The 57671-nt window shown below is 46.3% G+C and carries 53 protein-coding genes and 1 pseudogene (1 of these 54 running past the window's edge); 14 read left to right on the plus strand and 40 right to left on the minus strand.

Annotation, left to right across the window (positions count from 1 at the left end; genetic code table 11):
- The 6 genes from AB447_RS11705 to AB447_RS11730 form a co-directional block, all read right to left on the minus strand.
- The coding region (locus tag AB447_RS11705; protein WP_156415984.1) for an NTTRR-F1 domain at positions 1-599 on the minus strand (599 nt) is incomplete at its 3' end.
- Between the two features lie 723 nt (positions 600-1322).
- Positions 1323-2015, minus strand: a complete 693-nt coding sequence (locus AB447_RS11710) for an N-acetyltransferase (RefSeq protein WP_048353024.1) — start codon at positions 2013-2015, stop codon at positions 1323-1325.
- A 108-nt stretch (positions 2016-2123) separates the two neighbouring features.
- Complete coding sequence (gene treR, locus AB447_RS11715) at positions 2124-2840, minus strand: trehalose operon repressor (protein WP_048353017.1); 717 nt, start codon at positions 2838-2840, stop codon at positions 2124-2126.
- A gap of 20 nt (positions 2841-2860) precedes the next feature.
- The gene (gene treC, locus AB447_RS11720; RefSeq protein WP_048353018.1) at positions 2861-4549 is read right to left on the minus strand and encodes an alpha,alpha-phosphotrehalase; all 1689 of its coding nucleotides are present in this window, start codon (positions 4547-4549) and stop codon (positions 2861-2863) included.
- A gap of 69 nt (positions 4550-4618) precedes the next feature.
- On the minus strand, positions 4619-6034 hold the full coding sequence (gene treP, locus AB447_RS11725; RefSeq protein WP_048353019.1) for a PTS system trehalose-specific EIIBC component: 1416 nt from the start codon (positions 6032-6034) through the stop codon (positions 4619-4621).
- A gap of 136 nt (positions 6035-6170) precedes the next feature.
- Complete coding sequence (locus tag AB447_RS11730; RefSeq protein WP_048353020.1) at positions 6171-6545, minus strand: DnaJ family domain-containing protein; 375 nt, start codon at positions 6543-6545, stop codon at positions 6171-6173.
- Between the two features lie 256 nt (positions 6546-6801).
- Between AB447_RS11730 and ltaS the strand changes: the two genes are divergently transcribed.
- The 4 genes from ltaS (at position 6802) to AB447_RS25230 (ending at position 10148) form a co-directional block, all read left to right on the plus strand.
- A complete protein-coding gene (gene ltaS, locus AB447_RS11740) occupies positions 6802-8763 on the plus strand; it encodes a lipoteichoic acid synthase (RefSeq protein WP_048406774.1) in 1962 nt (653 codons plus the stop codon).
- Positions 8764-8891: 128 nt separating this feature from the next.
- Positions 8892-9644 (plus strand): type I methionyl aminopeptidase, encoded by a 753-nt coding sequence (gene map / locus AB447_RS11745; RefSeq protein ID WP_048406775.1) that lies wholly within the window; start codon positions 8892-8894, stop codon positions 9642-9644.
- Positions 9645-9731: 87 nt separating this feature from the next.
- The gene (locus AB447_RS26270) at positions 9732-9887 is read left to right on the plus strand and encodes a hypothetical protein (RefSeq protein WP_096892055.1); all 156 of its coding nucleotides are present in this window, start codon (positions 9732-9734) and stop codon (positions 9885-9887) included.
- 129 nt (positions 9888-10016) lie between these two features.
- The gene (locus AB447_RS25230) at positions 10017-10148 is read left to right on the plus strand and encodes a YflJ family protein (protein WP_065894194.1); all 132 of its coding nucleotides are present in this window, start codon (positions 10017-10019) and stop codon (positions 10146-10148) included.
- A 36-nt stretch (positions 10149-10184) separates the two neighbouring features.
- Here the strand turns inward: AB447_RS25230 and AB447_RS11750 are convergent, their stop codons facing one another.
- Positions 10185-10835: an MOSC domain-containing protein gene (locus AB447_RS11750; RefSeq protein WP_048353995.1), complete on the minus strand. Its 651-nt coding sequence runs from the start codon at positions 10833-10835 to the stop codon at positions 10185-10187.
- 112 nt (positions 10836-10947) lie between these two features.
- On the opposite strand from AB447_RS11750, the gene AB447_RS11755 reads away from it, so the two are divergent.
- From AB447_RS11755 to AB447_RS11765, 3 genes are all read left to right on the plus strand, one after another.
- Positions 10948-11220 (plus strand): acylphosphatase, encoded by a 273-nt coding sequence (locus tag AB447_RS11755; protein WP_048353994.1) that lies wholly within the window; start codon positions 10948-10950, stop codon positions 11218-11220.
- A 104-nt stretch (positions 11221-11324) separates the two neighbouring features.
- Positions 11325-11609, plus strand: coding sequence for an autorepressor SdpR family transcription factor (locus AB447_RS11760; RefSeq protein WP_046130372.1), 285 nt, complete (start codon positions 11325-11327; stop codon positions 11607-11609).
- Entirely contained in the window at positions 11606-12244 is a 639-nt protein-coding gene (locus AB447_RS11765; RefSeq protein ID WP_048353993.1) for an SdpI family protein, read from the plus strand. Before AB447_RS11760 ends, AB447_RS11765 begins: the two co-directional genes overlap by 4 nt.
- Positions 12245-12266: 22 nt before the next feature.
- On the opposite strand, the pseudogene AB447_RS27510 reads toward AB447_RS11765, so the two are convergent.
- The 5 genes and pseudogenes from AB447_RS27510 to AB447_RS11795 form a co-directional block, all read right to left on the minus strand.
- A pseudogene (locus AB447_RS27510) lies at positions 12267-12860 on the minus strand (DUF3885 domain-containing protein).
- Between the two features lie 42 nt (positions 12861-12902).
- Positions 12903-13937 (minus strand): glycosyl hydrolase family 18 protein, encoded by a 1035-nt coding sequence (locus AB447_RS11780; RefSeq protein WP_048406776.1) that lies wholly within the window; start codon positions 13935-13937, stop codon positions 12903-12905.
- Positions 13938-13951: 14 nt separating this feature from the next.
- Positions 13952-15049 (minus strand): nitric oxide synthase oxygenase, encoded by a 1098-nt coding sequence (locus AB447_RS11785; RefSeq protein WP_048353991.1) that lies wholly within the window; start codon positions 15047-15049, stop codon positions 13952-13954.
- Positions 15050-15171: 122 nt separating this feature from the next.
- A complete protein-coding gene (locus AB447_RS11790) occupies positions 15172-16815 on the minus strand; it encodes a M14 family metallopeptidase (RefSeq protein WP_048353990.1) in 1644 nt (547 codons plus the stop codon).
- A 123-nt stretch (positions 16816-16938) separates the two neighbouring features.
- Positions 16939-17736 carry an MBL fold metallo-hydrolase gene (locus AB447_RS11795; protein ID WP_057957581.1) on the minus strand — a complete coding sequence of 266 codons (798 nt, stop codon included), beginning with the start codon at positions 17734-17736 and terminating at the stop codon, positions 16939-16941.
- A 108-nt stretch (positions 17737-17844) separates the two neighbouring features.
- Between AB447_RS11795 and AB447_RS11800 the strand changes: the two genes are divergently transcribed.
- Positions 17845-18666: an MBL fold metallo-hydrolase gene (locus tag AB447_RS11800; protein WP_048354001.1), complete on the plus strand. Its 822-nt coding sequence runs from the start codon at positions 17845-17847 to the stop codon at positions 18664-18666.
- Between the two features lie 44 nt (positions 18667-18710).
- Here AB447_RS11800 and AB447_RS11805 read toward each other — a convergent pair whose 3' ends face one another.
- The 6 genes from AB447_RS11805 to AB447_RS11830 all read right to left on the minus strand — a co-directional run bounded on the left by AB447_RS11805 (position 18711) and on the right by AB447_RS11830 (position 25233).
- Positions 18711-19289 (minus strand): VanZ family protein, encoded by a 579-nt coding sequence (locus AB447_RS11805; RefSeq protein WP_048353988.1) that lies wholly within the window; start codon positions 19287-19289, stop codon positions 18711-18713.
- A gap of 83 nt (positions 19290-19372) precedes the next feature.
- Positions 19373-21934 carry an FtsX-like permease family protein gene (locus tag AB447_RS11810; protein WP_048353987.1) on the minus strand — a complete coding sequence of 854 codons (2562 nt, stop codon included), beginning with the start codon at positions 21932-21934 and terminating at the stop codon, positions 19373-19375.
- Between the two features lie 12 nt (positions 21935-21946).
- The gene (locus AB447_RS11815) at positions 21947-22660 is read right to left on the minus strand and encodes an ABC transporter ATP-binding protein (protein WP_231947425.1); all 714 of its coding nucleotides are present in this window, start codon (positions 22658-22660) and stop codon (positions 21947-21949) included.
- Entirely contained in the window at positions 22638-23057 is a 420-nt protein-coding gene (locus tag AB447_RS11820) for a hypothetical protein (RefSeq protein ID WP_046130381.1), read from the minus strand. The genes AB447_RS11815 and AB447_RS11820 overlap by 23 nt, the downstream gene beginning before the upstream one ends.
- A 291-nt stretch (positions 23058-23348) precedes the next feature.
- Positions 23349-24785: an anion permease gene (locus tag AB447_RS11825; protein ID WP_048353985.1), complete on the minus strand. Its 1437-nt coding sequence runs from the start codon at positions 24783-24785 to the stop codon at positions 23349-23351.
- A 100-nt stretch (positions 24786-24885) separates the two neighbouring features.
- Positions 24886-25233, minus strand: coding sequence for a YflT domain-containing protein (locus AB447_RS11830; RefSeq protein WP_048353984.1), 348 nt, complete (start codon positions 25231-25233; stop codon positions 24886-24888).
- A 191-nt stretch (positions 25234-25424) separates the two neighbouring features.
- On the opposite strand from AB447_RS11830, the gene AB447_RS11835 reads away from it, so the two are divergent.
- Positions 25425-25799, plus strand: coding sequence for a DUF3212 family protein (locus tag AB447_RS11835; RefSeq protein WP_048353983.1), 375 nt, complete (start codon positions 25425-25427; stop codon positions 25797-25799).
- A gap of 48 nt (positions 25800-25847) precedes the next feature.
- Here the strand turns inward: AB447_RS11835 and AB447_RS11840 are convergent, their stop codons facing one another.
- A complete protein-coding gene (locus tag AB447_RS11840) occupies positions 25848-26978 on the minus strand; it encodes a DEAD/DEAH box helicase (protein WP_048353982.1) in 1131 nt (376 codons plus the stop codon).
- A gap of 142 nt (positions 26979-27120) precedes the next feature.
- On the opposite strand from AB447_RS11840, the gene AB447_RS11845 reads away from it, so the two are divergent.
- The gene (locus AB447_RS11845; RefSeq protein WP_048353981.1) at positions 27121-28677 is read left to right on the plus strand and encodes an ABC-F family ATP-binding cassette domain-containing protein; all 1557 of its coding nucleotides are present in this window, start codon (positions 27121-27123) and stop codon (positions 28675-28677) included.
- 42 nt (positions 28678-28719) lie between these two features.
- Here the strand turns inward: AB447_RS11845 and AB447_RS11850 are convergent, their stop codons facing one another.
- The 11 genes from AB447_RS11850 to AB447_RS11900 all read right to left on the minus strand — a co-directional run bounded on the left by AB447_RS11850 (position 28720) and on the right by AB447_RS11900 (position 40846).
- Positions 28720-29898: an MFS transporter gene (locus AB447_RS11850; protein WP_048353980.1), complete on the minus strand. Its 1179-nt coding sequence runs from the start codon at positions 29896-29898 to the stop codon at positions 28720-28722.
- A 63-nt stretch (positions 29899-29961) separates the two neighbouring features.
- On the minus strand, positions 29962-30384 hold the full coding sequence (locus tag AB447_RS11855) for a MerR family transcriptional regulator (RefSeq protein WP_048406783.1): 423 nt from the start codon (positions 30382-30384) through the stop codon (positions 29962-29964).
- Positions 30385-30486: 102 nt separating this feature from the next.
- On the minus strand, positions 30487-31674 hold the full coding sequence (locus AB447_RS11860; protein ID WP_057957582.1) for a cytochrome P450: 1188 nt from the start codon (positions 31672-31674) through the stop codon (positions 30487-30489).
- Position 31675: 1 nt separating this feature from the next.
- Positions 31676-32695, minus strand: a complete 1020-nt coding sequence (bioB, locus tag AB447_RS11865; protein ID WP_048353978.1) for a biotin synthase BioB — start codon at positions 32693-32695, stop codon at positions 31676-31678.
- Positions 32692-33399, minus strand: coding sequence for a dethiobiotin synthase (bioD, locus tag AB447_RS11870; RefSeq protein WP_048353977.1), 708 nt, complete (start codon positions 33397-33399; stop codon positions 32692-32694). The genes bioB and bioD overlap by 4 nt, the downstream gene beginning before the upstream one ends.
- Positions 33396-34532 carry an 8-amino-7-oxononanoate synthase gene (gene bioF / locus AB447_RS11875; RefSeq protein ID WP_096892053.1) on the minus strand — a complete coding sequence of 379 codons (1137 nt, stop codon included), beginning with the start codon at positions 34530-34532 and terminating at the stop codon, positions 33396-33398. The genes bioD and bioF overlap by 4 nt, the downstream gene beginning before the upstream one ends.
- Positions 34522-35868 carry an adenosylmethionine--8-amino-7-oxononanoate transaminase gene (bioA, locus tag AB447_RS11880; RefSeq protein WP_048406785.1) on the minus strand — a complete coding sequence of 449 codons (1347 nt, stop codon included), beginning with the start codon at positions 35866-35868 and terminating at the stop codon, positions 34522-34524. Before bioA ends, bioF begins: the two co-directional genes overlap by 11 nt.
- Positions 35853-36635: a 6-carboxyhexanoate--CoA ligase gene (gene bioW / locus AB447_RS11885; RefSeq protein ID WP_048406786.1), complete on the minus strand. Its 783-nt coding sequence runs from the start codon at positions 36633-36635 to the stop codon at positions 35853-35855. Before bioW ends, bioA begins: the two co-directional genes overlap by 16 nt.
- A 151-nt stretch (positions 36636-36786) precedes the next feature.
- Entirely contained in the window at positions 36787-37986 is a 1200-nt protein-coding gene (locus AB447_RS11890; RefSeq protein ID WP_048353975.1) for a GTP-binding protein, read from the minus strand.
- A gap of 86 nt (positions 37987-38072) precedes the next feature.
- Positions 38073-39737 (minus strand): nucleoside recognition domain-containing protein, encoded by a 1665-nt coding sequence (locus AB447_RS11895; RefSeq protein WP_048353974.1) that lies wholly within the window; start codon positions 39735-39737, stop codon positions 38073-38075.
- On the minus strand, positions 39731-40846 hold the full coding sequence (locus AB447_RS11900) for an NAD(P)/FAD-dependent oxidoreductase (protein ID WP_048353973.1): 1116 nt from the start codon (positions 40844-40846) through the stop codon (positions 39731-39733). Before AB447_RS11900 ends, AB447_RS11895 begins: the two co-directional genes overlap by 7 nt.
- 121 nt (positions 40847-40967) lie before the next feature.
- On the opposite strand from AB447_RS11900, the gene folE2 reads away from it, so the two are divergent.
- A complete protein-coding gene (gene folE2 / locus AB447_RS11905; protein ID WP_057957583.1) occupies positions 40968-41870 on the plus strand; it encodes a GTP cyclohydrolase FolE2 in 903 nt (300 codons plus the stop codon).
- A 40-nt stretch (positions 41871-41910) separates the two neighbouring features.
- Here the strand turns inward: folE2 and AB447_RS11910 are convergent, their stop codons facing one another.
- Positions 41911-43068 (minus strand): MFS transporter, encoded by a 1158-nt coding sequence (locus AB447_RS11910; RefSeq protein WP_048353972.1) that lies wholly within the window; start codon positions 43066-43068, stop codon positions 41911-41913.
- 114 nt (positions 43069-43182) lie between these two features.
- On the opposite strand from AB447_RS11910, the gene AB447_RS11915 reads away from it, so the two are divergent.
- The gene (locus AB447_RS11915; protein ID WP_048406788.1) at positions 43183-43491 is read left to right on the plus strand and encodes an ArsR/SmtB family transcription factor; all 309 of its coding nucleotides are present in this window, start codon (positions 43183-43185) and stop codon (positions 43489-43491) included.
- 33 nt (positions 43492-43524) lie between these two features.
- Here AB447_RS11915 and AB447_RS11920 read toward each other — a convergent pair whose 3' ends face one another.
- The 3 genes from AB447_RS11920 to AB447_RS11930 all read right to left on the minus strand — a co-directional run bounded on the left by AB447_RS11920 (position 43525) and on the right by AB447_RS11930 (position 47732).
- Positions 43525-45414: an ABC-F family ATP-binding cassette domain-containing protein gene (locus AB447_RS11920; RefSeq protein ID WP_048353971.1), complete on the minus strand. Its 1890-nt coding sequence runs from the start codon at positions 45412-45414 to the stop codon at positions 43525-43527.
- 83 nt (positions 45415-45497) lie between these two features.
- A complete protein-coding gene (locus AB447_RS11925; protein ID WP_048353970.1) occupies positions 45498-46922 on the minus strand; it encodes an SLC13 family permease in 1425 nt (474 codons plus the stop codon).
- 171 nt (positions 46923-47093) lie between these two features.
- A complete protein-coding gene (locus AB447_RS11930; protein WP_048353969.1) occupies positions 47094-47732 on the minus strand; it encodes a TetR/AcrR family transcriptional regulator in 639 nt (212 codons plus the stop codon).
- 148 nt (positions 47733-47880) lie between these two features.
- On the opposite strand from AB447_RS11930, the gene cyoE reads away from it, so the two are divergent.
- Positions 47881-48798 carry a heme o synthase gene (gene cyoE / locus AB447_RS11935; protein ID WP_048353968.1) on the plus strand — a complete coding sequence of 306 codons (918 nt, stop codon included), beginning with the start codon at positions 47881-47883 and terminating at the stop codon, positions 48796-48798.
- A 201-nt stretch (positions 48799-48999) separates the two neighbouring features.
- Here the strand turns inward: cyoE and AB447_RS11940 are convergent, their stop codons facing one another.
- The 5 genes from AB447_RS11940 to AB447_RS11960 all read right to left on the minus strand — a co-directional run bounded on the left by AB447_RS11940 (position 49000) and on the right by AB447_RS11960 (position 55515).
- Positions 49000-49851, minus strand: coding sequence for a methyl-accepting chemotaxis protein (locus AB447_RS11940; RefSeq protein WP_048353967.1), 852 nt, complete (start codon positions 49849-49851; stop codon positions 49000-49002).
- 15 nt (positions 49852-49866) lie between these two features.
- Positions 49867-51324: a benzaldehyde dehydrogenase gene (yfmT, locus tag AB447_RS11945; RefSeq protein WP_048353966.1), complete on the minus strand. Its 1458-nt coding sequence runs from the start codon at positions 51322-51324 to the stop codon at positions 49867-49869.
- A gap of 112 nt (positions 51325-51436) precedes the next feature.
- Positions 51437-52345, minus strand: coding sequence for a LysR family transcriptional regulator (locus AB447_RS11950; RefSeq protein WP_048353965.1), 909 nt, complete (start codon positions 52343-52345; stop codon positions 51437-51439).
- An 82-nt stretch (positions 52346-52427) separates the two neighbouring features.
- On the minus strand, positions 52428-54047 hold the full coding sequence (gene maeA, locus AB447_RS11955) for an NAD-dependent malic enzyme (RefSeq protein WP_048354000.1): 1620 nt from the start codon (positions 54045-54047) through the stop codon (positions 52428-52430).
- Positions 54048-54072: 25 nt separating this feature from the next.
- On the minus strand, positions 54073-55515 hold the full coding sequence (locus tag AB447_RS11960) for a DASS family sodium-coupled anion symporter (RefSeq protein ID WP_048353964.1): 1443 nt from the start codon (positions 55513-55515) through the stop codon (positions 54073-54075).
- Between the two features lie 254 nt (positions 55516-55769).
- Here AB447_RS11960 and AB447_RS11965 point away from each other — a divergent pair, with 254 nt between their 5' ends.
- Complete coding sequence (locus tag AB447_RS11965; RefSeq protein WP_048353963.1) at positions 55770-56711, plus strand: AEC family transporter; 942 nt, start codon at positions 55770-55772, stop codon at positions 56709-56711.
- Between the two features lie 487 nt (positions 56712-57198).
- Here AB447_RS11965 and AB447_RS11970 read toward each other — a convergent pair whose 3' ends face one another.
- Positions 57199-57671, minus strand: the 3' portion of a protein-coding gene (locus AB447_RS11970) for a YebC/PmpR family DNA-binding transcriptional regulator (RefSeq protein WP_048353962.1). It continues 247 nt past the right edge of the window; the window shows 473 of its 720 coding nt (coding positions 248-720); the start codon falls outside the window, past its right edge — the gene reads right to left on this strand; it ends in the stop codon at positions 57199-57201.

The raw sequence follows: 57671 nt of genomic DNA on the forward strand, positions 1-57671 counted from the left end.
CCGGTTGCTCCTGTCGGGCCGGTTGGACCGGTTGGACCGGTTGCTCCGGTTGGACCTGTCGCTCCTGTTGGGCCTGTTGGACCTGTTGGGCCTGTCGGACCTGTTGGGCCTGTCGGACCTGCTGCTCCATCAGTCTGTAAAAGTGCTACATCGTCTACAATGACATTAGCAGTTCCAAATTGCGGAAGAGTATTAATCAAAATAAACGCCATAGTAGAACCCGCAGGAGCAGGATCTGTCGTTTGGTAGATTTCAATCCATGTGTTATTTTCTACAACCGGTAATCTATTAAATGGAATATTAACAAATAGCCCCTGTCCAAGGAAGTTAAATGAACTATCAAAAAACGAAACCTGTATCTGCACTTGAGGAGACGGTAAAAATCCCGATTTGGCCAAAGACACTAGAAATTCTAAACCCTCTCCAGGGTTAACTGGGGCAAATTGAGCTATAAATGATACTACATTTCCGCCCAGCAATGTTGTCGACCAAAAACCCGAATGAGAAAACTGAGTAGTGACCGTTGCATTTTGGCCAACCCAAGGCGGGAGTGTCCCTGTCTCGAAACCCCCATTAACAACTACATTTTGAATCGACATATAGGATTTTACCTCCTTTTCTTAAATTTGCTTCAATAGTTAATTTAAAGATTGAAGCTAGCATATACTATGAATTCATATATCACTCGGTCACGTTGTTTTCCATACGATTAAAACACATTTATAGCTAAAGTTTGAGCGTCTACTATATTGTTAAAAAATGAATTCTCTTAAAACTGATTTAAAAATAAAGAGAGATGCTCTAAAAGAACATCTCCCTCTTCTCTAAGGGAATCGAATTATATTTAAATCTCTATTGAAAGCTGCTGCAGAAGCTACGTTTGCAGCCGTTGTTACGGCTTTTCTAACTATATAGGTAACAGTTTGCAGCGTCAGGTACAGTATCAACAAAAGTGCTAGCTAGCGGGAATCTTTGTGTTCCAGCCGCAGCAAGACTTCTATTAAAAATTCTATTTTGAAGCAGAGTTCCGTTTCAGTAAAGCCTTGATTCAATAATAATTTTGCTGTATTTACAGCCTCTACTGCCAGAGTATAATCGAATTAAACATTTTAACCGCTGCATACAGTTACACCTGGTACTGTTACAACAGTTACTTCAGTATTTAACGGAACAGCCGGAGGATTATAGACTGAAATAGAACCTGAGATATTTGTAAAGAAAAGCGCTGTTTGAGGGCTGGCTGGTCCCGTTGGGCCTGTCGCTCCTTCGATATTTAACATTTATTCCTTCAAAACCAAAAACCGTCTTTCTATAGGAGACGGTTATTTCATCACCCGGCCCGGGTTGCCGTAAGCGGTTTTTCCGGCGGGGATATCTCTTGTGATGACGGCTCCGGCGCCGATTACGGCGTGTTCTCCGATAACGACTGATGGCAGCAATGTCGCATTGTTGCCGATTTTTGCTCCCCTTTTAATCGTTGGACCTTTATATTGGTAATTTCCCATTCCCATGTATTTATCATTTGATGTTGAACAGCACGGACCGATGAATACCTCATCTTCGATTTCCATATCGGCGGTGATATAGCATCCCGTTTGGACGGTCACCCTGCACCCGATCTTTGTATTGTTCTCAACCATGGCGCTTCGGCCGATGATGCTTTCTTCTCCGACCGTCACATTTTCGCGGATGCTTGCCATATCGCCCACAAACACGCCCTTTCCCAAACAGACATCCCTGTATATAACAACGTTTGAACCGATGACCGCTCCATCCTCAATCACCAAAGGTCCGCCTGCTTTTTTCGGCTGGCGCGCCATTTTTTTATTTGAAGAAGTCCCTTTGCCAAGTACGGTCAAGTCGCCGATCATCACTCCGCTTCCGATCTGTGTATCCTTCTTGATGATCGCATGGTGGCCGATCGTCACGTTATCCCCGATCGCCACGTTTTCTTCAATGACGGCACCTTCTCCCAATACTACGTTCTTTCCAACCTTAACGGTCTCATGAATCATTCGCATAGCCTCCATTTCGCATGCTTTGCCTTTGGCATCATATTCAAATTGGACGCGATGAGAAACGGCTCCACAAAAAAAAACACGGCCGCCGTCAGGCGGACCGTGCTACTTTTCCCGTCTTGCAAAATCGACAAACCGGAATTTATCAAGCCGGTGTCTGCTTTCCGTATATTGAAACAGTGTCGTGTCATCGAGGAACACATAGTTTTTCACGACGACGATGTGCTCATATCCGTTTAAATCCAAATATGTTTGATCCGTTTCCGTACACGGCTCAACGACGATTTCCTTGTGGGCATAGCTGATCGCGAGTCCGAGCTCATCCTCTATATATTGATAAATGGAATCCTCGCATATCTCTTTCGTTAAAAGCGGGACGTTTTTACGGATAAAATAATCCTTATCAAGGATAACACGCTCTCCGTTGATTGTCCGGGACCTGACGACTCGCCATACCTCCTCGTCTTCTTTAATCCGAAGCTGTTTTTGGATATATACACCCGGATGGATCAAGCCGAATTCATGTACGGTCGTGCTCGTCTGTCTTCCAAGCGTTTCGGAAAGCTCTTTAAAACTGACCAGTCCGGAAACCGGGAACTGCATTTTTTCCCTGTTGAGGACGACTGATCCTTTTCCCCTGATTTTTTGAATATAGCCATTTTGAGCAAGCATATTCAGCGCTTTTCGAACGGTCTCCCTCGACGTGTCGTGCCGGTCTGTCAGATCGTGTTCCGACGGCAGGATATCGCCGGCGTTCAGGATGCCCTGATCGATTTGTTCGGCGATTTCTTTATAAATCATGACGTATTTGTTGACTTTCATTTTTTACCACCCAGCTTAGTTTAGCATGGTTTGGCAAGATGATAAACTATCGATTGATAAGGCTTCACCATAAAACGGCCGAATTGTTCCGGAATCTCCAGATCGTTTGTGATCAAAACCTCGGCAGAATACCCTTCGCAATCGATATTTTCAGGCAGGCGGAACTCGGTTTCCTTGCCGTAAAAATTGTTGATGACGAGGAGCTTTTCGTTTTTTCCGTTTCTTACATATGCGAAAAGCTGCGGATCGTCTTCAAGAATGAGCTGAAAATCGCCTGTTGTGATAATCTCGCATTCTTTTCGCAGCTTATTCAGCTTTTTATAATGGTAAAAAACCGAATCGGGATCGTCCAGCGCTTCCTCGGCATTAATGTCCTTGTAGTTCGCGGGAATCGGAATCCAAGGCGTTCCGGTCGTAAACCCGGCGTTTTCCCCGCCGTTCCATTGCATCGGTGTCCGGGAATTATCGCGCGATTTCGCTTTTAAAATGTTGATGATCTCTTGTTCGGGCTTTCCTTCTTCTTTCATCAGGCGGTACATATTTATAGATTCCACATCCCGATACAGCGATATATCATCAAATTTCGGATTGGTCATTCCGAGTTCTTCACCTTGATAAATGTACGGGGTGCCTTGCAGCATATGGATCGCCGTCGCCAGCATTTTCGCCGATTTTTTGCGGTGCTTCCCGTCGTCTCCGTAGCGCGAGACGATCCGCGGCTGATCGTGGTTGCACCAGAACAGCGCATTCCAGCCGCCTCCTTTATTCATCTCCGTCTGCCATTCGGAAAGAATCTTCTTTAATTTTAAGAAATCAAACTCGCTTAAGCTCCACTTTTCCCCGTTTGGGTAGTCGACCTTTAAATGATGAAAATTAAACACCATATTCAGCTCTTGATTGTCGGGGTTCGTGTATTTGATGCAATCGGCAATTGATGTCGATGACATTTCTCCGACCGTCATGCTGTCATATTGTGAAAAAACTTCCCTGTTCATTTCATGCAAAAATTCGTGAACGCGCGGACCGTCCGTATAAAATCTTCGTCCGTCTCCTTCGCCGTCATCCGGAAAGCGCTGGTCTTTGGAAATGACATTGATAACGTCGAGCCTGAAGCCGTCAATCCCTTTTTCGAACCAGAAATGCATCATCTCATACACTTTTTTTCTGACGTCTTCATTTTCCCAATTCAAATCAGCCTGCGTCACATCGTAAAGATGGAGATAGTATTGACCCGTCTTTTCTTCAAACGCCCACGCGGAGCCGCCGAATTTCGACTCCCAGTTCGTCGGCTCTGATCCATCCGGCTTCCCATCCTTCCAAATATAAAAATTCCGGTAAGGATTGTCTTTCGCCGATGATGCTTCTTTAAACCATCTGTGCTCTGTCGACGTATGGTTGACGACAAGATCCATGATCACCTTTAAGCCGCGTTTGCGGGCTTCCTCCAACAACCGCTCAAAGTCCTCCATTGTTCCGTAATCTTCATGAATCCGGTAGTAGTCGCTGATGTCATAGCCGTTGTCATGTTGAGGAGATTCGTAGATCGGCGTCAGCCAAATGACATCACAGGCAAGCTCTTTTATATAATCGAGCTTTTCGATGATGCCCTGAATATCGCCGACACCGCTTCCTGTCGTATCGTTGAAGCTTTTCGGATAGATTTGATAGACCACGGCTGTTTTCCACCATGGCTGTTGTTTCGTTCCCATTATCAGCACCACCACTTTCTTTCTATTGATGAAAAGGGAAAAGAGACCGCAACATGCGTCTCTTCCCGTTTATGATTTTTGTTTCATTCTTGCATACACGTATGTTCCGGCAAACGGCGCCACCAGCACAATAGCCATCCCGATCGCAAACGCGCCCCAATACTGGCTCATGATTGAGAAAATGCCCGGGACGCCGCCGACTCCGACAGAGCTCGCCAAGACTCCTTGTGAGGAAATATACATTCCGGCAAGCCCCGAGCTGATCATCGCGATGATAAACGGAAACCTGTACCGCAGGTTCACCCCGAATATCGCCGGTTCGGTAATGCCGAGATAAGCGGAAATGCCTGATGTTAAGGAAAGCCCTTTTTGTTTTTCATCTTTAACAATGAACATCATCGCAAGCGCCGCCGACCCTTGAGCGATATTGGAGAGCGCGAGCATCGGCCATAAAAATGTCCCGCCGAGCTTGGAGCCGATAAGCTGGAGATCGACCGCAAGGAACGTATGATGCATTCCGGTTATGACGAGGGCCGAGTACAACCCGCCGTACAAGAGGCCCCCAAGAGCTGCGAATGTGCTGAATACCGCAATAAATCCGGAAGTTAAAGCGTTTCCAACCGCAAATGTAACCGGCCCGATGATGATAAACGACGCAAAGCCTGTCACAAGCAGCGTAATCGGAGCAACGACGAGCAGCTGAATGCTTTCGGGAGTCCGCTTCGTTAAAAACTGCTCAATTTTCGCAAGCAAATAGGAAGCGATCAATATCGGCAGCACCTGCCCCTGGTACCCGACTTTCTGGACCTCAAGGCCGAAAAGGTTCCAAACCGGGATTTTTCCGCTTTGCTCCGCAGCCCCGTATCCCCAGGCGTTTAAGAGATCCGGATGCACCAGCATGACGCCGAGCACGATCCCAAGAAGCGGATTGCCGCCGAAACGCTTCACGGCCGACCAGCCGATTAAGGCAGGCAGAAAAGCGAAGGCCGTTCCCGCGATCAAATTGATCATATTGGCCAGATCAGCCCACTGCGGATAGACTTGAACGATCGACTTTCCGCTGAAGAAAATATCCTGTGCCGTTAAAATATTGTTGATTCCCATCAGCAATCCAGCCGTAACGATTGCCGGCAAAATCGGAATAAAAATATCCGCAAGCGTTTTCACGGCACGCTGCAAAGGATTCATCTTTTTCTCAGTAGCCTTCTTCACATCATCCTTCGTGGCTTCGCCGATTCCTGTTTCCTTCACGAACTCGGCGTATACGCTGTTGACCGTCCCCTGGCCGATCACCACCTGAAACTGGCCGTTTGCCGAAAACGATCCCTTCACGACGTCAATTTGATCAAGCGCCTCTTGATCGACCTTGCTTTCATCTATTAACGCAAATCGCAAACGAGTCACACAGTGAGTGGCCGCTGCTATATTTTCCGCACCGCCGATAGCATCGGCAATTTGCCGTGCAGATCTGTTCAGTTCCCCCATGCCAACCCCTCCGTTCTATACTTGTATATACATGTTACGCTTTTATTGTATCCCTGTATATACAAGTAGTCAACAGATTTTTTACAGCGCTTTCAAAAAATTAAAAACAGACCTCTAAGGTCTGCCTCTATGTCTGCTAACGGCCGAGCCGGCGATACACCTTATCTTTATAAAAAGCGGATGCAGGTTTGTCGAACAGGCCTTTTTTGTCTGCAAGCCTGTCAAGCTTGAGCCTGTTTTCCGTTTTTCTTTCCATTAACCGCTCGCGTTCGCTTTCGTCCGTACATTTGGCGATCAAGTCTTCAATGGTCATCAGTTCTTTTTTCAAAGCCCCTTCATCACCGGCCATCCCGGCGTTTTTCAGCATCCTGTAAGCCATCCGGAGATCTTCGGGAACATGGGCTGCTTCATCTTTTTTTAGCGGCTTGCCCATTCCCGGCAGCCTGTCAAACTCCCCGTCCTTGATCGCCCGCTTAATTCTGTCCTCGGAGATTAGATATGAGAAATCCATGTTCTCACCAGCCTTTTTCATTCATATTATAAATCAGTCTGCCATAAAACAATAACAGAGCCAATACGCATTCCGCGCAAAATATTTCCAGATCGCTAAAAAGGCTCGAAAAACGCTTTTCCGCCGGGGGTTTTGCCGTTTTTTCGGCCGGCTCAGTTAACGCTTTTCTAAATCGGCATTTCATGGTATATTTTATACATTCGTTTTTTCTTTCGTTCCGATGGTTTTATGCTGATCCGGAAAAAGGAGTGTAACAATGAAAAGATTTATAAAGGAAAGAGGGCTTGCCTTTTTTCTGATAGCCGTTGTATTGCTATGGCTAAAAACGTATGCTGCTTATGTAATTGAATTTAATTTAGGAATAACCAACATAGTACAAAAGATTTTGCTTTTTGTGAATCCGATTAGCTCAAGCTTGTTCTTTCTTGGATTTGGACTTCTGTTCAAGAAAAAATTACAGCAGACAGCCATAATAGTGATTCATTTTTTAATGTCTTTTTTACTTTACGCAAACATCGTATACTACAGATTTTTCAGCGACTTTATCACGCTGCCTACGATCATGCAGGCAAGAACAAACGGCGGACAGCTCGGGGACAGTATTTTCTCATTAATGCATCCTCTCGATGTCTTTTATTTTATCGATACGATCATATTGATCGCATTGGCCGTTTTTTATAACAGACCGTCTGAAAAAACGACAAAGCGTCCGTTTAAAATCGTAATGGGTGCAAGCATCCTGGTCTTTCTCGCCAATCTTGCAGTTGCGGAGATGGACCGTCCGGAGCTTCTCACCCGCTCATTTGACCGGAACTACCTTGTGAAGTATTTGGGCACATACAACTTCACAATCTACGATGCAGTCCAAAACGTCAAGTCTAACAGCCAGCGCGCCTTTGCAAAATCAAGCGATGTCACAGACGTCGAAAACTATATCAAAGCCAATTATGATAAGCCGGATCCTAAGTATTTCGGAAAAGCGAAAGGCATGAACGTCGTCTATATTTCGATGGAATCGCTGCAGAATTTTATTATCGACTATAAGGTTGACGGCAAAGAAGTTACGCCGTTCTTAAACTCGCTGGCACACGATAATGAAACGTTTTATTTTGATAACTTTTTCCACCAAACTGGACAAGGTAAAACATCAGACGCCGAATTTATGATGGACAACTCGCTGTATCCTTTATCACAAGGTTCGGTATTCATCAATAAAGCGCAAAACACGCTTCAGTCGGCACCGGCGATTTTGAAATCCCAAGGCTATACATCCGCGGCTTTCCACGGCAACTACAAAACGTTCTGGAACCGCAATGAAATGTACAAAGCCATCGGATATGACAAATTTTTCGACGCGACGTATTACGATATGAGCGAAGAGAATACGAAAAACTACGGCATGAAGGATATACCGTTCTTCAAAGAATCCATGCCGCTGTTAAATAGCCTGAAACAGCCGTTCTATACGAAGTTCATCACGCTGTCAAACCATTTCCCGTTCGAAATGGATGAAGGCGATACAGACTTCCCGGCCGGAAGCACAGGCGACAACGTCGTTGACCAGTATTTTCAATCGGCTCATTACATGGATCAGGCGCTCGAACAGTTTTTCAACGATCTGAAAAAATCAGGACTGTATGACAATACGATTGTCGTCATGTACGGCGACCACTACGGCATTTCTGAAAACCACAATAAAGCAATGTCCAAAGTATTGGGCAAAGATATTACACCGTATGAGAATGCTCAATTACAGCGGGTTCCGCTGTTCATTCATGCTCCGGGTGTCAAAGGCGTAAAATCCCACAAATACGGCGGTGAAGTCGATGTGGAACCTACCCTGCTTCACTTGATGGGCGTGGATACGAAGGATTACCTGATGAGCGGTTCTGACCTTCTGTCTCCTGAACACCGCGAAGTGATTCCGTTCAGAAACGGTGACTTCATTTCACCGAAGTACACGAAAACGAACGGAAACTACTACGATACGAAAACAGGAGAGCCCCTCAGCGAAAAAGACGTCGATCCGAACATCGATGAATCGGTCAAAAAAGAGCTTGAAATGTCGGACAAAATCGTCGACGGAGATTTGCTGCGGTTCTATAAACCGAAAGGATTCAAGGCAATCGATCCGAACGACTACGACTACACCAACCATAATCCGAAAAGCTCCGAATCCGACGCATCTAAAGCAACAACATCGGAGTCCGGACAATAATCAAAAACGCCTGCTTCCTTAAGACGGAAGGCAGGTGTTTTTTCACCGTCAAGCCGCGCTGTTCCTTTTTCGGGAACAGATATGGTAAGCTTGATGTAGAATATAAAAAAAGAAAGCGGGAATGAACTGTGATTGTAACGAATGACCAAGAGCTTGAAGGGCTCAAAAAAATCGGCAGAATCGTCGCTTTGGCGAGGGAAGAAATGAAGGCAAAAGCCGAGCCCGGCATGAGTACAAAAGAGCTCGATCTGATCGGAAAACGGGTGCTTGAAGCCCACGGAGCCGCGTCAGCTCCGGAGAAAGAATACGATTTCCCGGGAACGACGTGCATCAGCGTCAATGATGAAGTGGCCCACGGCATTCCGAGCACTTCTACGATTTTAAAAGAAGGAGATTTGATCAATATCGACATTTCGGCTGAATTCGGCGGCTACTATTCAGACACCGGAATTTCATTCGTATTGGGCAATGGCGATGAAACGCTGCACAAGCTGTGCCAATGCGCGGAAAGCGCTTTTCAAAAAGGTCTTGAGCAGGCGCGGGCCGGAAAAAAACAAAACCAAATCGGCAGAGCCGTATACAATGAAGCGAAGGCACACGGATTTACCGTCATTAAAAACCTGACCGGCCACGGGATCGGAAAAAAGCTTCACGAAGCGCCGAATCACATTCTAAACTACTATGATCCGTTTGACAGCGCGCTCTTTAAAAACGGAACCGTCATCGCGCTGGAACCGTTTGTTTCGACAAAAGCAGAGCATACTGTAGAAGGAGGCGACGGCTGGACGTTCAAAACGCCTGACGGAAGCCTGGTGGCGCAGATCGAGCATACGATCGTGATTACGAAAGACTCACCCGTCATTTTAACAAAACTGGATTAATCGATAAGCTTACACCCGGACTTCCGTGAAAGTCCGGGTTTTATGTTACAATAAAAAGCAGCATGGCCGAAAGGAGCTCTTTTATTTATGTTGTTTGCCATCATCGGACTGATTTTTTTCATCGAAAGCGTAATATTAACCGTCTATGCCCATAAAAAAAAGAACGGTTTTTTGAAATACATCGGAATCGTTCTCAGCATTTTGATTCTTACGATGGTCATCACCAGTCTGATCCATCATTAACCTTTCGAATCAGTCCTTTAGACTAATTCGAAGGAATCAGTTTTTAAAAATTTCGTTATGCCCCTTTTCAAAGGTTTTGGATGGATGTTAGAATGCCAATTAACCCATGATGGAAAGGAGTTTTCTGACATGCATTACGGAAGCAAAGGCTGGTATGTTCAAGAATTGAAAAAGCTGGGGATGACGACGTATGAAGGAAGAAAGCTTCAAAGCTACAAAACGCACTTTTTAGCGAATCTGCTTGACACCGTTAAAAAATAATCATGATGCCGCACCGTTTTTCCGGTGCGGCTTTTTTTATGCACTCAGCTGCTTTATAAATGCCGCCCTCCAGCTTTCTGACAAAGCCTCGACCTCTAGGATCTTCCGAATGGCAGGCTGATTATTCCGGTCATGGTACATCAAACGGTTTGCATATGCGACAGTGATTTCGTGCGCGTCGCGGGAGACGAAGTGCAGCCGCGAATCGGGTGCAACGATCCCTTCCTCCAGCACCCTGAAATAAAAGCCGCTGTAGCCGGTGTCCCTTACTTTCAGCACCATATCTTTGACATTCAGCTTTTTGGCGAGCTTAAAACAAGGCTGCCGCGGCTGGCTCACCTGCACCAGCGCTTCACCGAGCTTGAAAATGTCACCGATGCATACGTCTTGTTCAATTAATCCTTTGACAGACAAATTTTCGCCGAATGCCGCCTGAGGAAGCTTTTTGTCAAGCGCGTTCTCCCAATACGGATAATGGTCCGCCGGATAGACGCACACCGCCTTATCCGCGCCGCCGTGATGGACGAGATCGGCCTGCTTGTCGCCGTCAAAATTCGTCCTGCTCAAATATACGGGAGAGCCGGCGGGACGTTTAAAAATCGCCGTCTCCACTTTCTTCCCTTCAAATTCGCATACTTCCGGTGATCCTACATAAATTGACGAAATCTCATACTCTTTTTGATCCAAATTCTCACGCCCTTCCTATATTTTCATATTGTAGCGGTTCGCATTCTTCATGTCCATCCCGTGATCGAAAAACGGGAAATATGGTAGCATAGAAGAAAAGGGGTGTTCTAAGGTGCTTCAATATCGGATCATTGTTGACGGACGCGTCCAAGGCGTCGGCTTCCGTTACTTCGTACAAATGGAGGCGGATAAACAGAAACTGACCGGTTGGGTCAAAAACCGCGATAACGGCACTGTGGAGATCCGTGCCGAAGGGCCTGAAGAAAGCCTGAAACAGTTTCTGAAAGCCGTCCAAAAAGGAAGTCCGTTTTCACGCGTCACAAACGTCACATTCGAGGAAACAAAACAGCTTGACGGATACCAAAAGTTTAACATCTCTTATTAAAAGCCGCCGTTTCGGCGGTTTTTTTCGTGTCTCTTGACTTCTTCGGGCAAATACTTTAGTATTTAGTTAAATAATTAAATATCTAAATACCAAGGGTGTCAAACATGAATCAAACCTTTAAAGCTTTGGCAGATCCGACCAGGAGAAAAATATTGAATCTGCTGAAAGAACGGGACATGACTGCCGGTGAAATCGCCGGCCATTTTCAAATGTCAAAGCCGAGTATCTCCCAGCATCTAAAAATCTTAAAACAGGCCGAATTAATTCAGGATGAAAAAAAAGGGCAATTCATCATTTACTCGCTGAATACGACGATGTTTCAAGATATTATCAGCTGGGCTTTCAGCTTTACTGAACAAAACGGAAAAGACGAAGGGGATGCAAAATGAAGAAGCACATATTTCCGCTATCTATAATAATCATCAATCTGTTGGTTTGGGTATTCGCGTACCCGCACATGTCCGATCAGGTCCCGATCCATTGGTCATCCTCAGGCGAAGTCGACCGCTATGCCTCAAAAATGGAAGCGATGCTGACTGCGATGGGACTGATTATCGTTGTGTACGCCTTGATGGCCGTCACGCCAAAAATCGACCCCCGCAAGAAAAACTACCGCCTGTTTTCAAAAACGTATGATATTCTCGTCAATGCGATGATGGTGATCTTTTCTTTGATCAATTTATTGATGGTGCTGTCCGGACTCGGATACGATCTGCCGACGCGGAGCATCGCCCCGGTCCTTGTAGGGGCTCTTCTGATCGTAATCGGCAATTACCTTCCTCGGGTCCGTCCCAATTTCTTTATGGGCATTAAAAACCCTTGGACATTGAGCAGTGATGAGATTTGGAAAAAAACCCACAGATTCGGGGCGAAAGTATTTACGGTCGCAGGAATCTTCATCATAGCGGACGGCTTGTTTGCCATCGGTCCAAGTGTGATTCTGCCGATTATTTTGATTACCGTTTTTGCGCCGTATGTCTACTCGTACATGTTATTCCGAAAAGAAAACGGCATGAACAGATAAGGCTGGTTTTAACCGGCCTTTTTTATTTATTTGCAAATAATCGATCGATCCGGCCCCTGTCATCGTCTAAAATCCATTCGTTCAACCGTCTGTACAGCGGCTCAAGGTCTTCTTTCTGAGCGGCGATCACGTCACATCCCCGGTCATCATACAAATGGAAAACCATCTTCCGCGAGGCATTCAAAAAATAGATGTCAAAATCGTATCCCGGATTCGAAAAGTCTTTGGCGCATATGACGGACCGCAGTTTGCCAAAGCGGATACCGCCCTTCGTGCAGCGAAGAAGATAAAAACGGCTGTCCCCCCGGTACTGCAGCCTCTTTAAAATCGCTTTTTGCTTCATGCATGTTCATCCGTTTTTTTGGCCAAAGGTAACATCCGCGGCAATCAGCATGTTATCGGCGGCTGAAAACACCCGGTCGAATATCGCAAGGCTTCTTTCTTTCATCTGCCGAAGGTTGTCCGTTTCTCCATGATCTGCCCAAGGCTTTGCGATTTCAAAACGAATCCCGTACGGCCATCTATAGAATAACGGCGGTTTTAAGTACATCCCCATAAAATGCCGTTCCATAAACAAGTCAATATCGTGTTTCATAAAACAGCTCCTTTCGGGCATAAATCAGGCTGCCCGTTTTTTTTCGGACAGCCGTTTCAACGTTTATTTCATTCCTTTTTGAACCGCCTTCCAGAACGACGCTGATTCGTGTCCTAAAGAATAAACAGATACACCTGCGATTTTATACTGCTTGGCCAGGCGGCTTTTCGCTGCAATCGTTTTTTCGTCTTCATACCAGACGACATGTTTATGTTTGCTTGCGTCCTTATAAGAAAACGTCATGGAACCCGATTTTTTGTTGTAAACAGGCTTTGCCTTCAGCTTTTTTTTGAGCGCCGCAAGCTCATTCCACTGTTTTAATTTGCTGTTCGATTGATCCTTCAGATCCCAGTCGTTTCCGTAAGACGGGATGCCCATGATCACTTTATTCGCTTTGATTGTCTTCACCGCATATTGTAACGTTCCCTTGATCCAGTTCGTTCCGGCGACTGATCCCGGGCTGCCCCAAACGCCGTGTTCGTCGTATGTCATAACTTGCACATAGTCGGCATATTTGCCGATTTTTGCGTAGTCGTACGGCCAGCTCCAGTCATCATTTCGATTATCGGCGCTTTTGGCAGGAACCGATACCATCGTTTTGATCTTGTTCTTTTTCAATACGCCTGCGACGTATTGAATGAGGCTCGAATACTTGGCCCTGTCGCCCGGTTTTACCGCTTCAAAGTCGATGTTGATTCCGGTAAACGATTCTTTTTTGGCAAGCTTGACGAGCCGATCGGCAAAATGTTTGCGCGCAGTTTTGTTTGTCATGACGCGCGACGCCAGGTTCCCATCAAAGTCTTGAATCGATTCATTATAATTGGAGATGACCGCCCACGTTTTTATTCTTTTCTTTTTTGCATACGACAGCTGGTTTTTCGGCGTCTCTCCGATGATGTTTCCTTTTTGGTCAAACGCATACGTATCAGGCGCTATCGCGTTAAGATAGCTGTGATAACCCGTCAGCGAACGGTATGATGCCGTCTCCCCCGTCGTATAACCGAGTACGATTTTTGACCCTTTTGCTTCCGCTCCCGTATAAGTCAAAACGGACAACATCATAGCCAGAGCGGCGCCAAGCCAAAGGTGTTTTTTCATTGCTGCAGTCTCCTTTACTTTTTGATATAAGGCTTATCCTGATAAAAATAATTCGGTTTGACGGTTTTATTCTCATAATGGCTGTGGAAAATATGGGTCGATGCCGGCGACATCGGCGGGATCAGCCACGTCCAGCTTGCCGTCAGCTCACGTCCCTCTTCTGCCTCCTGCTCCTCAAAGCGTTTAAACTGGCTCGCCGCCGTGTGGTGATCGACGATGCTGACGCCCGCCTGTTTGTACGAATGAAGCACGGCCGTGTTCAATTCAACGAGCGCCCTGTCTTTCCACAATGAAGCATTTCGCTCAGTATCAAGGCCCATGATGTTTGCCACTTTCCCGAGCATATTATAGCGGTCTTCATCGGCTAAATTGCGCGCGCCGATCTCCGTGCCCATGTACCAGCCGTTAAACGGAGCCGCGTTATAATGAATACCCCCGATTTCAAGCTTCATATCCGCAATGATCGGCACAGCATACCATTTCAGCCCCAGGTCTTTAAACGCTTCAATATCAGGGTGCGTAAGCGGCACCTCTTTGACGATCGACCGGGGCAGCTCATACCAGACGGGAGGCTTGCCATCGATTTGGAAAATAAGCGGAAGCACGTCAAAATGCGTTCTTTCGCCTCTCCAGCCAAGCTCCTCGCAACTCCTAGTCAAATCGATTGAAGCCGGATCCCCGATGATGCCGTTTTCCGTCTCATAACCCGCATACCTGATCAGCTGGTGATTCCAAATCGTCACCTTTTTTTTGCCGTTTTCCTCAGGCGGAAAAATCGTAATGAACGGTTTGATTTTCCCGTCGTTCGTCGCCGATTCGATATGATGATAAAGCGCGTCGCGAACCTCCTCTTCCGTCCCCGCATCGCGCCTGTCGATGACGGAAAGAGAGTTCCAAAACAGCCTTCCGATGCAGCGGCTGCTGTTTCTCCAGGCCATCCTTGCTCCGTGTTCCAGCTCTTCTGCCCGATGCGAATAGCTCCCCGTTCTGATGATGTCCTCCCGGATTGTATGTAAACGTTCCTTCATTTCTTCGGCTGATTTAGACAATTCTTTATAGCATTGTTCAATGAAGTTCTTTGCTTCCATCCAAAGCGCTTCGCGATTTTCCAAATGATTCCTCTCCTTCCTGCTCCCAATTGATTCTTATTGTATCGGTTTCCGTTGAGGTTTAAAACCTTTCTTTCTGAAATAAATGTTAAAAAGCATCCGCCTTCAAGACGGATGCTTACCCTTTATTTTTGTAAATGAAGCGCTTTTTGATCAAGCATAAAACGATAGACAGGCAGCTCTTTTCCTTTTTCAGAGGAGATGTAGCCTGTGCTTACAAAGCTGTCAACCGATTCAGGCTCAAGCGCGATCGACAGCAGATTCGTTTGCGGCTGTGCCGTAACATACACTTTTGTTCCTTTCGGAAATTCTTTTTTCACGCGTTTGAGCGCCGTTTCAACTTGAACCACAGGACGGCCTTCTGATTCTCCGGCCGTTTCTTTTGAGGTGACCTGATAGGCTTCTGCTGAAAGCTTTTGCTTAAACGGCAATGCCGCGCTTTTTAGGCCTTGGTCTTTCAGTTTCCTATCGATGTCCCCGTGCCCAGGGAGGACGAGGTAGGCGACCGGCCGCGTTCGCGAAAGGACGGGAACGGCTTGGCTGGAGCTGTAATATTGAACCGGAACGTCAATCGTCTGACCTGAGGCGATGTCAGCCATTTTCAGCGTGTCTTTAAATGGTCCGGCAAAACCGCTTTTGATGACCACCTGGTCCTTGTCATCCGCTTTCGCCCCTTTTTGGATCAGCTTCCATTTCTCTGAGGCGACAAGATGTTTGATTTCCGCCGCATGCTTGACTGTCGTATCAATGATCGTTTCATGCGTCGTCACTTGGGCGGCGACCCTTCGTTTAAAGTTTTCGCGGCCGATGTCGATTCCCCTGCTCTCGACCAGAAATGAAAGAGCCGGCTGAAGAGCAAAGGCGTTGCGCCCGATTCTCGCTTCCGGCCCTCCTTCATGGATCTCTATTTTTCCGTCTTTCGTTTTCCCTGTCGTATAATAGAAATCGTTTGAAAACCCTTTTTCACTGAGCTTTTCTCTGACGCCGGTTACAAAAAGGCTGTCAGATGCGCTTCTGATTCCTTCCGGTATATTTAAATTTTTTCCTGATAAAATTAAAAGATCGTGGTATTTTAAGGCACCTTTTTCTCCGATATTCTGAAATTCATTTTGGCCGACGCCGTATTCGTGTGCGTCGATGACGACCTCCGGAGAATATTTATTGAATTCTCTATGAAGCGCACGCAGCTCGGGTGACTCAAGCTTCACATGATCCCGGTTTGCGTCGATGCCGCTCGCAAGCCTTCTATTGAACTGATACGAACCGTCAGGATTGATTCTCGGAACGATGATCACATTGACTTTTTGAAGCACTTTGTCGCCGTAAGGTCCGGCCAACTTCTCGGCGATGGCCAAAGCCGATTCGCCTGAGGCCGGTTCATTGCCGTGAATCTGTGCCTCCAGCCATATCGTCGGTTTACTGGATACGGGGAGGATGCGGTCGTCTTTTGTAAAGTACAGAACCGGAATCGCTCTTTTCTCAATTGAAAAACCGATATTTTTCATTTTGACATTCGGACTCTTTTTTGTCAGTCTAGTGATAAACCTCATCATTTCTTCCTGTGTCGTGAATGCCTCATCATCCTTTACGAATGCCGGAGTTTGAAACGTTACATCAGGCTCCGGATATAATGAAGACAGTTGTTCTGGCTGAGTATAAAACTTTCCATAATAAGGGGTGTCAGCAGCATGGACCGCATCGGACAGCATCAGTCCGCCCAACAAAAGAGAAATTCCAAACAAAGCCTGTACCCTTTTTTGAACGCTCATCTTTCCTCAGCTCCTTTCACAGCATATCTGCATTATAAATGAAACACCCGCTCCTTTTGTCAAAAAAGTCGGAAAATGAATCATTTGGTGCATAAAAACACGTAAGGTTATGGTTATTTTTACTTACCACCCCTGTGAAGCGGGAAGGCTGTCCGCGAGGCTCGACAGCTCTTGCGAAAAGTCCGCTCCCTTCATCGGCACGCCGTGTCCGGTCAATAATGAGGCAGGCTTCAGCTCAGCCAACTGTCGAATCGACTCCCCCGCTTTTAACCAGTCCATCGTGAAATACGCCGGCGGCCCGTTCAACTCTTGTTTTTGAATCGCAACCTCAAAAAGGGATTCCTGCTCAACCGTCGTGACGGCGTCACCAGCAACCAACGTTTTATCCGATTCGCGAAAAAGCGAGATATGCCCCGGTGTATGGCCCGGGGTAGCAATCCACCTCCAGTCTTCTAAAAACGGAACTGAGCCATCTTCCTTAAGCGGCTTTGCCCTTGACGAAACATCGATCGAATGCCGCGGAAACAGCGGGGACAGCTTTGCGACCAGCCCGCTTTTCGCCTCAGGTTTTGCCGGCGGGTAATCGGCCTTTCCCGTTACATAAGGCATTTCTTCCGGATGGACATAGACGGGAACCTGCCACTTATCCAACAGCTCCTCCAGCGCCCCGACATGATCGAAATGCCCATGCGTCAAAATGATCGCTTTCAGCTGACGATCGTTTTCAAGCAGCTTCTCCGCCTCTTTGATAATGAAAGATGCCGATTTCGGCATTCCGCAGTCGATCAGCACCGCATCACCGGATGGCGCGAGGATAAAAAACACATTGACAATCTGAACCGTTAATCCGTAGACTCCTTTTGCATATTCCTTGCAGACCCCGCTATTCACAGAGGTCAGAGGCATATAAGAATCGCTCACTTGTATCACCGTCGCTTTACAAAATTTTTCAGCGTTAGTTTGTGCTTGCTCCAGTGTGTTTATGAGTATTTTTGCATCGAAGGGGCGGCTTGCCGGCCGGCGGACGGCATGGTACAGTTTTTTAAAAAGAGGTTGGGAGGCGGGAAAAGGGTGGAGGATCGCTGGTTTACCGTAACAAAGCTTGATGAGAAGACATTTGCGATCAGTGAATACGGACATTGGGAAAATGTTCACTCCTATTTGCTGCTCGGAACAAAACAAGCCGCTTTGATCGACACAGGACTCGGGATTGACAATATCAAAAGAATAACCGACAAGCTGACGAACTTGCCGGTTACCGTGATTACCACCCATGTGCATTGGGATCATATCGGGTGCCACGGGGAATATGAGCGGATTTATGTACACGAAGCTGAAAAAGATTGGCTCACCGACGGAATAAAAGGTCTTCCAATCGAACAAATAAGAAAAGACGTGTCACACGGTATTACGAAACCCGTCCCTGACACGTTCGATCCTGAAAGCTATACACCGTACACAGGTAAACCGACGGATGTTCTGGCAGACGGCGACATCATCGAGATCGGTTCAAGGCCGCTTGTCATTTACCATACACCAGGACACTCCCCGGGCCATATCTGCATCTTTGACGCCGCACACGGTTATCTGTTCACCGGAGACCTTCTGTATACCGGAGCTCCCATCTATGCTTTTTACCCGACGACAGATCCGGCCCGCTTGGTTGAGTCACTTGAAAAAATTTCGGCCATCAGGCATGTCAGGAAGGTTTTCGGCGGGCACCATCAGTTGGAGCTGAATCCCGTCATTTTACAGGAAGCCTGGTATGCTGCATTGCACTTAAAGAAACACGGGCTGATCAAGCATGATACTGGCATTCATCGATTTAAAAACCTGAGTTTTCAGTTTTAAGTAAAAAAGATGATCGCTTGCGGGAAAAATCTTCCGCGCTTTATTCAAAAATGCAGACCTTTCCTGCGGGAATCTGATCCTTTAGCTCCAAGCATTAAAGATGCCAGACAAAAACCTATTACGCCGCCGGCCGTATTTAGAATTAAATCGTCGACATTAAAAGTTCTCGCCATTATTAATCCAGTCACAGATAGCACAAGCTGGAGACTCTCAATCAAAAAGCTGGTCAAAAAAACAAACATTGCCGCTTTTTTAAGCGAAGTTTTTCTCCATAGAACGGAGAGATATACACCTAAAGGAATAAGCAATAAAATATTAAAAAATGTAAGCTTGACGGAATTCCAAAAAAACCAGTCAAATCCGCTCTGCTGATACATTTGCACCCATTCAGACACAAAATAAAACGGGATGAGCTGAATGTTCATTTGAGCGTATGCCGGCTGCGGCGGAATGTTGATCCCGCCTAACGTATAGTGATAAACGAAGCTCAAATAAACAATAAAACTGGCAAACACCATTTTTCTAAAAAAACTTGTCTTTTTTCGGTTTTTGACAATGTCATACAAAAAGTAGACAATTGCAAACATGAAACCGAGCAGCATTAAATCAACTGACCAGAACATTAAAATCCACACCCTTATTTTTTGTCACTATACTATCAAGTTTTGTTTATTTTCACCATAGCACATAAACACTACTTACCAAACTATTCTTCCTCAGTTTTTAAAGCATCAGAAATACTTATTTTTTTCAATACGAAAAATAAGATAGATAGTGAAATCAAGGATAAAGTGCCTGTAAAAGCAACTGAGCAAAAGTAATATTTGAGATAATTATAAATATTATGGTTTTCAGGCTTTGAAAATGTAAGAAAAACAATAATTGTTCCGCTTGAAAGAAACGCTAAAATTAAATAGGTAGTCATTTCAATTATTAGTTCTTTAAAAACTGCTGTGACACTTTTTCCAAAGGCTCGATTAATTGCAATTTCAGCTTGTCTTTGAATGATTCTAGAATAGATTGTTGCAGCTAATGTTAAAACAGAATAAAATGCAGTAACCGTAAATAATATAGTTCCTATTATTGAAAGATAATTTGAAATTGATTCAATCCTCTTATTATCTTCTGTTTCCGAATAATAAAGACTTCCAGGAATTGAGGCCACCATTTGTTTCGTTTTATTAATAATCCCCTTCTTTTTTTGATTAGAAATAGAATGATCAGTATATATTTTCAATTCTTTATAGCCATCAAAAACCCAAAATTTTTTAGCTACTTCTTCATAAATTAAAACTGTAATTCCTTCACGCTCTTGAGAAATTTGATTTTTTTGCATCATGTAAGGAGACAAGATGATTTGTTCTATCTTAAAATCCCAATTTTCAAAAGCTAGTTTTTTTTCATTAGAGGTAAAAGCAATCCTACCAATTTTCACTTCGTCTCCATTTATAATTTTATTATTCATTCCTTTTTGATTTATTTCAGGAAAGAAAATAAAGGCTGACCTGGATTTTTTTAATTTCCCAATGGAACTTTCTTCGAAATTATACATGTATTTAAGTTGTTTAAGTTCACTGTCATTCACTAATACAATCTCCACATTAGGAATTGGTATAAGATTATTTGGTATTAAATTATCAATTGTATCCTCAGATATCTCAACATTTATATTTTCCAGTTTATAGTTACTCAACCAAGATTTAATGTATGGTGAAAGCTGTTGTTTAGTTAAAAGTAAGGTACTTCCTAGTGAGTTTGGAACTTTATCAATATAAATAATTCCTGGCATGCGTTGAAGATCTTCCACACTTTTATAATCAAAAGAAACAGATTGATTGGTTTCTATTGCATAGCCATTTACATGTTCTTCAGCAGTCAATTGCTTAGATGAAAGTATAAAATCCGGTGTTGTTTCTTCGGGTTTATCAATTATTTCTTCGGAAATTAACTGGGTAAAGAAAAAAATCATGATCGAGAAAGACAGTATCACAATAAATAATATGGAAGATTTCCATCGAAACCCAAGTTGAATCACTAAAGACTTCAATTTAAAAGGAAATTTCTCGATAAATTGATAAACACGGTATCCCTTTACTATACGAGGATTCCCTTTTAAATTCGTTTGAATTGTTTCTTTGCTTATTTTTTCCGTTAAAATTAATGCTGTTATGCATAATGAAAAAAATAATACGATGAGCCAAATCGTGACGAACAGAGTAGATTCCAGCAGAGGTGAAGAACTATAGCTATCAGTAACATATGTTTGATGATTTAATATCTTTTTCAAGTATGTCCCAACTGGAAAAGATATTAAGAAACTCACTAAAACAATGATGGTAATCTGAAAAAAAACAAGAAGCCTTATATGATGTTTTTTTGCTCCATAAGATCTCAGTATCGCAATTTTTTTTCGGTAATTCTTATAGAAAACCTCAAATATTCGAAAACAGCAGCATAACGAACCGAATATTAGAATAATTGAAAAAAACAAACAGATGTGAAAAATGGTATTATAGTTTTTATATCCTTCATTAAAAAGATTCTCGTTTTCATATAATTGTTCAACACTTGACAAATGGTTTTCGAAATTTTCATTTATTTCTTGTTCGATCCTATCTACATCTTCATTTTGAAGAGAAAAAATAAGACTATTTTGTATATCAATATGCTTTTTTGCATTAAGTATTGTCGGACTTACAAAGATATTCGGATATGTATTCTTTCCTTTTTCTATATTTATTGGAGTAGACCAATTAGATGAATAGTTATTCACAACACCTACTACTTGGTAATCTTCCTCAATAGCACCTATTTTTAGTTTAACATTCTCTCCAATAACGTCATCTGTTTTAAAAGATTCAGTTAAAAATGATTCAATAGCAATCTCATTTTTGTGTACAGGCATCCTCCCATGTAAAATATGGATATGCCCTAATTCTAAAGCATTTTTGTCAAACCATCCAATAGATGCTCCGATTGCAGAATCATTAAAATCTTCCGTATAACCAACTAAAAAAATTCCTCCTCCTTTTTTTATACTATGTATTCCTTTTAATTCTTTGAACTCCTTTTCATTAAGATTGTTAATTATAGCATGATGTTCACCATATTTTTCATAGGCCTTTTCTTTTGTGTATTTCAGAATTTCTTCTGTCGCACTGTTCACCATAATAAGAAAGACCATAGATATAAAGATAACAAAAACCATTAAATAAGATATTTTTTTTCTATGGAACAATGACTTGAAAGCTAATTTAACCCAAAACATATTTCAACACCTTTATAAAGTTTTAACTCGTCCATCTTCAATAAAAAAAAGCTGATCTGGCCTTTCTATCAAGTTTTCTTCGTGTGTAACAATCACTAATGTTTTATCAAATTGTTCACATAGAGAAACTAAAAGTTCAATAACTTTTTTCGCATTTTTTCGATCTAAATTACCAGTAGGCTCGTCCGCAAAAATGATTTCTGGATCATTGGCCATTGCTCTTGCAATAGCGACTCTTTGTTGCTGACCACCTGATAGTTGGAAAGGAAAGGATTTTAACTTGTTTCCAATTCCCAAAATATTTGTCAGTTTTTTAATATCCGAAATGTCTTTTTTCTTTTTATTAATCATTAGAGGGAGAATAATATTATCAAACACTGAAATCTCAGGTATTAAATGATAATTTTGAAAAATGAAACCAAAATTATTGCCTCTAATATTAGCTTGTTCAGCATCATTTAATTTATAAAAATTTTGCTGTTTAAACCATACATGGCCGTTGGTAGGATCCTCCATGCCACCAAGGAGACTCAGCAAAGTTGTTTTCCCTGATCCGCTTTTTCCCAATATTACATTGATTGAACCCTTGCTTATAGAAAGAGTAGTAGGATGCAACGCATAAAATAATGAAGCACCCTCCCCATATGATTTTGTTACTTGATTTGTCGATATTATAATTCTATTATCTTGTCTCATAATCTTTCTATTGTTTAATCCTTCCTCCACCTTTTATATTAATTCCATAATCTGAATATGTATGCTTCGTAACATTAACTCTGTACGTTCCCGAAGCTACTTTCCCTACATTTTTGCTATAACTTTTTCCTGTGGTTAATCTGCCGGTATTGTAACTAGTAAATATCCCCTTGCTAATTGTTACAGTATATTTATGGGTTTGTGGTAGAGTTTCACCAGTCTCAGCCTTGATAGTTTTTGCATTAGCAGTTATGGTGGTAGATTTATTGCTTAGCTTATGCTTATAGGCTCCAGTTACTGCAGTTCGGATATTGAAAGAATACGGTTCATTATAAGCTAAACTCGCCGTACTAAAGCCGAAAATAAAGACCAAAGCAATAATAGAGAAAGTGACTAATATTTTCTTTCTCCTTAAAAATTTTTTCATAATAATCCCCTCTTCCCATTTTTTAATTTTCTTCTTTTATTGGCTAACTTAAAAAAACAGATCTGTCATATATTAGATTAATATGTAAATCAATATAAGTCAATACAAAAATTGGATTTTCATTATCCTTCATTTGTTTCAAAGAAAAACTCATAAAAAACGGGTTTTATGATAGAGGCCCTAATTCCAAAAGCTCTTAATTTAAATGCGTCTCTAGACCATAAATTGTGTATTTCAAATCAACTGTGTCAATATGAACATAAAAAGAAGGACAAGCTCCTGCCCTTCTTTTCACCACATCCCCAGCACCTTCCACCACAGACCGCCGACAACGAGCCATACCACAAGATGAACAATCGACAGGATGAAGCCGATGAACCACCATTTTCCTTCCGGGATATAGCCGGCGCCGAAAAAAACGGGTGCCGCTCCTGCGCCATAGTGCGTCGTACAGCCGAACAGGTTGCTGAAAAACGCGAGGGCGAAGGCTGATAAAAGCGGCGGCGCGCCTGCGGCTACGGTCACCGCGAAAAACGCCGAATACATCGCGCTGATATGGGCGGTTGCGCTGGCAAAGAAATAGTGCGAATAAAAGTAGACGAGAATTAACACGAGGAAGGCTGTCATCCATGGGAAACCTGAAACAAATGACTTCATCATATCGCTGAACCAGCCGACCATTCCGAGCGTATTCAAAAAGGACGCAAGCATGAGGAGAGTCGCAAACCATATAAGCGTATCCCATGCGCCCTGCTCCTTTTTAATATCGTCCCATGTCAGCACCTGTGTCAAAAATAAGACCGACAATCCGATCAAAGCCGTCGTCGTGGCGTCTATATTGGCGCGGCTTCCCAATATCCACAGAAAAAGGACGAGGAAGAAGACGATGACCATGAACAATTCTGCTCTTTTAAAAGGTCCCATTTCCTTCAGCTTGTTTGTCGCAATGCCTGCTGCGTCCGGCGTCTCTTTAATTTCAGGCGGGTACAATTTATAAATGACAAGCGGCGTAACGATCAGGCTTACGAGTCCCGGAACGATCGAAGCAAGCGCCCAGCTTGTCCAGGTCATATTTACTCCCGCCACATCATGTGCGAGTTTTGCGATTAATGGATTCGCCGCCATCGCCGTCAAGAACATCGCAGACGTAATCAGATTTCCTTGAAAGCCGACTTTCAGCAAAAAGGCCCCGATTTTCCGCTCAGTACCGTTGTCCGGGGTTGAACCGAACGTTTCCGACAAAGAATGGATAATCGGAAAAATGATGCCACCCGCTCTAGCTGTATTGCTGGGGATGGCGGGTGCCAGAATCAAGTCGCTGAAAAGCAGCGAATACGAGAGCCCGAGCGTTTTTTTGCCGAACACCCTGACAAACATATAGGCGATTCTCGCGCCAAGGCCTGTTTTAATAAAACCGCGGGAAATGAAAAACGCAATAACGATCAGCCAAATCGTTTTATTTCCAAATCCGCTCAGCGTCTCTTCAATTGACAGCGTTCCGGTGAGAGCCGTGACCGCCAGGGCGAATATGGCGATCGATCCCATCGGCAAAGGCTTGGATATGAAGCCGATAATCGTCGCCACAAATATCGCGAATAAATGCCACGCTTTCGGATGCAGTCCGGCGGGCACCGGTATGAACCAGATGATAATTCCGGCTGCAATCGTGATGATCAAAGGAATGAAGCGAACTTCCGGTTTCTTTTCCGGATCTTTTTCTTTTGTCACGACATATTTCCTCCTAAAGATCTGTAGTACTTTTTACTTTGCCCTTTTCTCACCGGTTCATGAAAAAAAATGAAGCTGCCGACACGGTCGGCAGCCTTTCTTATACCCAGGATTTCACTTTATCATAATCGGTTACAAACAGGAGCACTTTCCCTTCGTCAAGGTGCTTTTCGAACTGTTCCGCTTCCTGTTTTGAAAAGCCGATTTCGTGAATTTTGTTGCGAAGCTCATCTCCCTTTTTATTAAAGAAATTCCCCACCGCATTTTTGATGCCTGTCTCCTCTGCACCGATCGTATTGGCATCTGTATTTTCCGCGATCCTTTCCGTCCTGTCGTCATCATGTGAAAGGACGTATATGTCCTCTCTGGCGACACCGATCTCCTTGAGTTCGTTGATATCCTTCATCAGCTTTTCATCATTTGTATATTCCCTTACAACGGGTTTCATCTAAAATCTCCTCCTTTTTTGCATGTTGTAGTTATGACTTACCCCATCGGCACCCTGTTAAACAACGGAATGCGCCGTGTAACATTTTCATGTCAATATTACAATCGCTATAAATTTTCTGAAAATACGTTTATTATCGGATTCGTTCAGGTACAGTAAAAGAAGATCAGTCGAAAATGGGGTGATTTCGCTTGAATTATTTTTCGCCGGAACAGCAATACAACGCATGGATCATCAGCGATTTGCTCAAACAAATCTTCCTATTGGAAGGCCATGAAGACTCGGATACCCACCTTTTTGAAACCTTTGCGGCCCAACGGTTCGGCATCAATGTTGATTTTATCTTTTCGATCATCATGAACATCGGCGATCCCGAAGAGCGAACGGCCGGCAGTACGGAAGACATCCTGGCTTCATATCTGTTCACCCTGCTTCCTTTTGTCACAAAGGACATGCTTAACGACTCCATGGAAAACGCCAATCAATACCTCTTAAATACAAGGGATGCAGACGTATATCACCTTTTCCTCCCTGAATCGGTCCTCCATCAGACGCTGAATCCGTAAAAAGCGGCCATGCCCGAAACATAAAAAAAAGGGGCTTTTTTAGGCCCCCTATTTTTCGATGATTCGTCCTCTCTCATATACAATTTTCTGAAGGCGGATTCCGAGCTTTTTCGCGAGCTTTTTCAGCCGCTCTGCTTCGCCGTGGGTCACAAGGCTGATGACCGTTCCTTCGCTTCCGGCTCTCCCCGTTCTTCCCGAGCGGTGGATATAGCCTTCTTCATTCGGCAAATCGGCATGAATGACATATGGCAGATGCTGAATGTCGATGCCGCGCGCCGCGATATCGGTCGCCAAAAGCAGGTTAAACTCGCCTGCTTCAAACGCCTTGAGAATGTTCGCCCGTTCGAGCTTTTTCGCTTCACTGTGCAGGACGCCGACATCGACATGGTGATAAGCTAATTTTTCGGCGTACACGCTTAAATTGCCGATGTCTTTCACGAACACGAGAGCCTGCATTCCCTCGAGCCTTGAAAACTTTTGCAGAATTTTGATTTTATCGCGCTGGTCACAGACGAGAAATTGGTGCTTGATTTTTGCCGCTTCTTCGTTCGTTCTTTTAACCCTGATCAGCTCAGCGTCTTTCGTCATCCCGCGGAGCTCGCGTTCGACATCCTCTTTTAGCGTCGCTGAAAAGCAGACAAGCTGCCGGTCGCGCAGCGTCGATTTGATGATGCTTTGAATCGTGCCGCGGTGCTCCGGTGTAAGAAGATGATCCGTCTCATCGAGGACGATCGTTTTTACTTCATGCATCTTCAGCTTTTTCATCTTGATCAGTTCGAGCACCCGCCCCGGCGTGCCGGCAATGATGTGCGGATGTTTTTTCAGCTTTTCCTGCTGCTTCTTTATATTGGCTCCGCCGATGAATGAAGCGGCTCTGATGTCAGACCCCTTTTTCCACTCAACGATCACGTCAAAAATCTGCATGACGAGCTCGCGGGAAGGGGCAAGGATTACAGCCTGGACGTTTTTTTGAGCGGCGTCCAGCTTTTCCAATACAGGCAGGATGTAGGCGAGCGTTTTTCCCGTTCCGGTCGGCGATTCGGCGATCACGTCGCGCCCGTCCAAAATGAGCCCGGCCGTGCTTTTTTGAACATCCGTCGGTTCACGGAAGCCCGACGCCTCCCAATTTTCCTTAATAAACGGTTTTGCTTTATTTAAAAATGGCCATTTGTCAGTCATGTTTTTCTCCTTTATTCTCAGGTTGATCCTGTTCCTAGTATCTCAAAACAGAAGCGGCTTCGCAATTTTTCTTTTACCTTGCCCCCGACAGTCCGGTATAATCGTAAAGAACGTTTTTATCATATATTCCGAGGTGCAAAATATGAGTTTATTATCGGTAACAAAGCTAAGCCACGGTTTTGGCGACCGGGCGATCTTTCAAGATATATCCTTTCGCCTGCTGAAAGGCGAACACGTCGGCCTCATCGGCGCCAACGGCGAGGGCAAATCGACGTTTATGAACATCATCACGGGCAAGCTCGAACCTGATGAAGGAAAAGTGGAATGGTCCAAAAAAGTCCGCGTCGGCTACCTTGACCAGCATACCGTTCTCGAGCGCGGGCAGACGATCCGCGATGCGCTGAGAAACGCTTTTCGCTATTTATTTGCAATGGAAGAAGAAATGAACGCCATTTACGGCAAAATGGGAGAGGCTGATCCCGACGAGCTTGAGAAGCTGCTTGAAGAAGTCGGGACGATCCAGGACGCCCTGACGAACAACGATTTTTACGCAATCGATGCAAAGGTCGAAGAGATTGCCCGCGGCCTCGGGCTCCATGACCTTGGGCTTGACCGGGATGTCACCGATTTAAGCGGAGGCCAGCGGACGAAGGTGCTGCTTGCCAAGCTGCTGCTTGAAAAACCCGACATTCTCCTATTGGACGAACCGACGAACTACTTGGATGAACAGCATATCGAGTGGCTGAAACGCTATTTGCAGGATTACGAAAACGCGTTTATTTTGATTTCGCACGATATTCCGTTTCTCAACAGCGTCATCAATCTTATCTATCATGTCGAAAACCAGCAGCTGACCCGCTATGTCGGTGACTACAACCAATTCCGCGAAGTGTATGAAGCGAAAAAACAGCAGCTTGAAGCGGCATATAAAAAGCAGCAGCAGGAAATTTCCGAGCTTAAAGATTTCGTCGCCCGCAATAAAGCGCGGGTCAGCACGCGCAATATGGCAATGTCACGGCAGAAGAAACTCGATAAGATGGACATGATCGAACTGCCGTCGGAAAAACCGAAGCCTGAGTTCCGCTTTAAACAGGCGAGAACGTCCGGCAAGTTGATCTTTGAAACGAAAGATCTCGTCATCGGCTATGATGAACCGTTGTCCCGCCCGCTCAATCTGAAAATGGAGCGCGGCCAAAAAATCGCCCTGTACGGTGCGAACGGCATCGGAAAAACGACTTTGCTGAAAAGCCTGCTCGGCGAAATCCGGCCTTTGTCAGGAGAAGTCGAACGGGGAGAATACCTTCATATCGGCTATTTTGAACAGGAAGTGAAAGATGAAGGCCACAACACCTGCATCGATGAGGTGTGGAACGAATTCCCTTCCTTTACGCAGTACGAAGTCAGGGCTGCTCTGGCAAAATGCGGCTTGACGACAAAGCATATCGAAAGCCGGGTCTCCGTTTTAAGCGGAGGAGAAAAAGCGAAGGTCAGACTGTGCAAACTCATCAATGCGGAAACAAACCTTCTCGTGCTCGACGAACCGACGAACCACCTCGATGTTGAAGCGAAGGAAGAATTAAAAAGAGCTCTTAAGGAATACAAAGGCTCGATCCTTCTTATCTCCCACGAACCCGAATTTTATACGGAGATTGCGACAGATACGTGGAACTGTGAATCATGGACGACGAAAGTGCTGTAAAGCAAAAAAAGCTTGTCTCCTTTTAAAGGAAACAAGCTTTTTTTAATGTCCGGCTTTGATGTTTGCCAAATGGCGGCGGCCGCCGATTAAGACCGCCATGCCGATCAGCACCGCGATACAGCCGGCAACATAAGGCGCATGTGCATTATAATGGTCGGCCAGCACACCTGCGAGCCACGGCGCGATCGCCCCGCCGATAAAACGGATCGAACTGTACGCAGATGAAGCGACTGACCGTTCGACAGGCGCCGCTCCCATCACAGCGGTCGTCAGGATCGTATTGACCATTCCTAAAATACCGCCGCCGATCACGATGAACGAGATGACTAGAGCCATGTAATCCGTCCAGATGGCGAGCGCCAGCAGATCTGCGGCAAACAATACGAACAGCAGGATGAGGGAACGGACGGTTCCCAAAGCACGCTCTACTGCCGGTGCGGTAAACACGGACGTGATCGCGAGAAGCAGTCCCCAGCCGAAAAAGACGTATCCGAGGCCCCTCTCATTCAAATCGAGAACAAACGGAGAATACGCGAGCAGCGTAAAAAAGCCGAAGTTATATAAAAAGGCGGCAAGCGAAAGCGTCAATAGCCCCCGGTAACGCAGCGCCCGTATCGGAGCGCCGATGGACACTTTCTTTTGCGGCTTCGGGATGGCCGGCAGAAGAATAAGAATCGCAAGCAATGCGACTGCCATTAAAATGGACACTCCGAAAAACGGCGCCCTCCATGAAATCGTTCCAAGCTCTCCGCCGGCAAGAGGACCTACAGAAATCCCCAAGCCGAGAGCCGCTTCATACAGGATGATCGCTTTTGCGCTTCCCCCTGTCGCCACACTGACGATAACGGCAAGAGCGGTTGAAATGAACAAGGCGTTGCCGAGGCCCCATCCGCCCCGGAAGCCGACAAGCTGAGCAATCGAATGGGAAAACCCGCCTAACGCGGCAAAAATAATAATCAAAATGAGGCCTGATATCAATGTCTGCTTTGCGCCGATCCGGCTCGAAATCGCTCCGGACAAAATCATCGCAAAGCCTGTCACGAGCAGATAGCTTGTAAATAAAAGCGAAACCTGGCTGGGAGATGCGTGCAGCTGCGCTGCAATCGCCGGAAGGATCGGATCGACCAGCCCGATGCCCATAAACGAAATAACGCAGGCAAACGCTACGGCCCAAACCGCTTTCGGCTGTTTAAAAAAACCTGAATTCTGTTGTTTCTCCATCAAACAATCATACCTTTCTTTCCATAAAAACAAACGCTATGTATATAGCGTTTTCCGTTTGGTTTAATCAATGTGTTCCAGCGCATGACGGGCTTTTTTTCGCATGCCCTCCAAGCGCTCCTTGAACGATTGAAATTTTTCGATCTTTTCGTCAATCATTCGCATTTGTTCGTCCAGCATATGCTGGATGTCTTCGAGCTTTTCTTTTCTTTCCTTCTTATCCAATGATAAAAGATAGCCTTCTTTATGCATTTCCAGGTGCTTGCTCGTTTCCATGAACTGCTGCAGCTCTTGCAGGGAAAATCCCAATACTTCCTTGGCGCTCATTACTCGTTCGAGCTCTTCCAGGTCGTCTTCGGAATAAAGGCGGACACCGCCTTCCGTCCGTTTCGGCGAAGAGAGAAGGCCGATTTCTTCGTAAAAACGGATCGTTCTTTTCGTCAAACCGCTGCGTTTTGCCATTTGGTCGATTTTCATCCAATTCACGTCAATATCCCCCCGTTGCCTCTTTTCCTTTCTTATTATACACCTTTCGGACTTTTACGTAAACGTTAAGTTTTATATATAAAAAAAGGGGCTATGCCCCTTCTAAGTCAGGATAACCGGCAAACTGGCGAGCGCTCTAAACCCCATGAGCCTGGGGTATTGAACGGCGGAGCCTGCCAGCCGAAGCCCAGGCGCCCGCTCTAAAAGCGCTTGAATCGCAATTTGCGCTTCAAGCCGCGCCAATGAGGAGCCCGGACAAACATGAGCGCCGGATCCGAAGGCAAGATGCGGATTCGGATTTCTTTCGATGTCGAGTACATGGGGATGATCGAAGACGTTCGGATCGCGGTTTGCCGCGCCTAATAAGATATAGACCTGCTCTCCTCTTCTGATGATGTGTCCATTAATGCGGCAGTCTTCTGAAGCGGTTCGGGCCGTCAGCTGAGTCGGGCTTTCATAGCGCAAAAACTCCTCGACTGCAGATGTGATCAGCTCCGGATTTTCCTTCAGTGCGCCGAGCTGTGCGGGATGCTTCATTAATGAAAACAGTCCATTGCTGATGAGGTTTACCGTTGTCTCGTGTCCGGCGATGACGAGCAGTACACACGTCGCAAGCACTTCCTCCTCGGTCAGCTTCCCGGCGCTGATGAATGTTGTGACCAGGTCTTCCTGCGGATCGGCTTTTCGTTTGCTGATCAAACATCTGACATATGCCGTCAGCTGGGCGGCGGTTTCGCTTCCTTTGACAAGCACCTTTCGGGAACGGGTAAAATCAATCGTCTCGATTAAGTCCGCCGTCCATTGTCTAAATTGATGCCTCTCCTCTTTTGGCACTCCGAGGATGCGGGCGATGACGAGGCTTGCCAACGGAAACGCGAATTCTGATACGATGTCCGCGGTTCCTCTGCCTTGCAGCTGATCAAGCAGCTCATCAGCAGCTTCTTTTATAAAAGGACGCAAAACATCTGCCGCCTTCGGCGTAAGCTCTTTGCCGACAAGCGTTCGCATCCGCTTATGGTCTGAGTCGTTTTTGAATAGGAGCATATTTTGCTGTACGTTTTTTAGAGCTTCGTATTTTGTCGACGTTTCCGGAATGGTGATGCGGTTTTTAAATCTGGCGTCTTTTAAAATCGTCGCCGCCTCATTGTGTCCTGTAACATACCAGCCCGGCTGCTTCAATACGGTTCCTTTATAAACAGGATCGATGGATCGCAGCTTATCGTAAAAAGGATAGGGCTCTCTCCAAAAATCCCGATCAATACGCAAGGCGGAATCCAGCTCTGCTGTCATGTTATGCCTCCTTGCCTGACGCCGTCTGCAAACCGGCTTTCATTTCTTCCACCGATTCGATTTCAAATCCTGCATCCCTCAGCATCTTTTGATCTTCTGTTTCCTCCTGGCCTGCCGTCGTTAAATAATCGCCGACGAAAATCGAATTGGCGGCATACAGCCCCAATGGCTGAAGCGAACGGAGGTTGACTTCCCTGCCTCCGGAAATGCGGATTTCTTTTGTCGGATTGATGAAACGGAACAATGCCAAAACTTTTAAACAATAAAGCGGATGAAGTTCGTTCACACCTTCCAGCGGGGTACCGTCAATGGCGTGCAAAAAATTGACCGGAATCGAATCGGCATCGAGCGCTTTTAAGCTTTTCGCCATGTCGACCACATCCTGCTTCGTCTCCTTCATGCCGATAATGACACCCGAACACGGAGACATGCCCGACTGTTTGGCGGTCTCTACCGTACTCACCCGATCATCATATGTATGCGAGGTCGTAATGTTTGAATGATTGCGTTTCGACGTGTTGATATTGTGGTTGTACCGGTCAACGCCGGCTTCTTTGAGGCGCTGTGCCTGCTCCGGCTTTAAGATGCCAAGACATGCGCACACTTTTAAACCGTATGTTTCTTTAATGTCTTTGACGGCTGCAGCAACTTGATCGATTTCCCGGTTTGACGGGCCTCTGCCGCTGGCGACGATACAGTACGTTCCGATATTTAAATCGCGAGCCCGCTTTGCTCCTTCAAGCAATGTCGTTTTGTCGACCATCCGGTAAGACTCGATCGGCGCTTTTGAGATCGCGGACTGTGAACAGTAGCCGCAGTTTTCCGGACAAAGGCCGGATTTTGCATTCATGATCATATTGAGCTTCACTTTTTTTCCATAATAACGTTTTCGAATGTGAAAAGCGGCATGCATCAATAACAGAATGTCTTCATCCGGACATTCCAAGATCTGAAGCGCCTCATTGTCTGTCAATTCCTCTCCGTCCAACACTCTTTCAGCAAGATCCATCCACTGATTCATCTTTTCGCCCCCATTTGTATTTGATTGATCATAAAAGAAATATCAATATGGTCCTCTGCCATTTTTTCAATGTTCTCTGTCGTTGCATCTGCAAGCCTCGGCGTAACGCCTAAAATCGGCACGCCGCATAATGTCTCGATCATCTCCGGATTGGTTTGTTCATCAAGGCCCGGTCGGCTGCTGATTCCGTTGATGATGATGCCGATTACGTGAAGCCCCGTGCTTTTCGCATATTGAACGGTTAAGAACGTATGGTTTATCGTCCCAAGATCAGGCCTTGCCACAATGACAACCGGCAGATCCAGCGCTTTGATCGCATCGCTGACCAAAACATCCTTTCCGAGCGGCACGGCGATGCCGCCTGCTCCCTCGACGATGAAGCAGTCGTGATGATCTTTTATCGCTTTCCAATGATTGATGAGCTCTTCGATGCCGGCGGTCTTTCCTTCCAGCTTTGAGGCGGCGTACGGAGCAAGCGGCTCTTTATATTCAAAAGGCGTGATGTCTTCGTATGTGAGAGATGTTTGCGATGCCCGCTTCAACAAGGCTGTATCGCTTTCCGGATGGGTGCGCGATATCCCGCTCAAAAACGGCTTAAACACCCCGACATCGAACTTATGCTTTTTTAATACAGCGGCAATTCCGCAAGATATGATCGTTTTCCCCACACCCGTGTCTGTTCCCGTTACAAAAAAACCCTTCATTTTACGATGTTCATCCCTTTTCCGATAAAATAAAACCATTTCAGCAAATCGGCGATTTCGCTTTGGCTGCGGTTTGCAGTGACCGTCAGCCTGATCCGGCTTTCGCCTTCCGGAACCGTCGGCGGGCGGATCGCCGGCGCAAAAATTCCCTTTTCCTCAAGGAGTTTCGCAAATAACACGGCTTTTTGGGCATCTCCAATGATAACGGGGATAATCGGCGTATCCATTCCCTTTACCGTAAACCCCATATTCTCCAGGCCTGTTCTTATTGTTTTTGCAGACGACCTCAACATCCGCCGTTTTTCGCGGCTGTCTTCGATGAGCTCCAATGCCGCATGCGCAGCTGCACAGCTCGCCGGCGGGACGGCTGTCTGAAAGATAAACGTTCTGGCATGATTGAGCAAAAAATCGATTAATACGCTGGAACCAGCGACAAATCCGCCTTCTGAACCGGCCGCTTTACTTAACGTGCCGATCACGACATCAGGGCTTGCGCCGAAATATTCGCACGTTCCCCTTCCGTTTTCCCCAAGCACGCCCGTTGCGTGTGCATCATCAACAATAACGAAAGCCTGATAGCGCTTTGCGAGCGGGATGATTCTGTCAAGAGGCGCGATCGTCCCGTCCATGCTGAATACGCCATCTGTTACAATAAAACGCCTGTTGTACCGTTGCGCTGCTGCCAGCTTTTGTTCAAGATCGCTCATATCGATGTGCTGATAAACGACCGTCTCTGCCTTTGACAGGCGGCACCCGTCGATGATGCTCGCATGGTTGTGCCGGTCGCTCAATATGACGTCCCCTTTTTCAGGCAATGAAGAAAGCACGCCGATGTTCGCCAAATATCCGCTTGAAAACAAGAGAGCCGCTTCCGTCTGTTTAAAGCCGGCGATTTTCCGCTCCAGTTTTTCATGCCAGCTCGTGTTGCCTGCCGTTAACCGCGATCCGCCGCTGCCTGTTCCCTGATGGAGCGCCGTTTTTGCGGCTGACATCAACCGGCTGTCATTGGCCAAGCCCAAGTAATCATTGGATGCCCAATTCTTCCCGCCGCAACTCTCCGGCCGCAGCGTGCGGTAAAGCCCGGCTGATTTTGTTTCGTCCAGCCGCCGGGTTAACCACTCATCAAAGTTCACCGCTTGTAACCTCATCGATCGCTTCTTTCATGATGGACACCATCGCTTCAAGCTGCCCGGTTGTGCTCGCGAGCGGCGGCAGAAATGCAACAACATCTCCGAGCGGCCTTGTCAGCATGCCAAGCTCTCTCATTTTCAACGAAACCTGGTATCCGATCCGCTTTTCTGGAGGATAAGGCTGCTTTGTTTCCTTTGACTGGACAAGCTCTATCCCGCACATAAAGCCGAGCTGCCGGATATCGCCGACATGAGCGAGCGTCTCCAAGGTACGGAGGCATCCGCGCAGGGCTTCCGATTTTTCGGCGACTTGATCAACGATTTGTTCACATTCAAACAAGCGCAAATTTTCGATCGCAACCGCGCAGCCAAGCTGATTCCCCGTATAGGAGTGGCCGTGGAAAAACGTTTTTAACGTTTCATAGTCGTCGTAGAAAGCTCTATAAATTTCTTCTGTTGCGAATGTAACGGCTATCGGCAAGTAGCCTCCGGTAATCCCTTTCCCTGCTGCCATGAGGTCAGGCTGAACGCCTTCATGCTCACAGGCAAACATTTTTCCTGTGCGGCCAAATCCTGTTGCCACTTCATCGACAATCATTAACACGTCATACGCCGTGCAGAGCTCGCGAACGCCGGCCAAAAACCCTTCAGGCATCACGATCATGCCGGACGCTCCTTGAACCATCGATTCGATCGACAGCGCCGCTATCTCGTCGTGATGCTCTTTCAGCAGCTCTTCGAGTTCGTTCAGGCATTCATCGCGGCACTCGTCAGGGCTTGAGCTTTCGGAACGGTATACATAAGGAACCCGGGCCTTGAAGCTTTCAAACATAAGCGGTCCGTAGACATGATGAAAAAGCTCGATCGAACCGACGCTGACGGCGCCGATCGTATCTCCGTGATACCCGTTTCGCATCGAGATGAACTTTTGCTTTTCGGGTTTCCCCGTATTTTTCCAATATTGAAACGCCATTTTCAAGGCGATTTCCATCGCTTCAGCGCCGCTGTCGGAATAAAAAACGCGCGTAAGCTTTTCAGGGCTTATCTTGATTAAAGTTTCGGCAAGCTCTGTCGCCGGAACATTCGTCATCCCGAGCAATGTAGAATGGGCGATTTTGCCGAGCTGTTTTTTGACCGCCTCATCCAATTCCTTTTTGCGGTGTCCGTGTACATTAAGCCAGACTGAAGAAAATCCGTCATAGTATTCCTTGCCGTTTATATCTTTTAGCATGATGCCGTTTCCGCTTTCGATGATGAGCGGGTTTTCATCATAGTCTTTCATCTGTGTAAAAGGCAGCCAAAGATACGTTTTGCTTTTTTCGATTAATGACAGTTCCATGGTTCCCCTCCTGCTTGAATAAACAAAGGCTTTTTTTCCAAATAGCTGATGCAATCGTTCAAATCGGCCGATCCATCGACGAAAAAAACGCGGCAGCCGCTTTCGTCTCCATACTCTTTCATCTTAGTAATCCGCTGGTAGCCGAGCTTTTTGCCGGCGACGTAGCCGGTTATGTAATCCGGGTCATCCGACCAGCACAATTCGGCGATGACGGCCGGGTGCCCGCATACCTTTGTCGCCACTGCGAGCGCTTCTTTCATTCGTGAATTCAGCGGGACTCCTCGTTTTGCCGCCCATTCCCTGAAATCGGCGTCAGGCCAATCCAGCCGCGAAACCCGTACGCCTTTTTCCTTTCTTTCGTCAACCCGCTTTCCGGAGCGGACGTCAAACAATACAGCGCCTCTTACTTCTGAGAATTCGTCGATGCGCCGAAACGCTTTTTCAATGACATCTCCCGGAACGCCTGCTTGCTGCAGAAGCTCCGTGGCAAGCGCTTTTCCGTCTTCTGCTGAATTCGCATCGTTAGTTTCAATTTGCAAAGGATGGATCGCTCTTATCGGGTCGTCAACATATTCAAACTGAATTTGCATAAAGTCCGGTTTTCCTCTTGAATGGGACAGACCTTTATCCAATAAAGCATTGACCGCATCCTTCAAACCGCCGAAAGTCGAGAGCCGCTCTCCTCCTGATATATGCTTGCCCCCTTCTTCATGGGAGCCGTTTTGGGAAGCCCTCATTCTCACGCTGTAATACGTTTCCCCTTGCATTCTTTCACCCCTCATTATATGTTAACCTCATATGAATTTTAGTTAACATTATAAATAGAATATTAGTATTCCTTTCCTCATATGTCAATGCAAGCAGAAAAAAAGGCAAAAGAGGACGGGATGCTCCTCTTTTGCCTTTTGGTTTCTTTGTTTATGCTTTTTGAATCACCCAATCAAACGGATCAGGCAGTAATGACCAATCATCCGCCATCTCGGAATCTGTCAGCAGGCATCGGTCCGCTTCGGCTGAAATTTCTTCAGGCGAAAGGTCGATTCCGATAAAGACGAGCTTTGTATGGCGGTCGCCGAATTCGGCATCCCAATCCTGTAAAACCTCCGGCTCTTCCTTTAAGATTCGTTCCTGTTCTTGCTTCGGCAATGCTGCCACCCAGTACGAGACCGGCTCAAGACTGGCGGACGGACCAGCCTGCGACATCAATAAGGCAAGGTTGTTCCTCGTCGCGCACCAGGCAATTCCTTTCGCTCTGACAACATTTTCCGAAAGCGTTTGGATCCAGTTATAAAACCGCTCTGTGTGAAAAGGGCGACGCGCTTCATACACGAAGGAAGAAATCCCGTATTCCTCAGTCTCAGGCGTATGCTGCTCATGCCCCTGATTTAATTCCCTTAGCCACCCCGCCGAACTGCTTGCTTTCTCAAAATCAAACAATCGTGTATTCAAAATCTTTTCCGGATCAACTTCCCCTTTGACCGCCCGGATGATTTTCGCACCAGGCTGCAACGTTCTCAGCACTTTCTCCAGCTTTGCCAGCTCTTCTTGAGACACAAGATCGCATTTATTCAAAATCAGCACATCGCAAAATTCGATCTGGTCAATGAGGAGATCGGCAATATCACGCTCATCCTCTTCGCCGACGGCTTCTTTTCTGTCCAGCAGGCTGTCCCCTGACTGAAAGTCGTGCCAAAAACGATTGGCGTCGACAACCGTGACCATCGTATCCAACCGGCAAAACCGGGTTAAGTCGATGCCCAGTTCCTCATCGATGTAGGAAAAGGTTTGCGCGACCGGAATCGGCTCGCTGATCCCGGTCGACTCGATCACGATATAATCAATATTCCCTTGTTTGGCGAGCTTTTCAACCTCCACCAGCAAATCCTCTCTCAGCGTGCAGCAGATGCAGCCGTTCGACATTTCGACCAGCTTTTCATCCGTCCTTGAAAGGCCTCCGCCCTGCTTGACCAGTCCGGCGTCGATGTTCACTTCACTCATGTCATTGACGATGACGGCAACCTTCAGGCCCCGGCGGTTTTGCAGTATGTAATTCAGCAAAGTCGTTTTGCCCGCCCCGAGGTATCCGCTTAAAACCGTTACAGGAATTTTATTGTTCATTGTCATTCTCCTTCTCTTTTTATAAATCGCAATAATTACGATTTATAAATTATTTCATCACATTTCAATCCAAAATGCAAAACCGTTCATAAAAACAGCAGCTTATATATGCACAGCAGAGCTAAAGTTGAAACAGCCGCTGTCACCATCTGTTTTCCAACGAGTCCGGCAGCAGCTTTAATTCCCAATTCTTTTGCGATTGTCCAGACCGTCACCACGCAGGCCGAAAAAGTCGATGCCAGATAAACCAATAAAAAGAGCGCGCCTCCAGATAAAGAATGTAAAAGTGTACCGCCTCCTTCATTAAACAGTAAAATGCCGTCTTTCCTGATCATTGAAAAAACAAGACCGGGTGCAGCTTCCTCCGGGACTCCGAACGCTTTCAAAACCGGCGACGCAAGCATTGTGAAGAAACGAATGATTCCCAGTTCATGTAATACCGTCGCCGCCAGACAGATGATGAGAAAGATCGGCATGGCCTGAAAAATAAACTGCTTAAGTACCGTTTTCACCCGAAATGCAGTTCCTTTCCATGAAGGCCGCTGCAAAAATGACGCCCGGTTTTTAAAATAAGAGGACCACTTCTGTTCTGCCGGATACCAAAAGCGATTATGCACGGCCCCTACTGCGGCGAGAGTCAGCAGATATGGAATAAACAGCCACTCCTTTCCCGCAGCGTGAAAAATCGAAAGGGAGGCCCCGATTTGATAACTGCATGCAGAACCGAATGAGATCATTGAAACACATTGTCTCCGGGTGCACATGCTGCATGAACGGGTCTGCTGAACAGCCACGACGTTGCAGCCAAACCCGGTTATCAACGGCACTAAATCCCGGCCGTTCATGCCGATTTTTCTCATTAAGGGATCCAATGAATCAACGATTCGATCCTTTAAGCCCGAATCATCTGCCGCAGCATTGGCTGCCGACATGAATAAAACGACCGGGAACGCCCAAACGAATGAATAAATCCCGAGAGTGATAAGGCCATAGCTCCCCGCAAGTATCGCTTCAACCCAGGACGGCCAGCCTTCCGCAGCTTTTGTGAGCGGATCGAGCAGCCATTCGTCCGCATATTGCTGCACCCATCCGGAAACATGATAAGCCGCGATCACCGGCAGCATAAACAATAAACATAAAACCGCCATCGAAAGAAGCGGCCCCCAGATGCGATGATCAAACACCATGTGTTGTGGAGACGCAGATTCAAGCTTTAAGTATTCCATCTGTTTGCGTTTAAGCGGATGAAATGAAGCATACTTTTTTAAAAAAGCAAAGAGGTGTTCTTTTTTGCTTTCCGTCATCCTTCGCGAATCGATGAGCATAATCGGCAAATCGCACCGCTCGATGTGATTAGAAAGCGCAAGGCGCATTTCCTGCGTCATTTTGTCTTTAAAGGTCACGATAAAATAGACATGTTGACAATTCGGGGGAATCAGATCGATGATCGTTCGAAGCTCTTCAGAAAAATGCGTGCCTCTTAAAACGACAATCGTATGATCCGCTTTTTCAATTTCTCTCTTCAATGCTCTTTGTGTAAGGCTGTCATCCGGCCGAACCCCGGGCGCATCCACAACCACCCAGCCTTGAAGGCTCTTGATCTCCCTTTCGGTAACAAAAACCGTCGAACCTTTGACATTGGTCTCTTCTCCGGCTTGCTGGTCTGTGATGGCGGAAAAAAGCGTCGTTTTTCCGACCGACTCCAATCCGACCAGCAGCATCCGTTTCTGTTGCTTCGGTTTTTTTAACATTCGCAATCAACCTCACAGCAGCTCAAATCAGTCAGAAACATTTGGTTCTCCTTGTATTCTGAAAGCACCTTTTCATCCAGCGGGTGTCCTAATTTTTTCAACAGGTGCTCTGCAATCACCGCAAATCTTTGCCGGAATTTATAAATAAAACAAAAGACGGCTTTCTGATGCTGGACACTGGGCCCGATTACATACAGGTTTTCCGTAATTGTCGACATATCCGCGTTCGTCAGCAGCGGTTTGCCGTTTTCCGTCCATTCAAATAAATGTTTGATTTGTTTGGCACCTGGATAAAATCCCGTCGCAATAATCGGCCGAGTTTCAGAGCGGATTTTTCGGCCGTCGGCCAAGTGAAGATCATATGCCGAGTCTCCCTTTTTCGTCATTTTCGCGACCCTGGCGTTTTCTAAAAAATGCACTTTTTCTTTTTGGTAAGCAGCTTCTATGCGCTCCCACGTATACGGCGACAGCGCCCGACTCGGGTCGGCCTCTTCATTTCCCCTTATCGAATTCGGCATGACCACCGTCACATCGCTTCCATACTCCGCGAGCTGAAAAGCGGCATCCATTGCGCTTTCATAACCGCCGACCACATAATAATGGGCTGTTTCAAATTGGCTCCATGAGGCGACTTTGCTGTTATGCAGCCCAAGTTCTGCGCCCGGAAAAGAATGCTTCGGAAACTGGAACTCCCCCGTTCCCCAAATCACGGCTCTGGCATTTAGAACGCCTTGATCCGTTTCGACCAAAAAGCCGGCCTTGTCTTTATGCAGCTTCCGCACCGCCGTGCCTTCGGCTAGAGGCAGCTGAAAATGACGGGCTAAAAGGCGTAAATACTCTCCGTATTCAGATCCGCTTAAATGCTCGCGCTGAAACGTAAAAGCTGGCGATGTCCCCGGAGCAACCGCATTTAAATCCAAAGCGCCAAATCCCTGTCCTGTAAAGGAAGGGGTAATCAGTTTCATTTCTTCGGGCCAGCGATAAAACGAGGCACCTGCGCGATCTTTTTCTAAAATAGTGAACGATTCAAAACCGAGCTTTTTCAGAACGATTCCCATTCCAATGCATGCGGGACCCGCTCCGACAATAACGATTTCGCTGTCCTGCAATATCACCACTCCTTAAAACGAAATCATTTCGATTTAAAATACGACCACTTGATTTTATCACAGCTGTCCCTCAAAATAAATAGTAATAATTACGATTTAATATCTGAAAGGAGTCTCTTCTATGAAACGCGACCTTCAATTACCGGCAAAACCGGAACGTCACCGCCTCTTCGGATCTGTCGAGGAGGTAAAAGGAACGAACCCAACCGTTAAAGAACAAATGAAAGATATACAAAATACGCCGAACGATTATTTATTTGACATTGATCAGGTCGGCGTAACAAACATTTCCCACCCGATCCGCATCACATCGGCAGTCAAGCCGTTTTCCCAGACGACGATCGGTTCATTTTCGTTAACGACTCATCTTGCGCGCAGCAGGAAAGGCATCAACATGAGCCGGCTGACTGAACAATTACAGCGATACCATGCAGAAAACTGGATCGTCGGACTTGATTCGCTGAAAGACTTTACGAAGGAACTGGCGGTCAACATGGAGCAGCAAGGGGCAGCAGTGTCTCTCGCATTTCCATGGTATTTTGAGCGGCTCAGCCCAGAACTCAAATTCCCCGGGCTGATGCACGCCGATATACATATGAATGTTTCGTATCATGAAAAAGAGGGCTGGACCGGGACAGTTGGCATCACGGCCAAAGCGGCGACACTTTGCCCCTGCTCAAAAGAAATCAGCGAGTACGGCGCCCACAATCAGCGCGGCGTCATCAAGATCACAGCGCACATCAATGACAGGGCCGCCATGCCGGAAGATTTCAAAACGGAGCTTCTCGCCGCAGCCGAAACCAATGCAAGCGCGAAGCTTTACCCCGTCTTAAAAAGACCCGACGAAAAGAAAGTAACAGAACAGGCTTACGAGAATCCGAGATTTGTAGAAGACGTCATCCGCTTAACCGCTGCTGACTTATACGAAATGGACTGGATCTCCGCTTTTGAAATCGAATGCCGCAATGAGGAATCGATACACCTGCACGATGCCATCGCGCGGCTGTCGTACTCGAAAATATAAATTGATAGGCTGCCGTCACGAACGGCAGCCTCTTGGATGATTACAAAGTCTGTTTCAGTATTTTGCTGTTTTTAAACAATAAGATTGAAAGAATATATAATACCGCCGTAAACATGGCAACCGCAAAAAATCCGCCGAATCGGGAATATAACAATCCGGCCGCCGATGCTCCCGCCGTTTGCCCTATGTACATACAGGAATTCGCCAATGAAGCGATCGTCCCTCTCGAATGAGGCGACAAGCTTTGCAAAAGGCTCATCATCAATGTAAATACGATCCCCGTAATAAAGAACATAATAAAAAAGTTAATCTCGGCAAATGAAAACTGCTTCGTTTGCGCAAGAATGACATACAGTACGGTCAAAATCGCAATCCCGGCATACAAGGAAAAAGCCCTGCCCAGCTTTGCGACCAAATGCACGCCCAATGTGCTCCCAAATAGATTTCCCAATCCTAAAATAAGCATCGCCGTTCCCACTTGACCGACATTGAACCGAAAATCATCCGCCAGCCATGTGCCCAGAAAAGAAAAAGCCGCAAAATTTCCCGTTTGAAAGATAAAATAAGCGGAAAATGTTTTCAACACCTTCGGTTCAGACAACAGCGTTCTGTAGCGGGCCGCAAGCGGAACCTTTTCTGCTGCCTGCTGATGCGGCTTTAAATCGGGCAAAACGAAATGAATGAGCCCTGCGAAGATAAACGAGCATGCTCCAAGGATCAAAAACGGAGCAGACCAATGAATGGATGCCAAATAACCGCCGATCGGCAAGCCGAGCATCTGCGAAAATGATAAACCGGCAGCAGCGATCCCCATGCTTTTTACCATCCGCTCTTTCGGAACAAGCGTTGGAATCGAAGCCCACACTTGCGGCGTCACAAACGCAGCGCTCACTCCGGCTGCAAACCGCAGCAGAATCATCGTCCAGAAATTCGGGGCAAAACCGCATAACAAGGTGCTCGCGCCGAAGGCGGCCATCCCCCAGGTCATCACCGTTTTTCGATTTAACCCGTCAGACACCGGACCGGCGATTAAAGCGAATAAAGCGTAGCCGAGCGCGTATGAACTCACGATCCAGCCGGACATTTCTACAGGGACGTTGTACAGCTCCCTTAAAGTCGGCAATAAAGGGGAAACTAAAAACGTATCCGTCCCAATCATAAACATGATCCAAAAGAAAAGCGGAAGCACCTTTTTCAAATATTGTCACCCTTTCGGTTTATTCTATTGTTCGAATATATTCGAACAATAGAATAATAGCATCGCTTATGCTACAATTCAAATCATAAGTATATGTAAGGCAGGTGAATCACATTGAGGACGCTTTACCATCCAAACCGGGATGACATCACATTATCCGCTGTTCTTTACGCACTAAGTGATCAATACAGGCTGCAAATCATTAAAAATCTCGCTGAAGCCGGAGAACAGTCGTGCAGCGCAGTCAATATCCCCATCCCTAAATCAACCCTTTCCCACCATTTTAAAGTGCTCAGGGAATCGGGAGTGATTCATACAAGAATAGACGGGACACAGCGTTTTATTTCGATTCGCGAAGACGACTTAAACAGCCGCTTCCCCGGCTTGCTTCAAGCCGTTTTGAACGCATCTGAACCGTTGTAACATGAAAAAAACTGTCGGGGGTTCCCCCGGCAGTTATGATTGTTCGAGTTCCTCGATCATCAGCGAAAGCTCGGTCCAGCGCTCCATTGCCTCTTCAAGCTCTTCAGCCGTTTTCTTTTGGTCTTCCATCAAGGTCTGGATTTTGGCAAAATCGCTGCCCGCTGCAGCGATTTCTTCTTCCAATTGTTTATGCTTTTCTTCCAAAAGCGCGATTTTATCTTCAATGCCTTCCCATTCGAGCTGATCTTTATAAGATAGCTTTTTCCTTTTCTTTTTCTCAGGTTTTGCAGGCGCGCTTTCTTCAGCAGCCGGTTTCTGGCGACTTTGTTCCTTCTGCTTGTCCATATAATCGCTGTACGATCCCTGAAAGCGTGAAATGATGCCGTTTCCTTCAAACACGAGCAGTCGGTCGACGACCCGGTCAAGAAAATAGCGGTCATGGGATACCGTAATGACGACGCCCGGGAACTGGTCCAAATAGTCTTCGAGCACGCCGAGCGTCTCAGTATCCAGATCATTTGTCGGCTCATCGAGAAACAGAACATTCGGCTCCTCCATCAGCACTTTCAGAAGATAGAGGCGCCGCTTCTCGCCGCCTGACAGCTTGCGGATGTAAGTGCGCTGCACACGGCGCGGAAAGAGGAACCTTTCCAGCATCTGTTCGGCGGTGATCACCTCGCCGTCGGCCGTTTTGACGACCTCGGCCGTCTCTTTGATATACTCGATCACCTGCAGCGAATCGTCCATCTCGTTGTGATCCTGCGTATAATAGCCGATTCTGACGGTTTGGCCGATCGTGATGGAGCCCGCTTCAGGCTTGATGCGTCCGGCCAGGGCGTTTAACAGCGTCGTCTTGCCGATGCCGTTCGGCCCGATGATGCCGACGCGGTCGCCAGGGACGATGAGCTCCTGAAATGACGTGACAAGCTTTCTTCCGCCGCGGCTGATCTCCACTCCTTCAGCCTCGATTACCTGTTTTCCGAGACGGTGGGAGCCGATCGCAAAATCAAGGGATGAAGCGGCTTCAGGCGCTTCCTGATCCTTCAGCTCCTCGACGCGCTGAATTCTCGCTTTCTGCTTTGTCGAACGGGCCTTTGCCCCCCTTCTCAGCCAGGCGAGCTCCCTTCTGAGCAGGTTTTGCCGCTTTGTCTCGTTTTGTTCGGCGAGCGCCTCCCGCTCAGCCCGCTTCTCCAAAAACACTTCGTAGTTTCCTTTGTACGTATAAAGGCTGCCCCGGTCAAGCTCGTAGATCCGGTTCGTCACCCGGTTAAGGAAGTAGCGGTCATGGGTCACGAGAACGACCGAACCTGAATAGCCGCTCAAATATCCTTCAAGCCATTCGATCGTTTCATTGTCGAGATGGTTTGTCGGCTCATCCAAAATGAGAATATCTGCAGGCTGTATCAACGTTTTGGCGATCGCCACCCGCTTTTTTTGGCCTCCGGAAAGGGCTCTGACTTCTTTCGTCACGTCCGTAACGCCGAGCTTCGTCAAAATCGTTTTCGCCGCCGTGTTCGCATCCCAGGCGCCATGCTCGTCCATTTTCCCTTGAGCGGCCAGCAGATCTTCCTGTTTCTTCGGATCTTCTGGAGAGGCGTTCAGCTCCTGCAGCGCTTTTTCATACGCCCTCATCGTCCGCATCATCACGGAATCGCCCGAATAAATATGTTCAAGCACCGTCTGGCTGCCGTCCAGGTCAGGCTCCTGATGCAAATACTCGGTATGGAGGCTGCCGGCTCTCGTAATCTCTCCTTTTTCCGTCGATTCATCGCCGGCAATCACCTTGAGCAGTGTGCTTTTCCCTGTTCCGTTCGGTCCGATCAAGCCGATCCGCTCATTTTCTTCGATATGAAACGATATATGGTCAAACAGTGTTTTATCTCCGTACGTTTTATATAAACCTTCCGCTTTTAAAATGCTCATGTGTCTACCAATCCTCACCTAATGTCATAGCTATATTTTAAATCAGTTAATGAAAGAAAACTAGTGAGAGGTTTATGGGCATTTTACTGCAAAACGGCGGGGAGCAGAAAATACACGCCTGTAACGATGATCAAAATGCCCGCGGCATTCAGCCAAAACCCCGCTTTGATCATATCCTTCATACTCAGCACATTTGCGCTGAAAACGGCCGCATTCGGCGGGGTCGAAATCGGCAGCATAAATGCGCACGAGGATGCGAGCGCGGCCGCCGCCATCAGCCCGTACGGCTCAACGTGAATCGCAGCGCCGAGTCCCACCGTCATCGGAATCACCATATTGGCGACAGCCGTATTCGACATAATCTCCGTCATGAATAAAATCGCTCCCGTTAACACGATTAAAACGAATAAATAAGGATGCCCTTCCAAAAGCTTCAGCTTTCCGGCGATCCATCCCGTTACATCCGTCTCGGAAAAACCGGCAGCCAGCGACAACCCGCCTCCGAACAAAAGGAGCTTCCCCCAAGGCAGCGACTGCATATCCTTCCATTCCAAAATCCGTTCGTCCTTTGTGCCCGGGATTAAAAAAAGCAGAAGCGCCCCGAGGATCGCGATCGATGTATCGGATATGTCAAACGGAAGCAAGAATTTAAACATCCATAACAATGCCGTCATCAAAAACACGGCGAACACCGTCTTCTCCTCCCGCGTCATCGGCCCGAGCGCATGCAGGTCGTGATCGATGAAATCAGGCTTTTTCCCTTCAAAGCGGCTGACTTTAAACTGCACCTTCGTCAAATATAAATATAGGATAATCAAAAAAAGAACGGTAACCGGAAATCCGAATAAAAACCATTCAAAAAACATAATCTCCCGATTCAGCATCTGTTTGGACATTGCCGCAAACACCGCATTAGGGACCGATCCGACTAATGTGGCAAGACCGCCGATCGATGCGGCATACGCTACGGACAACAGAACGCTCTTGCTGAACTTCTGAAGCGAATCCCCTTTTAAAATCCCTTTTTCCCGCACTTCTTTAATGACGGCCAGCGCAACAGGAAGCATCATCAAAGCGGTCGCGGCATTTGAAATCCACATCGACAAAAACGCCGTCGCCACCATCACGCCCAGCACAATCCGGTGGCTTTCCGTACCGATCCGCTTCAAAATATGCAGCGCCATCCGCTGATGAAGATTCCACTTCTCAATGGCGATCGCAATGATAAATCCGCCCATATACATGAAAACAATCGGATCGCCGTATGCTTTAGCCGCCGTGTCCACATCTAAACCGCCCAGTGTCGGCAGCAGAATGACGGGCAATAAAGACGCCGCCGGAATCGGCACGGCCTCCGTGATCCACCAGACGGCCGTCCAAGCCGTCACAGCCAGGACAACCCGCGGCGCATGGGCCAGCTCCGCTTCGGGAATCAGGCCGAAAATCAGCAAAAAACCGATCGGTCCCAACCATAATCCGGTCAGCTTTGTTTTCGTGTATACCTTCATACCCTTCCCCCTTATGAAGACGATTTCCTATACCACTTTCGATTTTGGAAGGGAAATTCCTTTTGAGAATTTAAAATAAAATTTTAATGATTGTGCTCCAGAAAATAAATAAGCCGCCGATCTTGTGGGCGGGCTCCTTCCTTTAAACGGCCTCGGCCTTTTGCATTAAATTTAAACTGAATCATTTCTATGGCCGTCAGTAGGGTTTTCAGGGGTTAGGAGCATATCTTTTAGTGCTTTTCCATATAAATTAGCCGGGACCTTTTCTTCATTAATAAAATTAAATATAGCAAGACCATTTTCTAATGAAAAAATGGTCCATGCGATTTCTTCCGGAGATAGAGCACTATTATGATTCTCTTTCAACATTAATTTTGCAACAGACTTAGAGATCTGATCCACGGACTCCATAATCATGCAAGACCATTTAGAGCGAACCGGCTCATTACGCATTGCATGAAGAAGAAACTCCGTATTTAAAATAATCCACTTTTGATTTTCATTCGTCACTGAAACAAAATGCTCATGCATTGCTTCAATAAAATGTGCAAGTGAATCCTGCTGGTCTATTATTTTATCGATGTTATTCACATGTAAATTCATTTGCTGTTCCAATAATGCAAGAAAGAGTTCTTCCTTGGATTTAAAATTAGAATAAACTGCACCCTTACTAAATCCGGCATGTTCAGCAATTTTTTCAACGGAAGCTCCATGAAAGCCAAGCTCTGAAAAGATCTCAACAGCCGAATGTAAAAGCATTTGCCTCGTTTCCTCTTTCCGCTCTTTTTGGTTTAACCTTCTCCTAAGCATTCTTCTTCCTCCTTCTCTTGACAATCATACCATAAAGAATTAACATACCAATTAGTATCTAAATACTAATTGGTATCTAAATTTATCCCATTCATCACAACACTTCTCTAGCCGGATTTTAAGATAATCAAATAAAGGAGAAGAACAAATGCAAATTGAAAACAAAATAATAACGGATAAAGAGACTGCCTCAACAAAATTGGCACAAACCATTAAAACAGGAATTATTAAATCTAACCTTATTCCGATGTTTGCCGGATTAACATTAGCTTTATATACTTATAAAATCAGCCTTTTTGAAAAATTGCCAGAAATAATTTTCGCTTTGGTTGGTTCAATTTTGATAATGGGGGCGGCAGGAGCTTTTAATAACTTATTTGACCGAGATATAGACTCCATTATGGAGAGAACCAAAAACAGACCGACTGTAACAGGAGAAATTAAGCCTAAAACAGTTTTATGGCTTGGTACCTTTATGGCGCTTTTCGGAATCGCCATTCTTGCGTTGACAACTTCTCTGGCAGCACTCCTAGGATTTCTAGGATTGTTTTTTTATATTGTCCCGTATACCATGTGGAGTAAAAGAAGAACAGTTTACAATACAGAGGTTGGAAGCATCGCTGGAGCTATGCCGCCTCTCATTGGATGGGCAGCTATTTATCCGGATGTTACGCATCCTGCTATTCTCGGTCTTTTTGTTATCTCTGTTATATGGCAAATGCCTCATTTTTATGCTATAGCTATTCGAAAGAATGATGAGTATAAGGCTGCGAAAGTTCCAATGCTCCCAGTTGTCAAAGGAGTTAAAAGAACATATATACAAACCAATATTTATTTAATCATCCTCATTGGAACAAGTGTCCTTTTTTATTCTTTAAGCCTTGGACTTATGCTCGTTGCCCTTCTTTTAAGTTTGATATGGTTTGGTCTTAGTGTATACGGTTACAAAAGAATGGATCCGGAAAAATGGGCAACATATATGTTTATTTACTCTTTGTTTCATATGACAATTCTTTTTTCAACTGTCATTATCTATTCTCTTATAGGCATTATTTTCAAATTATAGTATAAAGCTATCATTTGAGGTTTATGTCATCGCTTCCTATTCGCTTGTTGAGAGAAACTGTCCTGACGGGCATACAAGTTTGCTCAGCAGGTACCAAAACACGTCACACTGTGCTTCATAGAAGTAACATCATGCATCCTCCAGCCACCCGCTAAAAAAGCCGCCGGCTCATCCGGCAGCTTCCGCTGTTCAATCTATTTTTTAGTCTCCCACATGATATTCCGCCATCTTTGCGAGGTTTTGCGCGTTGCTGCTGATTTCCTGCATGGTTGCCGAAATTTGTTCAACACCGGCAGCCTGTCCGCTTGTATGCTCGTTGATGACTTCGATCGACTGTTCGAGCCCTTTCAATAACGCATGAATCTTTTTCGTGATTTCATCGATCTGTCCGACGTTTTCTTTCGAATGCGTTGCAAGCTTTCTGATTTCGTCGGCCACAACCGAGAATCCTTTGCCCGATTCGCCAGCCCTTGCAGCTTCGATCGCCGCGTTCAGCCCGAGGAGATTGCTTTGGTCTGATATGCCTTTTACGGTGACGGAAATTTTCTCGATTTCTCCGGCGCTTTCGCTGACTTGCTTTGCCTGCTTGGAGATGTCGGACATTTGCCCGGAAAATCCGCTGACAGATTCGGCGATGTCCTGAATGGCTGTAGCGGTCTGCTCAACGATCACCGACAGGTTTTCGGCAACGCGGTGAAGCTGATCCGATTTTTCAAGGCTCGTGCCGAGGCCTACGCCGCCGATGACCCGGCCTCTTTCGTCATGGAGCGGAATCGCCCTTGCCATAAGCGGAAAACCGAACAGCTCCTTCGGCACAAGGCTCGATTTCATTTGGTTCTGATGGATCGCGTCTGTAATAATGTCCCCTTCCTGCAAGGGATCCCCTGGCTTCACATCCAGGGAAAAAGTTTTCCCGGGAATGTTGATGATCAGTTTTTCCGTATCATAAATCCCGATTGTCACATCATCCTGAATGAGCGCATTCAGGAAAGGTGCGACCTTTACAAATGCGTCCAAAAGAGGATGGATTTCTGTCTGTACTGCTTCGTTCATGTTGTAAACCTCCTTTTAATATGGAAAAACCCTTTTTTGATGCTGGACAGAGATCCACTTCAATGTCGTAAACTCATCAAGGCTCCATTCTCCATTCAGCCTTCCGAGGCCTGACTGTTTTTCTCCGCCGAAAGCGATGTGCGGCTCGTCGTTGATCGTGGTGTCGTTGACATGGATCATTCCCGTTTCGATCTGTTTAGCAAGATCCACACCGCGTTCCACATTCCCCGTATGAACGGCTCCGCTTAACCCGAACGGTGTGTCATTCGCAATTCTGATTGCTTCTTCTTCCGTTTGAAACGGCATGACACAGACGACCGGTCCGAACAGCTCTTCCCGGGCGATCGACATTCCCGGCTTTACATCTGTTAAAATCGTCGGTTCGACGAGATTGCCTTTAATTTCGCCTTTGATCAGCGCGACCGCGCCTTCTTCGATTCCTTTTTCTACGGCCTTGCGCAGATTTTCCGCCTGGCGTTCATTAATGACAGGGCCGATAATCGTATCCGGATCCATCGGATCTCCCGTCTTAAAAGCAGACACCTTTTGATAAAATAATTTCAAAAACGCCGGATACACCTCTTTTTGAACGAGAATCCGGTTGGCCGACATGCAGATTTGCCCCTGATGGGTGAAGCGGCTGAAGGCTGCGGCATTGACCGCGTATTCCAAATCGGCATCCTCCAGAACGATCAGCGCGCTATTGCCGCCAAGTTCAAGCAGCGGTTTTTTAAAGTGCTTGACCGCAAGCTGGCCGATGTAGCTTCCGACCTTTGTCGAACCCGTAAACGAGATGATCCTTGGAATCGGGTGTTCCACAAAGCTGTCACCGATCTCTTTGATGTCTGTGACAACGACGTTTAAAAGCCCCTTCGGCAGCCCTGCTTCTTCAAATATTTTCGCGATCAAGGTTCCGCCGCAAATCGGCGTTTCCTCATGCGGCTTCAGCACCACGCCGTTCCCCGCGCCAAGCGCCGGAGCAACCGATTTGACCGATAAAAAGAACGGAAAATTGAACGGGCTGATCACCCCGACGACGCCCGCCGGAATCCGGTACAGGCGATTTTCTTTTCCATCGACAGGGGAAGGCAGAATTCTTCCTTCCATCTTGAGCGGAAAACCGGCCGCTTCTTTGATCATATTGATGACGAGATCGATTTCAAAAGCCGCTTTCAGCCTTGTCCCGCCAAGCTCTTCCATAATGAGAAACACAATCGCTTCTTTATGTTCCTCAATATAGGCGGCCGCTTTTTCCAAAATCGCCCGTTTCTCATATGGGCCGACGCGGTCCCACTCCTTTTTTGCATTGAGTGCCACCTTATAGGCCTGGTCTACGTCATCGGGCGTCGCTTTGTGAAAAGAGGCGATCGTTTTTTGTGTATAGGGGTTCAGATCTGCCAAGACGCTTTCGCTTTTGCCGTCTCTCCACTCCCCTCCGATGTATTGACGGTTGAGATCGGTGATTTGAAACATTTTAGGCCATCTCCTATCAAACAGTTTTGGGAAAAGTTAGACTACATCATATGTATCGGCTGACTTTCATGAAAATTCAGGTACCTGCCGTTTTTTTGACATAAAAAAGATTTTACCGGGCGATTTCGGTAAAATCCTCATGCTTTTCGTGGGCTTGAAACAGTTCGATAATTGATTTTTCTTCTTCGCTCAGCGCATGGTTTTTATTAAAGCAAATCGATACGTAAAAATAAGGAATGACCTCTTCGTCAAGAGGAACCATCGCAATATCTTCCGCGTCTGAGACGACCATTCTGCTTAACAGGCTGATCCCGCAATCGACGGTGATCAAGGCTTTCAGCGTCTGGATTTTATCCGTTTGATAAACGACTTTCGGCTTGATCCGGTATTTTTTTGAAAAGTACTGAAAGGCTGTGCGGTGTACGAACGATTGGCCGAGCACGAGCATCTTTTCATGCTCTAATTCCTGAAAGTTAATGTTGCTGCGGCCGCTGAATCTATGCTGCTTGGAGGTGCATATCACGAGTTCTGAGCGCGTGATGGGGATGCTGACAATCTTGCTGTTATGTATAGGCGAAGCCGATCCGATGATGGCCAAATCAAGCTTGTTTTCCTCAATTTTTTTCATGAGCAGCTCTGACCCGTCTTCTACCAAATTGATGAAAGGCAAAAGCCCTTTATCATCGATCTGCTTCATGATATCAGCGGCGTAGTAGCCTCCGATGATCGGCGGCAGACCAAGGCGAATCGTCGGGTGGTTAAACTCTCTGATTTCCCTGACGGTGTTTTCGACTTCCGTTAAAATATGCCCGGCTTTTTTCTGTAAATACTGGCCGGCAATCGTCAGTTCGACGGAGCGGTGCGACTTATTGATCTCGAACAGCTTCACGCCGAGCTCATCTTCGAGGCGGTGAATCGCAAATGTCACGGATGGCTGTGACACATAGAGGGCTTCTGCGGTCTTTGTAAAACTTCTCGTATAGCAAAGCGTCTGAAAATACTCTAAATCTTTTAAGTTCATATCACAGGTGTCTCCTTTGTTAAAAGGCTATCATTTGTAAATGATAGCCTCTCTTCCGGAATGCTTACAAGTGACAGTTTTGTTAATATCTCGGCTCCCATATTAAACGGCTGACTGCTTCTTCGATGCTTGCGATTTCATTCTGATTGACGCCGTCTTTAATCGCTTGCTTCACAACGGCTTCAGCGACGATTTTTGAGACTTTTCTCATCTCAGCGACCGGAGGCAAAATGGCCGCTCCTTCAACTTGCGGGTTGACCAAATCACCGACGGCCCGCGCCGCGGCTGAGAGCATGTTTTGTGTGACGATCTTTGCTTCGGCGGCGATGATTCCGAGGCCGAGTCCTGGATACATGAGCGCATTGTTGCCTTGGCCGATTTGATATGTGACGCCGTTGTATTCGACATCATCAGACGGAATTCCGGTGCATACCAGGGCTTTGCCGTCCGTCCATTTGATAACGTCAGCCGCTTGCGCCTCGATCAGCTTCGTCGGATTTGAGATCGGGAAGATCGCCGGGCGCTCGACGTGCTTCGCCATTTCTTTGATCGCATCTTCAGTAAATGCACCCGGTGTAGTGGATGTCCCGACCAAAACAGTCGGTTTCACGAAGGCGATGATGTCCTGCAAGTCTTTATACTGTTTGCCGTCCATTTCGGCATGAGGACGTGCGAATTTTTGCTGGCCGTTCGTGAGATCCGGCATGTCATCTGTCAACAATCCTTGTTTATCGACTAAATAAAACCGTTTTTTCGCTTCATCTACAGTGATATCCTCCGTCCGCAGCATCTCTTCCAAAATTTGATTAGCGATTCCGACACCCGCAGTACCCGCACCGAAAATCAGCACTTTTTGTTTGTTTAACGGGATGTTTGACACTTTCATCGAACCTAACAGAGCCGCTAAAATGACGATTCCTGTTCCTTGAATGTCATCGTTGATCGTGCAGATGCTTGATTGATATGTTTCGAGAATCTTGGCTGCATTCGCACGGCCGAAGTCTTCCCAGTGAAGCAAAGCTTTCGGGAATGAATTTGTGACTTCTTTCACAAATTTGTCTATAAATTGATCATAAGCCTCGCCTCTCACCCGTTCGTGTTTATTTCCCAGGTAATGAGGATTGTCCAACAGCTCTTTGTTATTCGTCCCGACATCAAGGACAACCGGGAGAACCTGGTTCGGATTAATACCTGCAGCCGCTGTGTAAACGGCTAATTTTCCGGTTGCGATTTCAACTCCGTTGATGCCGCAGTCGCCCATTCCTAAAATCCCTTCACTATCTGTCACGACGATTAAGCGAATATCCCGGCCGTCAGCAAAGCTTTCAAGCGCCGCGTTTATATTGTCCTGATCATGGATTGACAAATAGACGGCATCCGGGGAAACAAAACGGTCGCTGTATTCCTCAATCGCCTCAGCTACGACAGGATCATAGACGACCGGCATAAATTCGACAAGGTGCTTTTCCATCGTATAGTAAAAAAGCGTCCGGTTTGTTTTGTAAATATCCATTAAAAAGATTCTTTGCTCAAGACGCGTTTCCTTTTTTTGATATTGGCTGTAAACTTGCCGCTCCTGTTCGTCGATCGTTTGAACGACGGGCGGAATTAAGCCGTTCAGCCCCAATGCATCGCGTTCATCTTGTTTAAATCCGGTTCCTTTATTCAACAATGGGTTTGTTAAAACACCAATATTTGACATATTCATTTCCCTCTCTCTTTTATTTTTACATGATTCCGATGATATGCCACCAGAGCATTCCAAGACCTGTCCAAATCGCAAACGTCAGCGCAGATACGGCAAAGCCTATGCTGAACCACGCTTTTGATGAAACATACTCAGAGCTGAAATACAGCGGCCCTGCCAGCGTCCCGTAATTTGTCGGCTGCGCGCACAGCGCCGTCAGAAAAGCCAGATACAATGCGGATGCGACAGGCGGAGCGCCCATGCCGATCAAAATCGCCAAAAACGGCGTATAGAACGCATTGACGTGAATGATCAGGCTCGTAAAGAAATAATGACTGTAATAGTAGATCAAACCTAACACAACGAAAGCGACGCCCCATGACAAACCATGAACTTGTGCGCCTACAACGTTGCTGAACCATTTGATAACGCCGAAGCGATTGAGCTGGGCTCCCATCATCAACAGCGGTCCGAGCCAGACGAGCAGGTTCCAGGCGCTCTTTTGTTCCGGAATGTCGGACCATTTAATCACGCCAAAGAAGACGAGCATCGTCACGCCGATAAAAGCCGCAATCGTGGTGGAGACGCCGAGCGCATTTCCGAAAATCCACAACAAAATCATGACAAGAAAAGAAATCAGCATGTAGATTTCCGAGCGTTTGACCGGCCCCATTTTCTCCAGTTCTTTTTGCGCCATTGCCGGTGCATCGGGCATTTTCGTAATTTCCGGTTTATAGACGAGATAGATGAACAGCGGGATCACGACCAATGAGACAACCGCGGGCAACAACCCCGCCAACGCCCATTGCCCCCACGAAATGTGGACACCGAGTTTGTCTGCCAATGACACCGCGATCGGGCTCGTTGAAATCGCCGTCAAAAAAATAGCCGACGTCAACAGGTTGGCGTGAAATCCCAAAATCACAAGGAAAGAGCCAATCTTTCGCGATGTGCCGAGCTTCGGATCAGAACCGTACGATTTCGCAAGCTGCTGGATAATCGGAAAAATGATTCCCGCTCCCCGGGCCGTATTGCTCGGAATGGCGGGTGAAATCACCAATTCGCATAACACAAGGGCATATCCTAAAGTCAATGTCCGTTTGCCGAACAGTTTGACGAACAGATAGGCAATCCTTAATCCGAGTCCCGTTTTCGTAAATCCGATGGCTGCACAATAAGCCGCCACAATCAACCAAATCGTGCTGTCACTGTAGCCTGAAAAAGCAACTTCACCGCTCACCGTATGCGTTACCGTTAAAATAATCAAATCGATAAATGCGTAAAGTCCAAGCGGGGCCGCATTCAATATGCAGCCAAGAATCGTTGCGAGGAACAATGCCAGCACATGGCCGCCCTGAAGAGAAATGCCTGACGGATAGTGGATAAACCAAAGCACCGTTCCAACAATGATAGAAATGAGAAACGGAATCGGCTTAAACGCCAGCTGCCGGGCTTTTCTTTCAGGACCGCTTCCCTCAGCCACAACCATCAACTCCTTATTCCATTTTCGGTACGCTGCTATTGTAGACCCGGCGCCCGGGCAAAAACCCCTATAGAATTTTTATACGATAATAAATAAAACTAATACGGCCCGCCCCGTCAGGCTGTCCGGCGTGCTGATAAATCTTTCTTATCAGCCTATAAATAAACCGTATTTGTGAGTCTTCTTCCGGCTGAACTATTATTTTACGTAGGGAATATTTCATTTCCATAAATAAATAAAAAGAAGGAATGCATATGAACATTTGGACATCGATTTCAAGCGTTATTATCATTTTGTTATTAATTGCATTAGGGTATGTTTTGAATGAGAAGGGCTGGTTTGTGGAAGGATTCAACAAAAGTATTTCAAACCTGATAACAAAAATAGCGCTGCCCTGCTCTATCTTTGTATCCGTCTTAAAGTTTTTCACGAAAGAAAAATCCTCCAGCTTAATCTGGCCTATGTGCGGGGTAATCATTTCCTATATCATTGCATTTTTATTATCGAAAGCATTGCGGACGAGAAAAGGCAGAATCGGAACGTTCAGAGCTTCGTTTGTAAACGCGAATGCGATCTTCATCGGTCTGCCGCTGAACATCGCGTTGTTCGGAGAAAAAAGCCTTCCTTATTTCCTTGTTTACTATATTATTAATACGATTTCGCTCTGGTCGTTGGGCGCCTTTTTAATCGCCAAAGACAGCAAAGACGAAGCGCACAGCGCGCAAAAAATAACGTTCAAAAAGCTCATTTCGAAGCTGTTGCCGCCTCCGCTTTTAGGCTTTCTAGTTTCAATCGTGTTTCTATGGTTCGAAATTCCGGTGCCTGAGTTCGCGAATTCTGCGCTGACATACGTCGGCAACCTGGTCACGCCGCTGTCATTGATTTTTATCGGGATCGTCCTCAACAAATCCGGGCTGAAAAGCATCCGCTTTGACAAAGATACGATCGGCGTTTTACTCGGACGCTTCGTCATTTCGCCGCTCGTGCTGTTTTTGCTGCTCCTGCCGATCCCGCTTTCTTCACTGCTGAAGCAAACATTAATCGTCCAATCGGCCACAGCGACGCCGACTGTCACCCCGATGCTCGCCGCCGAAGCAGGCGGAGACGTCGATTTTGCGACAAACACCGTTGCGACAAGTACGATTTTGTTTTTGTTCGTTGTGCCGGTTTTGATGCAGTTGTTGCAGTTTGTGTAATAAAAAACTGTCCCGTAAATGTTAGACACCGATCTTACATTTACGGGGTGTTTTTATGGCTAAATTTCCAGCGAAGAAAAAAGGAATATTATCCCTTTTAATTTAAAATATGTTAAAACGGATATACAACTAATCCTTTTGTCAGCAAGTTAGAAATCAATAGAATGTAAGGAGAATAAAGATGGGAGCCGTTGATATCATCACAATTTTAATACCTATATATCATCTAGTAACGGCTGCGCTTGTCGTCGCGGGTATTGTAGCTTAACAAAGGTTGTCAAAAGGTATTTAAGGAACGGTAAATTGGCTGAAGAGAAATTTAAACTTGAAAATGAGGAAATAAAGGAGATCAAGCAGCGGCTTTATAAAATTGAAGCATTATTAAAAGACGTAGAATAGTATGTTCCCCATTCAGCAGTTCTGTACAATGGGGCTTTTTTTCGCCAAAAAAACCACCCATGATTTCAATCACGGGTGGTGATGAGGATTATTCACCTAAATCAACATTATGGTAAACCTGCTGAACGTCCTCCAAATCTTCAAGCGCATCGATCAGCTTTTCGAATTGAGCCTGGGCATCCTCGGGAAGCGTTACTTCGTTTTGCGCGAGCATTGTCAGCTCTGCGACGGTGAACTCGGTGATTCCGGCGTTTTGCAGCGCTTCCTGCACGGCGTGGAATTGATCAGGCTCGGCGTAGACGATCACGGCGTCGTCTTCTTCGATGATGTCGCGGACATCGATGTCGGCTTCCATCAACAATTCAAGCGTTTCGTCGGCTGTTTTGCCTTCAAAACCGATGACAGCCGTCGGATCAAACATGTATGCGACAGAGCCGCTCACACCCATGTTTCCGCCGTTTTTTCCGAATGTAGAGCGGACATCAGCCGCCGTCCGGTTGACATTGTTCGTCAGCGCATCAACGATGACCATCGCGCCGTTCGGTCCGAAGCCTTCGTAGC

Origin of the sequence: Bacillus glycinifermentans (assembly GCF_001042475.2) — a bacterium.
Taxonomy (GTDB): domain Bacteria; phylum Bacillota; class Bacilli; order Bacillales; family Bacillaceae; genus Bacillus; species Bacillus glycinifermentans.

Bases quoted from the DNA above. Each gene is read 5' to 3' on its own strand.
- AB447_RS11710 (WP_048353024.1), bottom strand. From the start codon at position 2,015: ATGATTCATGAGACCGTTAAGGTTGGAAAGAACGTAGTATTGGGAGAA.
- treR (WP_048353017.1), bottom strand. From the start codon at position 2,840: ATGAAAGTCAACAAATACGTCATGATTTATAAAGAAATCGCCGAACAA.
- treC (WP_048353018.1), bottom strand. From the start codon at position 4,549: ATGGGAACGAAACAACAGCCATGGTGGAAAACAGCCGTGGTCTATCAA.
- treP (WP_048353019.1), bottom strand. From the start codon at position 6,034: ATGGGGGAACTGAACAGATCTGCACGGCAAATTGCCGATGCTATCGGC.
- AB447_RS11730 (WP_048353020.1), bottom strand. From the start codon at position 6,545: ATGGATTTCTCATATCTAATCTCCGAGGACAGAATTAAGCGGGCGATC.
- ltaS (WP_048406774.1), top strand. From the start codon at position 6,802: ATGAAAAGATTTATAAAGGAAAGAGGGCTTGCCTTTTTTCTGATAGCC.
- AB447_RS26270 (WP_096892055.1), top strand. From the start codon at position 9,732: ATGTTGTTTGCCATCATCGGACTGATTTTTTTCATCGAAAGCGTAATA.
- AB447_RS25230 (WP_065894194.1), top strand. From the start codon at position 10,017: ATGCATTACGGAAGCAAAGGCTGGTATGTTCAAGAATTGAAAAAGCTG.
- AB447_RS11760 (WP_046130372.1), top strand. From the start codon at position 11,325: ATGAATCAAACCTTTAAAGCTTTGGCAGATCCGACCAGGAGAAAAATA.
- AB447_RS11765 (WP_048353993.1), top strand. From the start codon at position 11,606: ATGAAGAAGCACATATTTCCGCTATCTATAATAATCATCAATCTGTTG.
- AB447_RS11780 (WP_048406776.1), bottom strand. From the start codon at position 13,937: ATGAAAAAACACCTTTGGCTTGGCGCCGCTCTGGCTATGATGTTGTCC.
- AB447_RS11790 (WP_048353990.1), bottom strand. From the start codon at position 16,815: ATGAGCGTTCAAAAAAGGGTACAGGCTTTGTTTGGAATTTCTCTTTTG.
- AB447_RS11800 (WP_048354001.1), top strand. From the start codon at position 17,845: ATGGTACAGTTTTTTAAAAAGAGGTTGGGAGGCGGGAAAAGGGTGGAG.
- AB447_RS11805 (WP_048353988.1), bottom strand. From the start codon at position 19,289: ATGTTCTGGTCAGTTGATTTAATGCTGCTCGGTTTCATGTTTGCAATT.
- AB447_RS11810 (WP_048353987.1), bottom strand. From the start codon at position 21,934: ATGTTTTGGGTTAAATTAGCTTTCAAGTCATTGTTCCATAGAAAAAAA.
- AB447_RS11820 (WP_046130381.1), bottom strand. From the start codon at position 23,057: ATGAAAAAATTTTTAAGGAGAAAGAAAATATTAGTCACTTTCTCTATT.
- AB447_RS11830 (WP_048353984.1), bottom strand. From the start codon at position 25,233: ATGAAACCCGTTGTAAGGGAATATACAAATGATGAAAAGCTGATGAAG.
- AB447_RS11840 (WP_048353982.1), bottom strand. From the start codon at position 26,978: ATGACTGACAAATGGCCATTTTTAAATAAAGCAAAACCGTTTATTAAG.
- AB447_RS11845 (WP_048353981.1), top strand. From the start codon at position 27,121: ATGAGTTTATTATCGGTAACAAAGCTAAGCCACGGTTTTGGCGACCGG.
- AB447_RS11850 (WP_048353980.1), bottom strand. From the start codon at position 29,898: ATGGAGAAACAACAGAATTCAGGTTTTTTTAAACAGCCGAAAGCGGTT.
- AB447_RS11860 (WP_057957582.1), bottom strand. From the start codon at position 31,674: ATGACAGCAGAGCTGGATTCCGCCTTGCGTATTGATCGGGATTTTTGG.
- bioB (WP_048353978.1), bottom strand. From the start codon at position 32,695: ATGAATCAGTGGATGGATCTTGCTGAAAGAGTGTTGGACGGAGAGGAA.
- bioD (WP_048353977.1), bottom strand. From the start codon at position 33,399: ATGAAGGGTTTTTTTGTAACGGGAACAGACACGGGTGTGGGGAAAACG.
- bioA (WP_048406785.1), bottom strand. From the start codon at position 35,868: ATGGAACTGTCATTAATCGAAAAAAGCAAAACGTATCTTTGGCTGCCT.
- bioW (WP_048406786.1), bottom strand. From the start codon at position 36,635: ATGCAAGGGGAAACGTATTACAGCGTGAGAATGAGGGCTTCCCAAAAC.
- AB447_RS11890 (WP_048353975.1), bottom strand. From the start codon at position 37,986: ATGAACAATAAAATTCCTGTAACGGTTTTAAGCGGATACCTCGGGGCG.
- AB447_RS11895 (WP_048353974.1), bottom strand. From the start codon at position 39,737: ATGTTAAAAAAACCGAAGCAACAGAAACGGATGCTGCTGGTCGGATTG.
- folE2 (WP_057957583.1), top strand. From the start codon at position 40,968: ATGAAACGCGACCTTCAATTACCGGCAAAACCGGAACGTCACCGCCTC.
- AB447_RS11920 (WP_048353971.1), bottom strand. From the start codon at position 45,414: ATGAGCATTTTAAAAGCGGAAGGTTTATATAAAACGTACGGAGATAAA.
- AB447_RS11925 (WP_048353970.1), bottom strand. From the start codon at position 46,922: ATGAAGGTATACACGAAAACAAAGCTGACCGGATTATGGTTGGGACCG.
- AB447_RS11930 (WP_048353969.1), bottom strand. From the start codon at position 47,732: ATGCTTAGGAGAAGGTTAAACCAAAAAGAGCGGAAAGAGGAAACGAGG.
- cyoE (WP_048353968.1), top strand. From the start codon at position 47,881: ATGCAAATTGAAAACAAAATAATAACGGATAAAGAGACTGCCTCAACA.
- AB447_RS11940 (WP_048353967.1), bottom strand. From the start codon at position 49,851: ATGAACGAAGCAGTACAGACAGAAATCCATCCTCTTTTGGACGCATTT.
- yfmT (WP_048353966.1), bottom strand. From the start codon at position 51,324: ATGTTTCAAATCACCGATCTCAACCGTCAATACATCGGAGGGGAGTGG.
- AB447_RS11950 (WP_048353965.1), bottom strand. From the start codon at position 52,345: ATGAACTTAAAAGATTTAGAGTATTTTCAGACGCTTTGCTATACGAGA.
- maeA (WP_048354000.1), bottom strand. From the start codon at position 54,047: ATGTCAAATATTGGTGTTTTAACAAACCCATTGTTGAATAAAGGAACC.
- AB447_RS11965 (WP_048353963.1), top strand. From the start codon at position 55,770: ATGAACATTTGGACATCGATTTCAAGCGTTATTATCATTTTGTTATTA.